The 55,931-nt window shown below is 69.9% G+C and carries 52 protein-coding genes and 2 tRNA genes (1 of these 54 running past the window's edge); 33 read left to right on the forward strand and 21 right to left on the reverse strand.

Annotation, left to right across the window (positions count from 1 at the left end):
- The 16 genes from EZ242_RS16970 to EZ242_RS17045 all read left to right on the forward strand — a co-directional run.
- A partial coding sequence (locus EZ242_RS16970) for an EF-Tu C-terminal domain-related protein (RefSeq protein ID WP_135286394.1) occupies positions 1–96 on the forward strand: 96 nt, incomplete at its 5' end.
- A 156-nt stretch (positions 97–252) separates the two neighbouring features.
- Positions 253–328: transfer RNA gene (locus tag EZ242_RS16975), tRNA-Trp, on the forward strand.
- Positions 329–472: 144 nt separating this feature from the next.
- Positions 473–853 carry a preprotein translocase subunit SecE gene (secE, locus tag EZ242_RS16980; RefSeq protein WP_135286395.1) on the forward strand — a complete coding sequence of 127 codons (381 nt, stop codon included), beginning with the start codon at positions 473–475 and terminating at the stop codon, positions 851–853.
- 11 nt (positions 854–864) lie between these two features.
- Positions 865–1,464, forward strand: a complete 600-nt coding sequence (nusG, locus tag EZ242_RS16985) for a transcription termination/antitermination protein NusG (RefSeq protein WP_240787154.1) — start codon at positions 865–867, stop codon at positions 1,462–1,464.
- Positions 1,465–1,585: 121 nt separating this feature from the next.
- A complete protein-coding gene (rplK, locus tag EZ242_RS16990; protein ID WP_135286397.1) occupies positions 1,586–2,017 on the forward strand; it encodes a 50S ribosomal protein L11 in 432 nt (143 codons plus the stop codon).
- On the forward strand, positions 2,018–2,713 hold the full coding sequence (gene rplA / locus EZ242_RS16995; protein WP_135286398.1) for a 50S ribosomal protein L1: 696 nt from the start codon (positions 2,018–2,020) through the stop codon (positions 2,711–2,713).
- A gap of 258 nt (positions 2,714–2,971) precedes the next feature.
- A complete protein-coding gene (gene rplJ / locus EZ242_RS17000; protein WP_135286399.1) occupies positions 2,972–3,493 on the forward strand; it encodes a 50S ribosomal protein L10 in 522 nt (173 codons plus the stop codon).
- A 45-nt stretch (positions 3,494–3,538) separates the two neighbouring features.
- Complete coding sequence (gene rplL, locus EZ242_RS17005; protein WP_135286400.1) at positions 3,539–3,919, forward strand: 50S ribosomal protein L7/L12; 381 nt, start codon at positions 3,539–3,541, stop codon at positions 3,917–3,919.
- Between the two features lie 307 nt (positions 3,920–4,226).
- Positions 4,227–8,339: a DNA-directed RNA polymerase subunit beta gene (rpoB, locus tag EZ242_RS17010; protein WP_135286401.1), complete on the forward strand. Its 4,113-nt coding sequence runs from the start codon at positions 4,227–4,229 to the stop codon at positions 8,337–8,339.
- A gap of 144 nt (positions 8,340–8,483) precedes the next feature.
- Positions 8,484–12,710, forward strand: a complete 4,227-nt coding sequence (rpoC, locus tag EZ242_RS17015) for a DNA-directed RNA polymerase subunit beta' (protein WP_135286402.1) — start codon at positions 8,484–8,486, stop codon at positions 12,708–12,710.
- A gap of 124 nt (positions 12,711–12,834) precedes the next feature.
- Positions 12,835–13,389 carry a LemA family protein gene (locus EZ242_RS22470; protein ID WP_135286403.1) on the forward strand — a complete coding sequence of 185 codons (555 nt, stop codon included), beginning with the start codon at positions 12,835–12,837 and terminating at the stop codon, positions 13,387–13,389.
- 2 nt (positions 13,390–13,391) lie between these two features.
- Positions 13,392–14,735 (forward strand): 16S rRNA (cytosine(967)-C(5))-methyltransferase RsmB, encoded by a 1,344-nt coding sequence (gene rsmB / locus EZ242_RS17025; RefSeq protein WP_135286404.1) that lies wholly within the window; start codon positions 13,392–13,394, stop codon positions 14,733–14,735.
- Complete coding sequence (locus EZ242_RS17030; RefSeq protein ID WP_240787138.1) at positions 14,671–15,309, forward strand: DUF4390 domain-containing protein; 639 nt, start codon at positions 14,671–14,673, stop codon at positions 15,307–15,309. The genes rsmB and EZ242_RS17030 overlap by 65 nt, the downstream gene beginning before the upstream one ends.
- Positions 15,306–17,588, forward strand: a complete 2,283-nt coding sequence (locus tag EZ242_RS17035) for a sensor histidine kinase (RefSeq protein WP_240787139.1) — start codon at positions 15,306–15,308, stop codon at positions 17,586–17,588. The genes EZ242_RS17030 and EZ242_RS17035 overlap by 4 nt, the downstream gene beginning before the upstream one ends.
- Before the next feature lie 22 nt (positions 17,589–17,610).
- Complete coding sequence (locus tag EZ242_RS17040; protein WP_135286405.1) at positions 17,611–18,333, forward strand: response regulator; 723 nt, start codon at positions 17,611–17,613, stop codon at positions 18,331–18,333.
- 19 nt (positions 18,334–18,352) lie between these two features.
- Positions 18,353–18,428, forward strand: a tRNA-Phe gene (locus EZ242_RS17045).
- A gap of 232 nt (positions 18,429–18,660) precedes the next feature.
- Here EZ242_RS17045 and EZ242_RS17050 read toward each other — a convergent pair.
- Positions 18,661–19,839: an Acg family FMN-binding oxidoreductase gene (locus tag EZ242_RS17050; RefSeq protein ID WP_135286406.1), complete on the reverse strand. Its 1,179-nt coding sequence runs from the start codon at positions 19,837–19,839 to the stop codon at positions 18,661–18,663.
- Between the two features lie 89 nt (positions 19,840–19,928).
- On the opposite strand from EZ242_RS17050, the gene EZ242_RS17055 reads away from it, so the two are divergent.
- Positions 19,929–20,816: a LysR family transcriptional regulator gene (locus EZ242_RS17055; RefSeq protein ID WP_135286407.1), complete on the forward strand. Its 888-nt coding sequence runs from the start codon at positions 19,929–19,931 to the stop codon at positions 20,814–20,816.
- An 18-nt stretch (positions 20,817–20,834) separates the two neighbouring features.
- Here the strand turns inward: EZ242_RS17055 and EZ242_RS17060 are convergent, their stop codons facing one another.
- Entirely contained in the window at positions 20,835–23,120 is a 2,286-nt protein-coding gene (locus EZ242_RS17060) for an amino acid permease (protein WP_167784830.1), read from the reverse strand.
- A gap of 160 nt (positions 23,121–23,280) precedes the next feature.
- On the opposite strand from EZ242_RS17060, the gene EZ242_RS17065 reads away from it, so the two are divergent.
- The 13 genes from EZ242_RS17065 to EZ242_RS17125 all read left to right on the forward strand — a co-directional run bounded on the left by EZ242_RS17065 (position 23,281) and on the right by EZ242_RS17125 (position 35,834).
- Positions 23,281–25,161: a cation:proton antiporter gene (locus EZ242_RS17065; RefSeq protein ID WP_135286409.1), complete on the forward strand. Its 1,881-nt coding sequence runs from the start codon at positions 23,281–23,283 to the stop codon at positions 25,159–25,161.
- Positions 25,158–25,868, forward strand: coding sequence for a 7-cyano-7-deazaguanine synthase QueC (gene queC, locus EZ242_RS17070; protein WP_135286410.1), 711 nt, complete (start codon positions 25,158–25,160; stop codon positions 25,866–25,868). Before EZ242_RS17065 ends, queC begins: the two co-directional genes overlap by 4 nt.
- 83 nt (positions 25,869–25,951) lie before the next feature.
- A complete protein-coding gene (locus EZ242_RS17075; RefSeq protein ID WP_135286411.1) occupies positions 25,952–26,722 on the forward strand; it encodes an SDR family oxidoreductase in 771 nt (256 codons plus the stop codon).
- A 127-nt stretch (positions 26,723–26,849) separates the two neighbouring features.
- A complete protein-coding gene (locus tag EZ242_RS17080; protein ID WP_135286713.1) occupies positions 26,850–27,356 on the forward strand; it encodes a cupin domain-containing protein in 507 nt (168 codons plus the stop codon).
- 14 nt (positions 27,357–27,370) lie between these two features.
- Positions 27,371–28,216, forward strand: a complete 846-nt coding sequence (locus tag EZ242_RS17085; RefSeq protein WP_135286412.1) for an alpha/beta fold hydrolase — start codon at positions 27,371–27,373, stop codon at positions 28,214–28,216.
- Between the two features lie 58 nt (positions 28,217–28,274).
- Positions 28,275–29,087, forward strand: coding sequence for an IclR family transcriptional regulator (locus EZ242_RS17090; protein WP_135286413.1), 813 nt, complete (start codon positions 28,275–28,277; stop codon positions 29,085–29,087).
- On the forward strand, positions 29,084–30,751 hold the full coding sequence (locus EZ242_RS17095) for a thiamine pyrophosphate-binding protein (RefSeq protein ID WP_135286414.1): 1,668 nt from the start codon (positions 29,084–29,086) through the stop codon (positions 30,749–30,751). Before EZ242_RS17090 ends, EZ242_RS17095 begins: the two co-directional genes overlap by 4 nt.
- Before the next feature lie 14 nt (positions 30,752–30,765).
- Positions 30,766–31,560 (forward strand): aspartate dehydrogenase, encoded by a 795-nt coding sequence (locus tag EZ242_RS17100; RefSeq protein ID WP_135286415.1) that lies wholly within the window; start codon positions 30,766–30,768, stop codon positions 31,558–31,560.
- Between the two features lie 13 nt (positions 31,561–31,573).
- Positions 31,574–33,043, forward strand: coding sequence for an aldehyde dehydrogenase (locus EZ242_RS17105; protein ID WP_135286416.1), 1,470 nt, complete (start codon positions 31,574–31,576; stop codon positions 33,041–33,043).
- A gap of 242 nt (positions 33,044–33,285) precedes the next feature.
- Positions 33,286–34,245 (forward strand): Bug family tripartite tricarboxylate transporter substrate binding protein, encoded by a 960-nt coding sequence (locus tag EZ242_RS17110; RefSeq protein ID WP_135286417.1) that lies wholly within the window; start codon positions 33,286–33,288, stop codon positions 34,243–34,245.
- Between the two features lie 3 nt (positions 34,246–34,248).
- Positions 34,249–34,584, forward strand: a complete 336-nt coding sequence (locus EZ242_RS17115) for a hypothetical protein (protein ID WP_135286418.1) — start codon at positions 34,249–34,251, stop codon at positions 34,582–34,584.
- A 16-nt stretch (positions 34,585–34,600) separates the two neighbouring features.
- Positions 34,601–35,044 carry a RidA family protein gene (locus EZ242_RS17120; protein ID WP_135286419.1) on the forward strand — a complete coding sequence of 148 codons (444 nt, stop codon included), beginning with the start codon at positions 34,601–34,603 and terminating at the stop codon, positions 35,042–35,044.
- Positions 35,045–35,054: 10 nt separating this feature from the next.
- A complete protein-coding gene (locus tag EZ242_RS17125) occupies positions 35,055–35,834 on the forward strand; it encodes an SDR family oxidoreductase (RefSeq protein WP_135286420.1) in 780 nt (259 codons plus the stop codon).
- Here the strand turns inward: EZ242_RS17125 and EZ242_RS17130 are convergent.
- The 7 genes from EZ242_RS17130 to EZ242_RS17160 all read right to left on the reverse strand — a co-directional run bounded on the left by EZ242_RS17130 (position 35,814) and on the right by EZ242_RS17160 (position 43,775).
- Positions 35,814–37,475 carry a hypothetical protein gene (locus EZ242_RS17130; protein WP_135286421.1) on the reverse strand — a complete coding sequence of 554 codons (1,662 nt, stop codon included), beginning with the start codon at positions 37,473–37,475 and terminating at the stop codon, positions 35,814–35,816. The two genes, EZ242_RS17125 and EZ242_RS17130, sit on opposite strands and share 21 nt — an antisense overlap.
- Before the next feature lie 71 nt (positions 37,476–37,546).
- On the reverse strand, positions 37,547–38,011 hold the full coding sequence (locus tag EZ242_RS17135; protein WP_135286422.1) for an SRPBCC family protein: 465 nt from the start codon (positions 38,009–38,011) through the stop codon (positions 37,547–37,549).
- Positions 38,001–38,477, reverse strand: coding sequence for a (2Fe-2S)-binding protein (locus EZ242_RS17140; RefSeq protein ID WP_135286423.1), 477 nt, complete (start codon positions 38,475–38,477; stop codon positions 38,001–38,003). The genes EZ242_RS17135 and EZ242_RS17140 overlap by 11 nt, the downstream gene beginning before the upstream one ends.
- A complete protein-coding gene (locus EZ242_RS17145; RefSeq protein WP_135286424.1) occupies positions 38,474–39,361 on the reverse strand; it encodes an FAD binding domain-containing protein in 888 nt (295 codons plus the stop codon). The genes EZ242_RS17140 and EZ242_RS17145 overlap by 4 nt, the downstream gene beginning before the upstream one ends.
- On the reverse strand, positions 39,354–41,654 hold the full coding sequence (locus EZ242_RS17150) for a xanthine dehydrogenase family protein molybdopterin-binding subunit (RefSeq protein ID WP_135286425.1): 2,301 nt from the start codon (positions 41,652–41,654) through the stop codon (positions 39,354–39,356). Before EZ242_RS17150 ends, EZ242_RS17145 begins: the two co-directional genes overlap by 8 nt.
- A 26-nt stretch (positions 41,655–41,680) precedes the next feature.
- On the reverse strand, positions 41,681–42,667 hold the full coding sequence (locus EZ242_RS17155) for a Bug family tripartite tricarboxylate transporter substrate binding protein (RefSeq protein WP_135286426.1): 987 nt from the start codon (positions 42,665–42,667) through the stop codon (positions 41,681–41,683).
- 118 nt (positions 42,668–42,785) lie between these two features.
- Positions 42,786–43,775, reverse strand: coding sequence for a Bug family tripartite tricarboxylate transporter substrate binding protein (locus EZ242_RS17160; RefSeq protein WP_135286427.1), 990 nt, complete (start codon positions 43,773–43,775; stop codon positions 42,786–42,788).
- A gap of 107 nt (positions 43,776–43,882) precedes the next feature.
- Here EZ242_RS17160 and EZ242_RS17165 point away from each other — a divergent pair, with 107 nt between their 5' ends.
- On the forward strand, positions 43,883–44,404 hold the full coding sequence (locus EZ242_RS17165; protein ID WP_240787140.1) for a MarR family winged helix-turn-helix transcriptional regulator: 522 nt from the start codon (positions 43,883–43,885) through the stop codon (positions 44,402–44,404).
- Between the two features lie 7 nt (positions 44,405–44,411).
- Here the strand turns inward: EZ242_RS17165 and EZ242_RS17170 are convergent, their stop codons facing one another.
- From EZ242_RS17170 to EZ242_RS17225, 12 genes are all read right to left on the reverse strand, one after another.
- Positions 44,412–45,368 carry a PDR/VanB family oxidoreductase gene (locus EZ242_RS17170; RefSeq protein ID WP_135286428.1) on the reverse strand — a complete coding sequence of 319 codons (957 nt, stop codon included), beginning with the start codon at positions 45,366–45,368 and terminating at the stop codon, positions 44,412–44,414.
- A gap of 16 nt (positions 45,369–45,384) precedes the next feature.
- Positions 45,385–46,425 (reverse strand): aromatic ring-hydroxylating oxygenase subunit alpha, encoded by a 1,041-nt coding sequence (locus EZ242_RS17175; protein WP_205960676.1) that lies wholly within the window; start codon positions 46,423–46,425, stop codon positions 45,385–45,387.
- A gap of 18 nt (positions 46,426–46,443) precedes the next feature.
- Positions 46,444–46,668 carry a recombinase-like helix-turn-helix domain-containing protein gene (locus EZ242_RS17180; protein ID WP_135286429.1) on the reverse strand — a complete coding sequence of 75 codons (225 nt, stop codon included), beginning with the start codon at positions 46,666–46,668 and terminating at the stop codon, positions 46,444–46,446.
- Between the two features lie 20 nt (positions 46,669–46,688).
- On the reverse strand, positions 46,689–47,654 hold the full coding sequence (locus tag EZ242_RS17185; RefSeq protein ID WP_135286430.1) for a VOC family protein: 966 nt from the start codon (positions 47,652–47,654) through the stop codon (positions 46,689–46,691).
- Positions 47,655–47,826: 172 nt separating this feature from the next.
- Entirely contained in the window at positions 47,827–48,453 is a 627-nt protein-coding gene (locus EZ242_RS17190) for a short chain dehydrogenase (protein WP_135286431.1), read from the reverse strand.
- 4 nt (positions 48,454–48,457) lie between these two features.
- Positions 48,458–48,664, reverse strand: coding sequence for a tautomerase family protein (locus EZ242_RS17195; protein WP_135286432.1), 207 nt, complete (start codon positions 48,662–48,664; stop codon positions 48,458–48,460).
- Positions 48,665–48,685: 21 nt separating this feature from the next.
- Positions 48,686–49,669, reverse strand: a complete 984-nt coding sequence (locus EZ242_RS17200) for an NAD(P)H-quinone oxidoreductase (RefSeq protein ID WP_205960683.1) — start codon at positions 49,667–49,669, stop codon at positions 48,686–48,688.
- An 11-nt stretch (positions 49,670–49,680) separates the two neighbouring features.
- Positions 49,681–50,703: a TauD/TfdA family dioxygenase gene (locus EZ242_RS17205; protein ID WP_135286434.1), complete on the reverse strand. Its 1,023-nt coding sequence runs from the start codon at positions 50,701–50,703 to the stop codon at positions 49,681–49,683.
- Between the two features lie 11 nt (positions 50,704–50,714).
- Positions 50,715–51,614 (reverse strand): ABC transporter permease, encoded by a 900-nt coding sequence (locus tag EZ242_RS17210; RefSeq protein WP_135286435.1) that lies wholly within the window; start codon positions 51,612–51,614, stop codon positions 50,715–50,717.
- Positions 51,615–51,620: 6 nt separating this feature from the next.
- Complete coding sequence (locus EZ242_RS17215) at positions 51,621–52,409, reverse strand: ABC transporter ATP-binding protein (RefSeq protein WP_135286436.1); 789 nt, start codon at positions 52,407–52,409, stop codon at positions 51,621–51,623.
- A gap of 7 nt (positions 52,410–52,416) precedes the next feature.
- A complete protein-coding gene (locus EZ242_RS17220) occupies positions 52,417–53,394 on the reverse strand; it encodes an ABC transporter substrate-binding protein (RefSeq protein ID WP_135286437.1) in 978 nt (325 codons plus the stop codon).
- Positions 53,395–53,436: 42 nt separating this feature from the next.
- Positions 53,437–54,858, reverse strand: a complete 1,422-nt coding sequence (locus EZ242_RS17225) for an FAD-binding oxidoreductase (RefSeq protein WP_135286438.1) — start codon at positions 54,856–54,858, stop codon at positions 53,437–53,439.
- A 175-nt stretch (positions 54,859–55,033) separates the two neighbouring features.
- Between EZ242_RS17225 and EZ242_RS17230 the strand changes: the two genes are divergently transcribed.
- Positions 55,034–55,759: a GntR family transcriptional regulator gene (locus tag EZ242_RS17230; protein WP_135286439.1), complete on the forward strand. Its 726-nt coding sequence runs from the start codon at positions 55,034–55,036 to the stop codon at positions 55,757–55,759.
- A protein-coding gene (cnbZ, locus tag EZ242_RS17235; protein ID WP_135286440.1) for a 2-amino-5-chloromuconate deaminase CnbZ crosses the window boundary here: on the forward strand, positions 55,756–55,931 show its beginning. The gene runs 592 nt beyond the window's last position; only the first 176 of its 768 coding nucleotides appear in the window; it begins with the start codon at positions 55,756–55,758; its stop codon lies off the right edge, out of view. The genes EZ242_RS17230 and cnbZ overlap by 4 nt, the downstream gene beginning before the upstream one ends.

Raw genomic sequence — 55,931 nt, forward strand, 5'->3', positions numbered from 1 at the left:
ATCAACCCGATCGCCATGGAAGAAGGCCTGCGCTTTGCCATCCGCGAAGGTGGCAAGACCGTCGGCGCCGGCGTCGTCGCCAAGATCATGGAGTAAACAGAACAGGGCGCAGGCAAACAAGCCGCGCCCTGTTCGTACTGCATGTCCGTAGCGAGCGCCGGCAGGTCGGGTTCAGCGCGCGGAGCCGTACTCCGGTACGGCGAGCACGATGGGCCCGAGATGCCAAGCGCAGCAGGGCAGGCAGACGAACAGAGGGGTATAGCTCAATTGGCAGAGCGTCGGTCTCCAAAACCGAAGGTTGTAGGTTCGATTCCTACTGCCCCTGCCACCTCGGTGGCTTCCGGACGCTGAATCAGACAGGCTCCCCCGGAAAACGAATCGCCCAGTGTGGCGAACCCGATCCGACCCGCCCTCACCCGGCGGGTCAGTGCCTTGCGAAGGCACCTCGAACAGAAGCAGGAAACACGCCTTCATGGCATCTTCTCAAGTTGAAACCGTGAGCACGGGAGCCGAGAAGGCGAAGCTCGGCGCCGCGCTCTTGCTGGTGGTCGCCGGCGTGGCCGGCTTCTACCTGCTGGGCCGCCAGGGCGCCGTTGCCCAGTGGGGCGCGCTGGCGCTGGCGCTGATCGCGGCCGTTGGCGTGTTCTTCACGGCCGAGCGCGGCAAGGAGCTGGCGGGTTTCGCCAGCGACTCCTGGCGCGAGGTCAAGAAGGTGGTCTGGCCGACCCGCAAGGAGTCGATCCAGGTGACCGCCTACGTGTTTGCCTTCGTGGTGGTCATGGCCTTGTTCCTGTGGGTCACCGACAAGACCGTCGAGTGGGTGTTCTACGACCTCATCCTGGGCTGGAGATGAACATGAGCGATATGGATGCAGCCCCCGACGCCGGGACGCCAGAGGAGGTCCAGGCGGCCCCCGCCAAGCCGGTCAATCCCGACCTGCGCTGGTACGTTGTCCATGCCTATTCGGGCATGGAAAAGGCCGTGGAGCGGAACATCCGCGAACGCATCAACCGCGCCGGCATGCAGGACATGTTCGGCGAGATCCTGGTGCCGACCGAGGAAGTGGTGGAGATCAAGAACGGCCAGAAGCGCACCTCCGAGCGCCGCTTCTATCCGGGCTATGTCCTGGTCCAGATGGTCATGAACGACGACACCTGGCACCTGGTCAAGCACACCAACAAGGTCACGGGCTTCGTCGGCGGTGCCAAGAACCGGCCGGCCCCGATCTCGGAAGACGAGGTCGCCAAGATCCTCGGGCAGATGGAAGAGGGCGTGGAAAAGCCGCGCCACAAGGTGGAGTTCGTCGTCGGCGAGTACGTGCGCGTCAAGGAAGGCCCGTTCACCGACTTCAACGGCACCGTCGAAGAAGTCAACTACGAAAAGAGCAAGGTCCGCGTGTCGGTCACGATCTTCGGACGTGCCACGCCCGTGGAACTCGAGTTCAGCCAGGTCGAGAAGACCTGAGCGGACGTGGCGGTTCGCGCTCCTCGACTCGGCGCGAACCGTTCAATGGCAGTGAGTCGCCCAACCCCGGGGAGCTGGTGGCTTCGAGCCCCAGCGTTTGTACCCGCAAGGAGTAGCCACCATGGCTAAGAAAATCGTCGGCTTCGTCAAGCTGCAAGTGCCGGCGGGCAAGGCCAACCCTTCGCCCCCGATCGGTCCCGCGCTGGGTCAGCGCGGCCTGAACATCATGGAGTTCTGCAAGGCGTTCAACGCCCAGACCCAGGGCGTCGAGCCCGGGCTGCCGCTGCCGGTGGTGATCACCGCCTACGCGGACAAGAGCTTCACCTTCATCATCAAGACGCCTCCGGCGACCACCCTGATCAAGAAGGCCATCAAGCTGGACAAGGGCTCCCCGAGGCCCCACACCGACAAGGTCGGCAAGATCACCCGCGCCCAGCTCGAGGAGATCGCCAAGACCAAGATGAAGGACATGACTGCCGCCGACCTGGACGCCGCCGTGCGCACCATCGCCGGCTCGGCCCGCTCGATGGGCGTGAACGTGGAGGGTGTGTAAATGGCCAAGCTGACCAAGAAGCAGAAAGCCCAGCAGGGCAAGGTCGACAGCACCAAGCTGTACGCGCTGACCGATGCGCTCGCGCTCGTCAAGGAAGCCGCGACCGCCAAGTTCGACGAGTCCATCGACGTGGCCGTGCAGCTGGGCGTGGACGCCAAGAAGTCGGACCAGGTCGTCCGCGGTGCGGTCGTCATGCCCAACGGCATCGGCAAGAACAAGCGCGTGGCCGTGTTCGCGCAGGGCGCCAAGGCCGATGAAGCCAAGGCCGCCGGCGCTGACGTGGTCGGCATGGACGACCTGGCTGCCCGCGTGAAGGCCGGCGACATGCCCTTCGACGTGGTCATCGCCGCGCCCGACGCCATGCGCGTGGTCGGAACGCTGGGCCAGATCCTCGGCCCGCGCGGCCTGATGCCCAACCCCAAGGTCGGCACGGTCACGCCCGACGTCGCCACGGCGGTCAAGAACGCCAAGGCCGGCCAGGTGCAGTTCCGGGTCGACAAGGCCGGCATCATCCACGCCACCATCGGCCGTCGCTCGTTCGAGGCCGACAAGCTCCAGGGCAACCTGGCCGCGCTGATCGACGCCCTGAACAAGGCCAAGCCGGCCACGAGCAAGGGCATCTACCTGCGCAAGCTGGCCGTGTCCTCGACCATGGGCATCGGCGTGCGCGTGGACACGCAGACCCTGGCCGCCTGAGGCCGGGAACAAGGATTCCAGCCGGTCCCTTCCGGGGCCGGCCGGTGAGGTGGGCTGTCGCGGGCGCGGGTTCCCAAGCGCGCGGCAGGCCATCCAAGACCGTTGGTGCACGCCCCGGGCGTGCTTAATCGCAAGCGCAGCCAACGCAGATGGCGATCCCGCTGAGGACAGAACGAGAAATTCTGAAAACAGTTGGTCGCTGCAGAGAAAGGCGTGTCCGAAGGCGCGAGCCGGAGGGCACTTTTGAAGGAGTAGACCTTGAGTCTGAATCGCAGTGAGAAGCAAGCGGTCATCGAAGAAGTGACCGGACTCGCCGCACAAGCTCAAACGCTGGTGATGGCGGAATACCGCGGCATCACGGTCGCCGACATGACCAAACTGCGCAACGAGGCGCGCGGCAAGGGCGTGAACCTGAGTGTTCTGAAGAACACCCTGGCCCGCCGTGCCGTCGCCGGCAGCGCGTTCGAAGTCGTGTCCGACCAGATGACCGGTCCGCTGATCTACGGCTTCTCCGTGGATGCGGTGGCCGCCGCCAAGGTGGTGGCCGACTTCGCGAAGACCAACGACAAGCTGGTCATTCGCGCGGGCGCATTCGCGGGCAAGGCCCTGGACGTCAACGGCGTCAAGCAGCTGGCGAACATTCCCTCCAAGGAAGTTCTGCTGGCCCAGCTGTGCGGACTGCTGATGTCGCCCATCTCCCGCACCGCGGTGGTTCTGGGCGCCCTGGCGAGCAAAAAGGGCGAAGGCGCCGAGGCGCCGGCCGAAGCGGCAGCCGCCTGAGTGGGCGCCCCGCAGTTCAACCAACTTCATTTTTAGGAAATCAACATGGCATTCGACAAAGACGCATTCCTCACGGCCCTGGACAGCATGACCGTCATGGAACTCAATGACCTGGTCAAGGCGATCGAGGAGAAGTTCGGCGTGAGCGCCGCCGCGATGGCCGCTCCCGCCGCCGGTGGCGCCGGTGGTGCCGCCGCCCCGGCCGCCGAAGAGAAGACTGAGTTCACCGTGCAGCTGCTGGAAGCCGGCGCCAACAAGGTGTCGGTCATCAAGGCCGTGCGCGAACTCACCGGCCTGGGCCTGAAGGAAGCCAAGGACCTGGTGGACGGCGCGCCCAAGGCCGTCAAGGAAGGCATCGCCAAGGCCGACGCCGAAGCAGCCAAGAAGAAGCTGGAAGAAGCCGGCGCCAAAGTCGAGCTCAAGTAAACCGGTCCGGGGCTACTACGCCCCGTCTCCGATTTACACGCCACTGGCTGGAGGACCGAAAAGGCCTCCAGCCATTGGTGCCTCTTGGGATGACCTGAGAACGCACCCGAAAAGACTGGTCCAATACGCGGTTCCCCAGTTTTTTCGAGTGTCTTCTGACCCCGACTGCAGAAGACGCCCTTGGTTCGGGCGATGTGCAATGCATCGCCGTCCGCCATGGTTGGTAGTGGCCAACCCACCAAGCTGGTCGAGCCCCCCGCGCGGCTCGACGCGACAGTTGCGCAAGAGCTCATAGCCCGGAGATCTCATGGCCTATTCCTATACCGAACGCAAGCGCATCCGCAAGAGCTTCGGCAGCCGCCCAAGCGTCCTCGAAGTGCCTTATCTGCTGCAGATGCAGAAGGACGCGTACACCGCCTTCCTGCAGGCGGACGTTCCCCCGCAGAAACGGACCATCGAGGGCCTCCAGGCTGCCTTCGACGCCGCCTTCCCCATCGTCTCGCACAACGGGTTTGTCGAGATGAAGTTCATCGAATACAACCTGGCGCGGCCGGCCTTCGACGTGCGCGAGTGCCAGACGCGCGGCCTGACCTATTCCTCGGCCGTGCGGGCCAAGGTGCAGCTGATCATCTATGACCGCGAGTCCTCCACCTCGCAGTCCAAGGTGGTCAAGGAGGTGAAGGAGCAGGAGGTCTACATGGGCGAAGTGCCGCTCATGACCGAAAAGGGCTCGTTCATCATCAACGGCACCGAGCGCGTCATCGTCTCGCAGCTGCACCGCTCGCCCGGTGTGTTCTTCGAGCACGACAAGGGCAAGACGCACAGCTCGGGCAAGCTGCTGTTCTCGGCGCGCATCATCCCCTACCGCGGCTCCTGGCTGGACTTCGAGTTCGACCCCAAGGACGTGCTGTACTTCCGCGTCGACCGCCGTCGCAAGATGCCGGTGACCATCCTGCTGAAGGCCATCGGCCTGACGCCCGAGTCCATCCTGGCGAACTTCTTCGTCAACGACAACTTCCGCCTGATGGACAGCGGCGCGCAGATGGAGTTCGTGCCCGAGCGCCTGCGCGGCGAGGTGGCCCGCTTCGACATCACCGACAAGTCCGGCAAGGTCGTCGTCGCCAAGGACAAGCGCATCACCGCGCGCCACACCCGTGAGCTGGAGCAGTCCGGCACCACCCACATCAGCGTGCCCGAGGACTTCCTCGTGGGCCGCGTGGTGGCCCGCACCATCGTGGACCAGGACACCGGCGAGATCATCGCCAAGGCCAACGACGAACTCACCGACGCCCTGCTCAAGAAGCTGCGCCAGGCCAATGTGCAGGAGCTGCAGGTCATCTACACGAACGAGCTCGACCAGGGCCCGTACATCAGCCAGACCCTGCGCAGCGACGAGACCGCCGACGAGTTCGCCGCCCGCGTGGCCATCTACCGCATGATGCGCCCCGGCGAGCCGCCGACCGAGGACGCGGTGCAGGCCCTGTTCCAGCGCCTGTTCTACAACCCGGACACCTACGACCTCTCGCGCGTGGGCCGCATGAAGTTCAACGCCAAGGTCGGCCGTGACGAAAGCACCGGCCCCATGGTCCTGACCAACGAGGACATCCTCGCCGTGGTCAAGATCCTGGTGGACCTGCGCAACGGCCGCGGCGAAGTGGACGACATCGATCACCTGGGCAACCGCCGCGTGCGCTGCGTCGGCGAGCTGGCCGAAAACCAGTACCGCACCGGCCTCGCCCGCATCGAGAAGGCCGTCAAGGAGCGCCTGGGCCAGGCCGAGCAGGAACCGCTCATGCCGCACGACCTGATCAACTCCAAGCCGATTTCCGCGGCGCTCAAGGAGTTCTTCGGCGCCTCGCAGCTGTCGCAGTTCATGGACCAGACCAACCCGCTGTCCGAGATCACGCACAAGCGCCGCGTCTCGGCCCTGGGCCCGGGTGGCCTCACGCGCGAGCGCGCCGGCTTCGAGGTGCGCGACGTGCACGTCACGCACTACGGCCGCGTGTGCCCGATCGAGACGCCGGAAGGCCCGAACATCGGCCTGATCAACTCGCTGGCCCTGTATGCCCGCCTGAACGAGTACGGCTTCATCGAGACGCCCTACCGCCGCGTGGTGGACGGCAAGGTCACCTACGAGATCGACTACCTGTCCGCCATCGAGGAGGGCAAGTACGTCATCGCGCAGGCCAACGCCTCGCTGGACGCCGAAGGCCGCCTGCTGGGCGACCTGACCTCCGCGCGTGAACGCGGCGAATCCATCCTGGTGAGCCCCGAGCGCATCCAGTACATGGACGTGTCGCCCGCGCAGATCGTCTCGGTGGCCGCATCGCTGGTGCCCTTCCTGGAGCACGACGACGCCAACCGCGCGCTGATGGGCGCCAACATGCAGCGCCAGGCCGTGCCCACGCTGCGCCCCGAGAAGGCCTTCGTCGGCACCGGCATCGAGCGGGTCTCGGCGGTGGACTCCGGCACGGTCGTGACGGCCAGCCGCGGCGGCATCGTGGACTACGTGGATGCCACCCGCGTGGTGGTGCGCGTGAACGACGAGGAAGCCCAGGCCGGCGAAGTCGGCGTGGACATCTACAACCTCATCAAGTACCAGCGTTCCAACCAGAACACGAACATCCACCAGCGCCCCATCGTCCAGCGCGGCGACAAGATCGGCAAGGGTGACGTCATCGCCGACGGCGCCTCCACCGACCTGGGCGAGCTGGCCCTGGGCCAGAACATGCTGGTCGCGTTCATGCCCTGGAACGGCTACAACTTCGAGGACTCCATCCTCATCAGCGAGCGCGTCGTCGCCGACGACCGCTACACCTCGATCCACATCGAGGAGCTGGTCGTGATGGCCCGCGACACCAAGCTGGGCGCCGAGGAAATCACCCGGGACATCCCCAACCTGTCCGAGCAGCAGCTCAATCGCCTGGACGAGTCCGGCATCATCTACGTGGGCGCCGAAGTCATGCCCGGCGACACGCTGGTGGGCAAGGTCACGCCCAAGGGCGAGACCACCCTCACGCCGGAAGAAAAGCTCCTGCGCGCGATCTTCGGCGAGAAGGCCTCCGACGTGAAGGACACGTCGCTGCGCGTGGACCAGGGCTCGCAGGGCACCGTCATCGACGTGCAGGTCTTCACCCGTGAAGGCATCCAGCGTGACAAGCGCGCCCAGCAGATCATCGACGACGAGCTCAAGCGCTTCCGCCTGGACCTGAACGACCAGCTGCGCATCGTCGAGGCCGACGCCTTCGACCGCATCGAGAAGCTGCTGACCGGCCGCGTGGCCAATGGCGGCCCGCAGAAGCTGGCCAAGGGCACCAAGATCGACAAGGACTACCTGTCCTCCGTCGAGAAGTACCACTGGTTCGACATCCGCCCCGCCGAGGATGACATCGCCGCGCAGCTCGAGTCCATCAAGAACTCGATCGAGCAGCAGCGCCACCGCTTCGACCTCGCCTTCGAGGAAAAGCGCAAGAAGCTCACCCAGGGCGACGAGCTGCCCGCGGGCGTGCTCAAGATGGTCAAGGTCTACCTGGCCGTCAAGCGCCGCCTGCAGCCCGGCGACAAGATGGCCGGCCGCCACGGCAACAAGGGCGTGGTCTCCAAGATCGTGCCGGTCGAGGACATGCCCTACATGGCCGACGGCACGCCCTGCGACATCGTGCTCAACCCCCTGGGCGTGCCTTCGCGCATGAACGTGGGCCAGGTGCTGGAAGTGCACCTGGGCTGGGCCGGCAAGGGCATCGGCCAGCGCATCGGCGACATGCTGCAGCAGCAGGCGCGCGTCGCCGAGGTGCGGCAGTTCCTGGAGCAGGTCTACAACCAGTCGGGCCGCAAGGAGGACATGGGCGCGCTGAGCGACGAGGATGTGCTGTCCATGGCCGGCGAGCTGGCCAAGGGCGTGCCCTTCGCCACCCCGGTGTTCGACGGCGCCTCCGAGAAGGACATCCGCACGATGCTGCAGCTGGCCTACCCGGACGACATCGCCAAGGCCAAGGGCCTGACCGCGACCCGCACCCAGGCGCACCTGTTCGACGGCCGCACCGGCGATCAGTTCGAGCGCCCGGTCACCGTGGGCTACATGCACGTGCTCAAGCTCCACCACCTGGTGGACGACAAGATGCACGCGCGTTCCACCGGCCCCTACAGCCTGGTCACGCAGCAGCCGCTGGGCGGCAAGGCGCAGTTCGGCGGCCAGCGTTTCGGCGAGATGGAGGTCTGGGCGCTGGAAGCCTACGGCGCCTCCTACACGCTGCAGGAGATGCTCACCGTCAAGTCCGACGACGTGCAGGGCCGCACCAAGGTCTACGAGTCCATCGTCAAGGGCGAACACGCCATCGAGGCCGGCATGCCGGAATCCTTCAACGTTCTCGTGAAGGAAATCCGCAGCTTGGGCATCGACATGGAACTGGAACGCTCGTGATGGCCCACCCCCGAAGCGCCTTCGGCGCCTCCCCCTTGAGGGGGCGCAGCCAGCGGCCCGGCAAAGCCGGATCCGCCGCTGCCCCGAATGATCCCGTGGGTGCCATGTACCGCGCCGTCAACGAATAACGAAGGGAAAGAGTTCATGAAATCGCTACTCGACCTGTTCAAGCAATTCACGCCGGACGAGCATTTCGATGCCATCCGCATCGGCATCGCCTCGCCCGAGAAGATCCGTTCCTGGTCCTTCGGTGAAGTCAAGAAGCCCGAGACCATCAACTACCGCACCTTCAAGCCGGAGCGCGATGGCCTGTTCTGCGCCAAGATCTTCGGCCCGATCAAGGACTACGAGTGCCTGTGCGGCAAGTACAAGCGTCTGAAGCACCGCGGCGTCATCTGCGAGAAGTGCGGCGTCGAAGTGACGCAGACCAAGGTGCGCCGCGAGCGCATGGGCCACATCGACCTGGCCGCGCCCTGCGCGCACATCTGGTTCCTGAAGTCCCTGCCGTCCCGCCTGGGCCTGGTGCTGGACATGACGCTGCGCGACATCGAGCGCGTGCTGTACTTCGAGGCCTATGTCATCACCGACCCCGGCATGACCCCGCTGAAGAAGTTCGGGATCCTGTCCGAGGACGACTTCGAGGCCAAGCGCAAGGAACACGGTGACGAGTTCGTCGCCAAGATGGGCGCCGAGGGCATCAAGGACCTGCTCATGGGCATCGATATCGACATCGAGATCGAAAAGCTCCGCGGCGACCTGACCGGCTCCGAAGTCAAGGTCAAGAAGAACGCCAAGCGCCTGAAGGTGCTGGAGGCCTTCAAGAAGTCCGGCATCAAGCCCGAGTGGATGGTGATGGACGTGCTGCCCGTGCTGCCGCCGGACCTGCGTCCGCTGGTGCCGCTGGACGGTGGCCGCTTCGCCACCTCCGACCTGAACGACCTGTACCGCCGCGTCATCAACCGCAACTCGCGCCTGCGCCGCCTGCTGGAGCTCAAGGCCCCGGAGATCATCGCGCGCAACGAGAAGCGCATGCTGCAGGAAGCCGTGGACAGCCTGCTGGACAACGGCCGCCGTGGCAAGGCCATGACGGGCGCGAACAAGCGCGCGCTCAAGTCCCTGGCCGACATGATCAAGGGCAAGAGCGGCCGCTTCCGCCAGAACCTGCTGGGCAAGCGCGTCGACTACTCGGGCCGTTCGGTCATCACCGTGGGCCCGACCCTCAAGCTGCACCAGTGCGGCCTGCCCAAGCTGATGGCGCTGGAGCTGTTCAAGCCCTTCATCTTCTCGCGCCTGGAGGCGATGGGCATCGCCACCACCATCAAGGCCGCCAAGAAGGAAGTCGAGGCCGGCACGCCCGTGGTCTGGGACATCCTGGAAGAGGTCATCAAGGAGCACCCGGTGCTCCTGAACCGCGCGCCCACGCTGCACCGCCTGGGCATCCAGGCCTTCGAGCCGATCCTGATCGAAGGCAAGGCCATCCAGCTGCACCCGCTGGTGTGCGCGGCCTTCAACGCCGACTTCGACGGCGACCAGATGGCCGTGCACGTGCCGCTGTCGGTGGAAGCGCAGATGGAAGCCCGCACGCTGATGCTGGCCTCCAACAACGTGCTGTTCCCCGCCAACGGCGAGCCCTCCATCGTGCCTTCGCAGGACGTGGTGCTGGGCCTGTACTACACCACCCGAGAGCGCATCAACGCCAAGGGTGAGGGCATGATCTTCGCCGACGTGGGCGAGGTGCAGCGCGCGCTGGACGCCGGCATGGTGGAACTCACCGCCAAGGTGGCCGTGCGCCTGACCGAGTGGACGAAGGACAAGGACTCGGGCGAGTTCGTGGCCTCCACCTCCATCGTGGACACCACCGTCGGCCGCGCCCTGCTGTCGGAGATCCTGCCCAAGGGCCTGCCCTTCTCCAACATCAACAAGGCACTCAAGAAGAAGGAGATCAGCAAGCTGATCAACGTCTCCTTCCGTCGCTGCGGCCTGAAGGAGACGGTGGTCTTCGCCGACAAGCTGCTGCAGAACGGCTTCCGCCTGGCGACCAAGGCCGGCATCTCCATCGCCATCGACGACATGCTGGTGCCGCCCCAGAAGGCGGACATCATCACCCGCGCCGAAGCCGAGGTGAAGGAAATCGAGCAGCAGTACGTCTCGGGCCTGGTGACCTCGGGCGAGCGCTACAACAAGGTGGTGGACATCTGGGGCAAGGCCGGCGACGAAGTCTCCAAGGTCATGATGGCCCAGCTGGCCAAGCAGAAGGTCCAGGACCGCCACGGCAAGGAAGTGGACCAGGAGTCCTTCAACTCCATCTACATGATGGCCGACTCCGGCGCCCGCGGCTCGGCCGCCCAGATCCGCCAGCTGGCGGGCATGCGCGGCCTGATGGCCAAGCCGGACGGCTCGATCATCGAGACGCCCATCACGGCCAACTTCCGCGAAGGCCTGAACGTGCTGCAGTACTTCATCTCCACGCACGGCGCCCGAAAGGGCCTGGCCGACACGGCGCTGAAGACCGCGAACTCGGGCTACCTCACGCGCCGCCTGGTGGACGTGACGCAGGACCTGGTCGTGACCGAGGACGACTGCGGCACTTCCGAGGGCTCGCAGATGCGCGCCATCGTCGAGGGCGGCGAGGTCATCGAGTCGCTGCGTGACCGCATCCTGGGCCGCGTCGCGGCCGAGGACGTGCTGCATCCCGAGTCCCGCGTTTCCCTGGTGGCCGCGGGCCAGATGCTGGACGAGGACACCATCGAGATGATCGAGGCCGCCGGCGTCGACGAGGTCAAGGTCCGCACGGCCCTGACCTGCGCCACGCGCTTCGGCCTGTGCGCCAGGTGCTACGGCCGCGACCTGGGCCGCGGCGGCCTGGTGAACGTGGGCGAGGCCGTGGGCGTCATCGCGGCGCAGTCCATCGGCGAGCCCGGCACGCAGCTGACTATGCGCACCTTCCACATCGGTGGTGCCGCGTCCCGCGCGGCCATCGCCTCCAGCGTGGAAGCCAAGTCCAACGGCGTCATCGGCTTCAACAGCACGATGCGTTACGTGACCAACAGCAAGGGCGAGCTGGTCGTCATCGCGCGTTCGGGCGAGATCATCATCCATGACGAGCACGGCCGCGAGCGCGAGCGCCACAAGGTGCCTTACGGCGCCACGCTCACCGTCAAGGCCGACCAGCAGGTCAAGGCCGGCACGGTGCTGGCCAACTGGGACCCGCTGACCCGACCCATCATCACGGAATTCGCCGGCACGGTGAAGTTCGAGAACGTGGAAGAGGGCCTGACGGTCGCCAAGCAGGTGGACGAGGTCACCGGCCTGTCCACGCTGGTGGTGATCGATCCCAAGCGGCGCGGCTCGGCCAAGGTCGTGCGCCCGCAGGTCAAGCTGATCGACGCCAACGGCCAGGAAGTCAAGATCCCCGGCACCGACCACTCCGTGACCATCGGCTTCCAGGTCGGCGCGCTGATCCAGGTGCGTGACGGCCAGGACGTCGGCGGCGGCGAAGTGCTCGCGCGCATCCCGATCGAAGGCCAGAAGACCCGCGACATCACCGGCGGCCTGCCGCGCGTGGCCGAGCTCTTCGAAGCCCGCTCGCCCAAGGACAAGGGCGTGCTGGCCGAGATGACCGGCACCGTGTCCTTCGGCAAGGAGACCAAGGGCAAGATCCGCCTGCAGATCACCGATCCGGACGGCAAGGTCTGGGAGGAACTCGTGCCCAAGGAGAAGAACATCCTGGTGCACGAAGGCCAGGTGGTGAACAAGGGCGAGAGCGTGGTGGACGGCCCGGCCGACCCGCAGGACATCCTGCGCCTGCTGGGCATGGAGGAACTCGCGCGCTACATCGTCGACGAGGTGCAGGACGTCTACCGCCTGCAGGGCGTGAAGATCAACGACAAGCACATCGAGGTGATCGTTCGCCAGATGCTGCGTCGTGTCGTGGTCGAGAACCCGGGCGAATCCGGCTACATCGCCGGCGAGCAGGTCGAGCGCTCCGAGATGCTGGACACCAACGACGCGCTGCGCGCCGACGGGAAGATCCACGCCACCTACAGCAACCTGCTGCTGGGCATCACCAAGGCCTCGCTGTCCACCGACTCGTTCATCTCCGCGGCCTCCTTCCAGGAGACCACGCGCGTGCTGACCGAGGCGGCCATCATGGGCAAGCGCGACGAGCTGCGCGGCCTGAAGGAGAACGTCATCGTCGGCCGTCTGATCCCCGCGGGCACCGGCATGGCCTATCACCAGGCGCGCAAGGCCAAGGACCTGATGGACGAGGCCGAGCGCCGCGCCATCGCCGAGGCCGAGGCCACTGAGCTGGCCGGCATCGCCGAGGGCGAGTCCAGCCTGCCGGAGACCACGGACCGCTCGGCCGAATAAGCCGGGTGCGCCTGTGGCGCGATGCCCCGCGACCGGATGCCCGGCGCGGGGCGTTTTTCATTCAGGCCAGGCGCGCGCCGGCGGCGGCCGGTCGCGACGCTCGCGCTTGGTAAGCTCGCCGCCCATGACGCGCACCCTTCTCGGCTGGATGGCCGTCGCCGTGCTGGTCTTCTGGTCGGTCGGCGCGTACAACCGTCTCGTGCGCCTGCGCGCGGATGCCCGGACCGCCTTCTCGGCGGTCGATGCCCATTGGCAGCAGGAGCTCGGCCTCATCGACTCGCTGCTTTCACCGGACGAACCCATGCCCGACTCCCTCTTCCCCGGCGAGGGCCGGCCTTCGTTCTGGGACGGCCTGCGCGGCGCCGGCCTGCAGCTGTCGGCCGCGCTCGCCGCGTCGCGCGTGCGGCCGCTGGAGCCCGCGCGCATCGAGGCGCTCGCCGCGGCCGTCGGCGTGATGCGCCTGGCCTGGGAGCGGGTGGAGCGCGAGGACGCCCACGACCTGGCGGGGCCGCGCCTGCCGGACACCCTGGCCGCGTCGCGCATGCAGCTCGCCGTGCAGGGCCAGGCGGCCATCGACCAGTTCAACGAAGCGGTGCGAAGGTACAACCACGCCGTCGCCCAGTTCCCGGCGGCGGTCCTCGCCTGGATCTTCGGCTTCAGGCCGGCGCGGACGCTGTGAGCGTGACCCCCCACGAAGCGCCGCCGCTGTGGCGCCAGCTGCAGGCCGCGGCCGCCGTGTTCCAGGCCGTGCGCGCGGGCGGCTCGGCGACCCCGGCGATCGCGGCCGTGCCGCCGGCCCTGCGTGGCGGGGTCCAGGCGCTCGCCTTCCAGTCCCTGCGCCAGCTGGGCCGTGCCGAGGCCCTGCGCAGCGCCCTGGCGCGCCGGCCCCCGCCCGCGGCGGCCGATGCGCTCCTGTGCACCGCGCTGGCCCTGGCCTGGGACGAAGCCGCCGCGCCCTACGACGCGCACACCCTCGTCAACCAGGCCGTGGAGGCCGCCAAGCGCCAGCGCAGTACCCAGCCCCAGGCCGGCTTCGTCAACGCCTGCCTGCGCCGCTTCCTGCGCGAGCGCGAGGCACTGGTCGCGGCCACGGATGCCGAGCCGCGCGCCCGGTGGAACCATCCGCCGTGGTGGATCGACCGGCTGCAGCGGGACCACCCCACCACGTGGCAGGAGGTTCTGCAGGCGGGCAACGCGCCCGCGCCCCTGGTCCTGCGCGTGAACGTGGCCGCCTGGACGGTCGATGCAGCGTGGCAGGCGCTGGCCGAGGCGGGCATCGAATCGCAGCGCGTCGGCGCCGCGGCGCTGCGCCTGGAACGGCCGCGTCCGGTCACCGAGCTGCCGGGCTTCGCGCAGGGGCGCCTCTCGGTGCAGGACGCGGCGGCGCAGCTGGCGGCGCCCCTGCTGCTCGGCGCCATCCCGCGCGAGCAGGCGGCCCGCCTGCGCGTCCTGGACGCCTGCGCCGCGCCCGGGGGCAAGACCGCGCACCTGCTGGAGCTCGGCGTGACGGACCTCACTGCGCTCGACGTGGACCCGGCGCGCTGCGCACGCATCCACGAGAACCTCGCGCGGCTGGGCCTGTCCGCGCGCGTGCTCGCGGCCGACGCGGGCGATCCCGCGGCCTGGTGGGACGGCGAGCCCTACGATGCCATCCTGCTGGATGCGCCCTGCACGGCCTCGGGCATCGTGCGGCGGCACCCCGACGTCCGCTGGCTGCGCCGCGACAGCGACGTCGCCGCGCTTGCGACCGTCCAGGCGCGGCTCCTGGCCACGCTGTGGCCCCTGCTGCGGTCCGGCGGCCGCTTGCTCTACTGCACCTGCTCGGTCTTCAAGGCCGAAGGCGAAGACACGATCCGTTCGTTTCTTGCGCACAACACCGACGCTTTTTCGCTGCCCGCGCCCGGGCATTTGCTTCCCCGCGCGGGGGCGAACGCCCCGGCCCTCCCGGACAATCTCCCGAGTGATCACGACGGTTTTTATTACGCACTGCTGCAGAAGCGTTCGTCGGCTCACCTGGTGGCTTGACCGGCCGCTGCTGCTCGCCGGCCTGCTGCTGATGCTGGCGCTGCCCGCGAGCGCCGAGCCGACCGACATTTCCGTCATGCAGGTCGAGCGCGCGGACAAGGGCCTGGTGCTTTCGGCGCAGGTGCGCTTCGAGCTGCCTGCCGTGGTCGAGGACGCGCTCCTCAAGGGCATCCCCATGGTCTTCGTCGCCGAGGCGACGGTGCTGAAGGACCGCTGGTACTGGTACGACAAGGAGGTGGCACAGGCCACGCGCTACATGCGCCTGTCCTACCAGCCGCTCACGCGTCGCTGGCGACTGCAGGTCTCCAGCACCCCCATCACCGCCGGCGGACTCACGCTGGGGCAGAACTTCGACGCCCGCGAGGAGGCGCTCGCGGCGCTGCAACGCATCTCCGGATGGAAGATCGCCGCCGATGCCGAGATCGACCCCGGTGCGGTCCACCGCGTCGTGCTGCGCTTCGCGCTGGACGTCTCGCAATTGCCGCGTCCCTTCCAGATCGGCGTGGTGGGCCAACCCGAGTGGAGCATCTCGGCCACGGAAGCCGCGCGCGTACCGCCGGAGGGCGCCCGGTGAACGACCCGCTGCCGTCCCCGCCCTCGCCCCCACGTCCGCGCAGTGCCCGCGCCCTGCGCTGGGCCGTCGTCGTCGCCGCCACCGTGATGGTGGGCATCGGCATCGTGCTGCTGTTCCTGCTGGCCCAGGCCACCAACAACCGCGAGCTCTACGAGCGCAACTACGGACGCCTCTTCATCCTCAACGTGGTGGTCGCGGGCCTGCTCCTGCTGGTCATCGCCTGGATGGGGCTGCGCCTGTTCTCGCGCCTCAAGCGCGGCAAGTTCGGCAGTCGCCTGCTCATACGGCTCGCGGCCATCTTCGCGCTCGTCGGTTTCCTTCCGGGCCTGCTGATCTACGTGGTGTCCTACCAGTTCGTCTCGCGCTCCATCGAGAGCTGGTTCGACGTGAAGGTGGAAGGCGCGCTCGACGCCGGCCTGAGCCTGGGGCGTTCCACGCTCGACGTGCTCGCGAGCGACCTGGCCGCCAAGAGCCGCGCGGCCGCCAACCAGCTCGCCGACACCTCGCAGGCCGGCGTGCCAGTGGCCATGGAGCGCTTGCGTGAGCAGCTCGCGGCCAACGACCTCATCCTCTGGAACGCCAACGGACAGCTCATCGCCAGCGCCGGCCAGTCGCGCTTCCAGCTCAATCCCGAGCGGCCCAGCGCGCAGCAGCTTCGCACCGTGCGCAGCCAGCGCTCCATCGCCGTGGTCGAGGGCCTGGAGGAAGGCGTGCCCGCGGCGCTCAACAACGCGCGCATCCGCGCCATCGCGCTCGTCTCGCCCTCCAGCTTCGGCTTCCTGGGCGAGCCGCGCTTCCTGCAGGTCACGCAGCAGCTGCCGCCTACGCTGGTGGCCAACGCCATCGCGGTGCAGGAGGCCAACCGCGAATACCAGCAGCGCGCGCTGGCCCGCGACGGACTGCGGCGCATGTACATCGGCACCCTCACGCTCAGCCTCTTCCTGGCCGTCTTCGGCGCCATCCTGCTGGCGGTGGTGCTGGGCAACTCGCTGGCCCGCCCGCTGCTGCTGCTCGCCGCCGGCGTGCGCGAAGTCGCGGCCGGGGACCTCAGCCCCAAGCCGGTCCTGCAGGGCAAGGACGAACTCGGCGGCCTCACGCGCTCCTTCGCGCAGATGACGCAGCAGCTCGCCGACGCGCGCGCGGCGGTCGAGAAAAGCATGGGCGAGGTGGATGCCGCGCGCAGCAACCTGCAGATCATCCTGGACAACCTCACGGCCGGCGTCATCGTGCTGGACCCGCAGGGCCGCATCCTGCAGGCCAACCCCGGCGCCGAGCGCATGCTGCGCGCACCGCTTCCGCAAGGCGCGTCGCTCGCCGCCGTTCCCGGGCTGGAGAGCTTCGGCGCTTCGGTGCAGGCCCAGTTCGACGACTACCGCGGCGAGCGCCTGCAGCGGGGCCTGGACCACTGGCAGCAGTCCTTCGAACTGCATGCGCCGCCGCCGCCGGGTGCGGGCTCGGCCACCGAGGCGCTCACGCTGGTCGTGCGCGGCGCCGAGATGCCCGCCGAAGCCAGCGGCCGGCAGGCGCACCTCCTGGTGCTCGACGACATCTCCGAAGTCGTCTCGGCGCAGCGCGCCAAGGCCTGGGGCGAAGTCGCGCGCCGCCTCGCGCACGAGATCAAGAACCCGCTCACGCCGATCCAGCTTTCGGCCGAGCGCCTGGAGATGAAGCTCGCCCCCAAGGTGGCGGACGCCGAGCGCGCCTTGCTTCAGAAGTCCGTGCGGACCATCGTCGACCAGGTGGACGCGATGAAGCGCCTGGTCAACGAATTCCGCGACTACGCGCGGCTGCCCGCCGCTCAGCTCCAGCCCGTGGACCTCAATGCGCTGGTTGCCGACGTGCTGCACATGTACGAACGCGAAGGCACCGAAGCGGCCACCGCGCAGGCGCCCATGACGCTGGAGCTGGATGCGAACTGCCCGCCCATCCTGGGTGACGCCATGCAGCTGCGGCAGGTGATCCACAACCTGCTGCAGAACGCGCAGGACGCCGTCGAGGGCGCCGAACACCGGGAAGTGTGCCTGCGCACGCAGTGGAGCGAGGCCACGCGCCGCGTGCGCCTCATCGTGCAGGACACCGGTCCGGGCTTCCCGGAATCCATCCTCAAGCGCGCCTTCGAACCCTACGTCACCACCAAGGCCAAGGGCACCGGCCTGGGGCTGGCAGTGGTCAAGAAGATCGCGGACGAGCACAGTGCCCGAATCGATCTGAAAAACAGATTGCAGGACGGCGCCGCAGCTGGAGCACAAGTCTCGCTATCATTCGTAGTTGCGGCTTAGCCACACCTTCAGCTTCGAACCAATGGCAAACATCCTCGTGGTCGACGACGAGCTCGGCATTCGCGATCTGCTCTCCGAAATCCTCAATGACGAGGGCCACCACGTCGAGCTGGCCGAGAACGCCGCCCAGGCCCGTGCCGTGCGCCAGCGCATCCGTCCTGACTTGGTGCTGCTGGACATCTGGATGCCCGACACCGACGGCGTCACGCTCCTGAAGGAGTGGTCCGCCAGCGGTGCGCTCACCATGCCGGTCATCATGATGAGCGGCCACGCCACCATCGAGACGGCCGTCGAGGCCACCAAGATCGGCGCCCAGTCCTTCCTCGAAAAGCCCATCACGCTGCAGAAGCTGCTCAAGGCGGTGGAGGCCGGACTGGCGCGCCACGCGCCCCCCAGCCCCGCCATCGCGCCGCGCCCCGGCATCGTCCCCAGCCGGCCGGCGACGATGATGGCGCCGGTCGCCATGGCCGCCGAGCTCACCGTCGAGGCCGCCATGACCGGCGGCCAGAGCCTGCCCCCCGCCATGGAAATGGGCCCCCAGCCCCGGCAGACCTTCGAGCTCGACAAGCCCTTGCGCGAAGCGCGTGACGAGTTCGAGAAGTGCTACTTCGAATACCACCTGGCCCGCGAAGGCGGCTCCATGACCCGCGTGGCCGAGAAGACCGGCCTGGAGCGCACCCACCTGTATCGCAAGCTCAAGCAGCTCGGCGTGGACCTCTCCCGAGGAAAGCGAGGCGGCGGGTGATGTATACTCGCCGGCTCTTGGCCCGGTAGCTCAGTTGGTAGAGCAGCGGATTGAAAATCCGCGTGTCGGTGGTTCGATTCCGCCCCAGGCCACCATCTTCGAAACCCGCATGGATCTAGCTCTGTGCGGGTTTTTTCTTGTCGGGTTGCCGCGCGATGAGGCTCGACACGCTCGCGGCGCTCCGCTGGGTGCGACTAAGCCACCGTCTGCGCTTTGTCCGAACACGCGGCTGCCCACCTACGCGATGTGGTCGAACTGATCTGAGCGCCTGATCAGGAGCGTGGAGATGAGCGGGTGGCGGTAGGCGGTGGCGCGCGGGGTTGTTGCTCACGCCACCACGAAGGCCTTGAATACCCGGCGCGGCGTGGCCGGCGCGGGCGACGCGGTGTAGCCCAGCCGGCAGAACATCTGCAGCGTCTCGTCCTCGGGTGAAGCAGGCGCCGGGCGGTTCAGCATGAGCCGATGCGCCTGCGCATAGTGCGGCGCCATCTCCTGGAACTCCTGCAGGGCCTGGCTCATGGGATGCACGCCCACGCCCAGCTCGGTGGCCTTGAGCTGCAGCCGCACGTACGCCCGGCCCGCCTGTACCTGCTCATGGCGGCCGTTTCGGCCCGCAAGCCACACGAAGCCCATGGCCGTGCGGCTGTGCCCCTCGAAGCGCGCCATCATGTTCTTGTAGGCCTGGCTGCCCTCGGCCGGCGGGTTCTCGCGGTCGAACATGCCCAGGGCATCGACGCCGCGGATCATCAGGCTGTTCAGAGTGATGCCGTCGCGGTGCGCGAGGATCTCCTTCGGGCCCACGCGCGTGAGGTGGATGCTCTCCATCACCGTGCGCGGGGTCAGCAGCTCCACCTGCGCGGACTCCCAGCACAGGCGCCGAAGTGGATCGAGCGCGGCCACGTCGACGGTGCCACCCCCGCGAATGGCGGGCAGGGAGGGCGGCACCGAAGCGAGCAGGGCCTGCAAGGTCGATGCAGCCACCGGCCGCGTGGTGTCGAAGTCGGACTTGGGCGTGTGGCGCTGGAGCAGCTGCGCGAACAGCGGGTCGCGCTCGCCCTGGGGGCGCAGCACGATGCGTGCGACCGGCCGGCGGTCCCAGTCGCGCAGGTTCGCGCCCAGCTCGCCCTGCGGCCAGAGCACCACGTCCGCGCCATGGCCCCGCTCGGCCAGCGCGATGACGAGCAGTTCAATGAAGGCGCCGTGCCCGATCAGGATCTGCCGCCCGAAGGGGTCCGTGTGCGGCAGCACGCGCTCGCGGTCCGTCATGAGCGTGATCACGCCCGGCTCGCGCAGGTCCACCAGCCAGGGCTGCAGGTTGTGCGGGTTGGGGGCGGTGATGGCATGCGCCACGGCCCAGCGCCGTACATCGGGCTCGGCGCCAGGCCCCCGCCATGCTTCCAGGGCCTCGGGCGGGTAGGCGCTCGTCAACGAGCAGCCGGACAAGGGGGCGATCGCCGCGGCGACGGTGCCGCCGCCGACCAGGCGGATGAAGCTTCGACGGTCCATGGGGAACCTCCTGCGTTGAAGTGAGGTGGATTGTCGAAATGCGTGGAGGTCAACACAATTCGCTGAACTTCAATACCAGCATTTCATTTATGAATAGCGTTGCCTTTGACTGGTCCCTGGTTCCGTCATTCCTGGCCGTGCTGGAGCAAGGCAGCCTCCTGGGCGCCGCGCGCCAGCTCGGTTCGAGCCAGCCCACCCTGGGCCGCCACGTTGCCGAGCTGGAACGGCAGCTGGGCGTGGTCCTCTTCGAGCGCACCGGCCGCGGCCTGACGCCGACCGAGGTGGCGCTGCGCCTGGCCCAATCCGCGCGGAGCATGGAAACGGGCGCGCATGCGCTCGCACAGGACGTCGCGGGCACGCAGAAGGCCACGGCCGGGTCGGTCCGCATCAGCGCCAGCCAGCCGGTGGCCTGCTTCCTGCTGCCGCCGCTGCTGGCACAGATGCGCCAGGCGCTGCCCGAGGTGCAGGTGGAGCTGGTGGCCACGAATGCGGTGAGCAACCTGCTGCGCCGCGAGGCCGACATCGCCCTGCGCATGGTGCAGCCCGAACAAGCCTCCCTCGTGGCCCGGCGCGTCGGCAAGGTCACGCTCACCGCCTGCGCGCATCCGAGCTACCTGCGTCGCCGCGGCATCCCGCGCGAGCCCGCGGACCTGCTCTCGCACGACCTGATCGGCGGCGACCGCAACGAGGAGGTCCTGGAGGGCTTCGCCGCCATGGGCCTGCCCGTCACCCGCGAGCACTTCGGCATTCGCACCGACGACCTTGTCGCCGGCTGGCAGGCCGTCCGCGCCGGCCTGGGGATCGGCTTCGCCGCGGACTACCTCGTGCGTGGCGACGCCGAGGTCGAGCCGCTCCTGCCCATGCTCAAGATCCCGCCGCTGCCCATGTGGCTGGCGGTCCACCGGGAGATCCGCGCGAATCCGCGCATTCGCGCGGTGTACGGTTTTCTGACGGAGGCGATTCCGAAGGCTCTGTGAGGTCGGACAAGCCGGCGCTCATTGCGCGGAGGCTGTTGGCGCAGGCGCCACCCCGTCGTCCGGCTCCGCCTCCAGGTCGATCTCCTGCGCCGCCAGGCACAGGACTGTGATGGGCAGATGGCGCGTCGCCGGGCCGACTTCCCAGCCGAAGGGCGAGTAGAAGCGGCCGGCGTGCACGCGAAAGGGGAGGAAGACCAGGTCGCTGCCGCGCGAGGCCTGCACCACCACCGATTCGCTCGGGGTCGGCACGATCACGACCTCGGCCGGAATGCGGACCTGCTCCAGCCGCTCTTCGAGCTCTCGCCCGCATGCCTCGTCGCTGGCGCCCGGCGCGGGCGAGGCGAGCAGGCGGATGCGCGCCTCGTGCCAGTCCGTGCTGCGCGTGCTGAGATACGCCAGCAGCAGCATCAGCTCGCCGCTCGGGCTGTCCTGCCACCACACGTCGATGGTGCGCTGCGCCGCGGCTCGCGTTGAAAGCGCGGTCCACTCCTCGTCGGTCGCATCGAGCAGCAGCAGGTTCGCGCCCAGGCGGAAGGCGGTGGCCACGCGCTCGCCGAAGCCGCCCACGCCCAGCGAGTCGTAGAACTGCTTGTTCTCGCCCACAGGCCAGTTGGCGACCACGGTGTTGGTGCGCATGGGCCCGATGCCGGCGGACTGCACCACGCTGGAGAGCATGGAGTCGGCGTCGTCGCCCACGACCACCAGGGGGAAGGCCGTGGAATCGGCGTCGCGGATTTCGGCCGCCAGTTGCTCGGCCTCCTGCTGGCGCTGCGAGACAACGTCGCGCCTGTCGCCGGCGAGCAGCCGCACCACGGTGGTCATGCCGGCGCCACCCTCGACCCAGCTGGCAAAGGCGAGCAGGCGCGCGCGGCGCTGCGGGGAGTCCGAGAAGACCAGCAGCTGCGGCCGCCAGGCACGCGCGTGCTCGGGTTCGGCGGCGGCCTCCAGCAGGTGTTCGCGCGCCAGTTGCAGGTGGTAGGCGCGGCGGCCGTCGCTCCATTGCACGGCCAGGTCCTGTCGCTCCACCCAGCGGTAGATGGCATAGACGATGAGCGTGGCCACCACGCCTGCGCGCAGGTCCACGGCCAGCATCGCGCCCAGGCACGCCAGTGCGCCCGCCAGCCCCAGGCGGCGATCGTAGAAGCGGAAGGTGGGGCGGAACGAGGGGCTGCTGGAGCGCGCCTCGTGCCAGGTGGCGTAGTTCAGCAGGCCGTAGGAGACCAGGAAGAACATGGACACGACGGAGGCCACCAGGTTCAGGTCCCCCAGCGCCACGATGCCGGCGGCCACCAGCAGCGTCGGGCCGACGGCGCGGCGCGGGTTGCTGTCGGCCGGGTTCACCGCGGCGAAGGGCGCCAGCCAGCGGAAGATGCCATCGCTCGCGAGCGACTGCAGGATGCGCGGCGCGCCCATGAAGGAGGCGAGTGCCGACGACAGCGTGGCCGCCATCACGCCCAGGTCGATCAGCGGCCCCCACAGCGCCAGCTCGCGCATCGCAAAGCCCTCGCCGCGCAGCTCGGCGGCGGGCAGGGCGGCCGCGAACAGCAGCGCGCAGGCCAGGTACACCAGTGCGGAAACGCCCACGGCGCCCAGCACGCCGCTGGGGATGCTGCGGCCCGGGGCGGCCAGGTCGCCCGACATGCTCACGCCCTGCGTGAACCCGGTCACCGCGGGAAAGAAGATGGCGAAGGCCACCCAGAAGGGCAGGCTGTCGCGCGGCGCGGGCCAGTTGGCCAGCAGCGTACTGGCGTCCCAGCGTCCGGCGGCGCCGGCAACGAACACCGCGATGCCGGCCACCAGCAGCACCATCACCACGTACTGGAAGCGCGTGGCCAGGTCGGCGCCACGCCAGGCGAGCAGGCCCAGGGCGCCCACCGCCGCCAGCGCGATGGCGCGCGGCGCCCAGGCGTGCCCTGGCAGGACCAGCGGCGCGAGCGCCTCCGCGAAGCCGATGGCGTAGAAGCCGATGGACACCGCCTGCGCGAGGAACAGCACGAGGCCGATGGCGGCGCCGAAGCCCGGGCCCAGCGTGCGCGAGATGAGGTAGTAGTCCCCGCCCGCGCGCACCTGCAGGTTGGTGGCGATGGCCGCGACCGACAGCGCGGTGAGCACGGTGATGACGTGCGCCGCCGCCAGCACGAGCAGCGCCTGCGCGAGGCCGGAGCCGCCGACGATGTAGCCGAGGCGCAGGAACAGGACGATGCCCAGGATGGTGAGGATGCTGGGCGTGAACACGCCGGCGAAGGTGCCCAGTCGCGCGCCGGCGGCTGGGGGAAGCGGGAGGGTCGTCGAGGTGGAAGGCACGCGGGCGTCTCGGGGCGAAGGCAGGGGAGGGGTGTCGCCGGCGACACCGGCCGGGCACGATCTTCGCGTATCGTCCTGCGGCCATGAAGACACAGCCGCTCAAATGTCCTGAGATGACGACAAGGCGCCACACGCGGCCCGGCCCGCGGGGGCTATCCGAATGAGCGGCGCAGCCCTCCTGCTGGTGGTGCTCGCCGCCGGCCTGGCCAGCCAGTGGGTCGCCTGGCGCATCGGCCTGCCCGCCATCGTGGTGCTCATCGCCACCGGCCTGGTGCTCGGGCCGGGCACGGGCCTCATCCAGCTGGGGTTCGGCTCGCATGAACTCACGGAGCTGATCGGCCTGGGCGTGGCCATCATCCTGTTCGAGGGCGGCATGGACCTGAAGCTGGCGGAGTTCCGCCGCGTGGGCCACGGCATCGGCCGCCTCACCCTGCTCGGCCCGCCGGTGGCCTGGCTGCTGGGGACCTGGGCGGCGCACGACATCGCCGGCCTGAGCTGGGGCGTCTCGGCGGTGCTGGGCGCCATCCTCGTGGTGACCGGGCCCACGGTCATCATTCCCCTGCTGCGGCAGGCGCGCTTGAACAAGGACCCCGCCTCGCTCCTGAAATGGGAGGGCATCGTCAACGACCCCCTGGGCGTGCTGCTGGCCGTGCTCACCTTCCAGTACCTCACCATCGGCGGCGGCTGGGTCGCCACCCTCACCGGCCTGCTGGTGGCGGTGGTCGTCGCCGGCGTGCTGGGCGGCGCGGGCGGCTGGGGCGTCGGCTGGCTGTTCCGGCGCGGCGCCGTGCCCGAGCACCTGAAGGCGCCGGTGCTGGTGGTGATGGTGCTGTGCGTGTACTGGGTCAGCAACCTCGCGCAGCACGAGGCCGGGCTCCTCAGCGTGACGGTGATGGGCCTGGTCTTCGGCAACCTGCGGCTGGTCGAGCGCGAGACGCTGCAGCGCTTCAAGGAGCAGCTCACCGTGGTGCTGCTCTCGGTCCTGTTCATCGTCATTCCCTCGCAGCTGCAGGCGCAGCAGCTCGCGCTCCTGGACTGGCGCGTGCTGGCCTTCATCGCGGCCGTGCTGCTGCTGGTGCGCCCCGTGTCCATCGCGCTGGCGACCGCCGGCGCGCCCATGCGCTGGCAGGAAAAGGCGCTGCTCGCGTGGATCGCCCCACGCGGCATCGTGGCCGTGGCCACCGCGGGCCTGTTCGGGCCGGCGCTGGTCGAGGCCGGCTTCGCCGACGCGAGCCGGCTGCTGCCCATCACCTTTGCCGTGGTCATCGTCACCGTGCTGGCGCATGGGCTGACCCTCGGCCCGCTGGCGCGCCGGCTCGGGCTGGCCGCACGGCGGTCCAACGGCCTGCTGATCGTCGGCGCCACCGACTGGACGCTGGCCTTCGCCCGGGCGCTGGCGGACCTGCGCATCGAGGTGCTGGTGGTCGATGGCGCCTACCAGCGCCTCAAGGCCGCCCGCATGGCCGGCATCCCGGTGCACTATGGCGAGATCCTGTCCGAGCACACCGAGCACACGCTGGAGGTCCTGCACCTGGACTCGCTCTTGTGCGCCACCGAGAACGACTTCTACAACGCCCTGGTCTGCAAGGCCCTGGGACCACGCTTCGGCCACCACCGCACCTTCCAGACCGCACTGCCCAAGGGGGCGGGCGAGGAGCTGCGGCAGCTCACCGTGCAGCAGCGCGGCTACCTGGCCTTCGACGCGCAGGCGGACCACGCCACGCTGCACGAGCGGCTCTCGCAGGGCTGGCGCATCCAGAGCACGAAGCTGAGCGCCAGCTTCGATTGGGACGCGCTCGCGGGCCGGCTGGGTGAGCCGTGGAAGGACTGGCAGCTGCTCGGGGCCGTGGAGCCCGGCGGAAGCTTCCGCCTGTACTCGAAGGAGCAGCGCTTCCGCCTGGACGCGGGCTGGACGGCGATCTATTTCGCGCCCGAGGCCGACCGGCGCCCGGCCGTGGCGGATAGTGGCCAGGCGCGCGCCGATGCGGCTTCGGGTACCGCAGCGAAAATCCCTCAGGGATCGAAGGAGCCGACCCCATGAACACGCACAAGGCCATCGTCCTCTTCTCCGGCGGCCAGGACTCCACCACCTGCCTGGCCTGGGCGCTGGAGCGCTACGAGCGGGTGGAGACCGTCGGCTTCGACTACGGCCAGAAGCACCGCATCGAGCTGGACTGCCGCCTCGCGGTGCTGGCCCGCGTGCGGGAGGCGTTTCCGCACTGGGCGCCGCGCCTGGGCGAGGACCACCTGCTGGAGATCGGCGTGCTCGGGCAGATCAGCGACACCGCGCTCACGCGCGACGCGCAGATCGTGCTGCAGGCCGACGGCCTGCCCAACACCTTCGTGCCCGGGCGCAACCTGCTCTTTCTCACGCTGGCCGCGGCGCTCGCCTACCGGCGCGGCTGCGAAGTGCTGGTGGGCGGCATGTGCGAGACGGACTACTCCGGCTACCCGGACTGCCGCGACGCGACCATGAAGGCCATGCAGGCCGCGCTCAGCCTGGGCCTGGCGCGTCCGCTGGCGATCGAGACGCCGCTCATGTGGATCGACAAGGCCGCCACCTGGCAGCTCGCGGCGGACCTGGGCGGCGAGGCCCTGGTGGACCTGGTGCGCAAGGAGACCCACACCTGCTACCTGGGCCAGCGCGAGCCGCGCCACGACTGGGGCGCCGGCTGCGGCACCTGCCCGGCCTGCGCGCTGCGGGCGGCGGGCTACCGCGCCTGGCAGGCGGCCCAAAACCCCTCCTGACCACTCAAGAAACGCGGGCCCGGATCAAACCGTGCCAGAATCCGGTTCGTTACTTAAGTGAATCAGCGTTTCGCATATAAAACATGAGCGCACCGGCCCACGACTCGCTTTCCGACCGCCGCATTCTGGTCACGGGCGCTGCCCGGGGGCTGGGCGAGGCCTTTGCCCGCGCCTGCGTGGCTGCGGGGGCGACGGTGGTGCTCTCGGACGTGCTGCACGAGCAGGGCGCACAGGTGGCCGAGGCCTTGAACGCGCAGCGCGCCGGCTCGGCCCGCTACCTGCCCATGGACCTGTCCGACCCGGCCTCCGTGGCCCAGGGCGTGGCCCAGGCGGCCGAGGCGCTGGGCGGGCTGGACGGGCTGGTGAACAACGGCGCCATCACCAATTCCGGTGGCAAGCCCATGGGCGCGATCGAGGTCGCCACCTGGGACCGCGTGATGGACGTGAACGTGCGCGGCACCTGGCTGGCCACGCAGGCCGCGCAGCCCTGGCTCAAGGCCTCGGGCCGCGGGCGGGTGGTCAACATCGCCTCCGACACCGCCCTGTGGGGCGCGCCCAACCTCATGGCCTACGTCGCGAGCAAGGGCGCCGTCATCGCCATGACGCACGCCATGGCGCGCGAGCTGGGCGAGGACGGCATCACCGTCAACGCCATCGCGCCGGGCCTCACCCTGGTGGAGGCCACCGCGTACGTGCCCGAGGCGCGCCACGCCTACTACCAGAGCGGCCGGGCCATCCGCCGCCCGCAGGTGCCCGAGGACGTGGTCGGCCCGGTCCTGTTCCTGCTTTCCGATGCCGCCGCCTACGTCACCGGCCAGGTGCTGCCGGTCAATGGCGGCTTCGTCATGAAGTGATCCTTCCATCGCCCACCCCCTCATCGAAAAGGCTGTCCCCATGAACCAAGCCGCCAACGAACCCAAGTTCAACGAACTGGGCCTGCTGGACCCGCAGACCCCGCCCGAGCCGCAGATCCAGGCCACCATGCTGGCCCAGCCCGGCCAGAGCTTCGCCGACTGGATGGAAAGCCGCGTGGCCCGCAAGTCCACCCGCCGCTATGACTGGGACGCGCTCAAGTTCCAGGCCGACTTCGACCCCAAGTACCGCCGCGCCCAGATGCGCTACGTGGGCACCGGCGGCACCGGTGTGGCCAAGGACAGCAACACCGTGCCCGCGGGCCACTTCACCTTCTCGACCATGGTGATCCCGGCCGGCAACATCGGTCCCTCGCACATCCATTGGGACGTCGAAGAAATCTTCTTCGTCATGCGCGGCGCCATGAAGGTCGTGTGCGAGAAGGACGGCCAGCGCTGGGAAGCCGTGCTGGGCGAGCGGGACCTCATCTCCGTGCCGCCGGGCGTGTACCGCGAGGAGCACAACATCGGCGACGAGGACGCGCTCATGTGCGTGATGCTGGGCTCGCCCAAGCCCATCACGCCGGTCTATCCGCCCGATTCGCCGCTGACCAAGATCAAGCGCGAGCAGCGCTGAGAGGGTTGCAGAGCATGGCCACCTCCGAGCCCAACGATCTGCCGGCGCTGGCCGCGCGCCATCCGGCCCGCGAGCTCGCCACGGCGGGTGGCGTGGTGTCCTTCCGCGAGAGCGGCCAGGGCACGCCCGTGGTCGTGCTGCTGCACGGCATCGGCTCGGGTTCGGGCAGCTGGGTGCGCCAGCTCGATGCGCTCGCGTCGCAGGCGCGGGTGCTGGCCTGGGACGCACCCGGCTACGGCCGCAGCGCTGCGCTGCCCGCGCCCGAGCCGCGCGCCGAGGACTACGGCGCGCGCGTGTGGCAATGGCTGGACGCAGTGGGCCTGGGCGATGAGCGGGTCGTGCTGGTCGGGCACTCCCTGGGTGCGCTGATGGCCAGTGCGGCCACCCGTCTTGCGCCCTCGCGCGTGCGTCAGCTGGTGCTGCTCTCGCCCGCGCAGGGCTATGGGCAGGCCGAGGCCGAAGTGCGGGAGGCCAAGCGGCAGGACCGCCTGAACAACCTGCACACCCTCGGCCCGGCGGGCATGGCCGACAAGCGCGGTGCGGCCATGCTGTCCGCATCCGCCTCGCCGCAGATGGTGGCCTACGTGAAGTCCATCATGGCCCAGGTGCATCCGGGCGGCTACGAGCAGGCCACGCACATGCTGGCCGGCGCGCACCTGGCGGGCCTGCTGCAGGGCCTGCCCTGTCCCGGCCTGGTCGCCTGCGGCGACGCGGACGGCATCACCACCGCCGCCGCCAGCCGCGCGCTGGCCGAGCGCGCGGGCCTGCCCTACGCCTCGCTCGGCCCGGTGGGCCACGCCTGCGCCATCGAGGCCGCCGAGGCGGTGAATCGGCTGATCGCCGAGCGGGTGCGGGCATGAGCGCGCCGGGCCGCCCCAAGCGCTCATTCGCGGAGCACGTCGTGCGGAGGGTCGTCCAATGAGTGAAGACAACCGCTACCTGGTGCCGGGCCTGGCGCGCGGGCTGCAGCTTCTGACCTGCTTCAGCCGCAACGAGCCCCAGCTCACCGGCGCTGAGCTCGCGCGCCGGCTGGACCTGCCGCGCGCCTCGGTGTTCCGCCTGCTGCAGACGCTGGAGCAGACCGGCTTCGTCGAGCGCGTGCCGGACGCCGCGAGCTACCGCCTGGCCATCGGCGTGCTGCGCCTGGGCTTCGAGTACCTCGCCTCCATGGAGCTGACCGAGCTGGGGCGCCCGGTCATCGAGCAGCTTCGCACCGACACCGGCTACTCGGCCCACCTCGTGGTGCGCGACGGCCAGCAGGTGGTCTTCGTGGCCAAGGCAGTGGGGGCCAACGCCCTGTTCCATTCCATCCAGGTCGGCGCGCGCCTGCCCGCGCACGCCACCGTGCTCGGGCGCGTGCTGCTCTCGGGCCTCACCATGGCCGAGCTTTCGCAGCTCTATCCCGAATCGCCTCTGCCGGCCTACACGCCGCGCACGCCCACCACGCTGGCCGAGCTCAAGACGCTCATCGACGCGGACCGTGCCAAGGGCTGGGGCCTCAGCCAGGGCGGCTACGAGACCGGCATCACCACCCTGGCCGCGCCCGTGTTCAACGAGCAGCACGAGGTCGTTGCCGCCATCAGCATCACCGTGCCCTCGCAGCAGGTGCCGGCCGAGAAGGTCTCGGTGCTCGCGCCGCAGGTCATGCAGGCTGCCGCCACGCTCAGCGGCCTGCTCAGTCACATCTCCCACCCGAGCGGATCGACGCCGCCGACCAAGGCTCCCGCATGACGACTTCCACCGACAGCCGCATCACCGTCGGCGAACTGGCCGCGCGCTTCCTCGAAGCCTGCGGCGTGCGCGCCGCCTTCGGCGTGATCTCCATCCACAACATGCCCATCCTCGACGCCTTCCACCGGCGCGGGGAAGTCCGCTTCGTCTCCGCGCGCGGCGAGGCCGGCGCCTGCAACATGGCCGACGCCTATGCGCGCGTGACCGGCGGCCTGGGCGTGTGCGTCACCAGCACCGGCACGGGCTGCGGCAACGCCGCCGGCGCGATGGTCGAGGCCATGACCGCCGGCACGCCCCTGTTGCACCTGACCGGCCAGATCGAGTCGCCCTACCTGGACCGTGACCTCGGCTACATCCACGAGCATCCCGCGCAGCTGGCCATGCTGCAGGCCGTGGGCAAGGCGGCCTTTCGCATCCGCAACGCCGAGACCGCGCTGGCCACGCTGCGCGAGGCCGTGCGCCTTGCGTTCACGGCGCCCTGCGGGCCCGTGAGCATTGAGATCCCCATCGACATCCAGAAGCAGCTCCTGCCCCTGCCGGCGGACCTGCACCCGCTGGAACTCGCGCCCGTGCGGCCCGGCGCCAGCGCGCTCAACGGCCTGGCCGAGCGCCTGCGCGGCGCGCGCCGGCCGCTGCTGTGGCTGGGGGGCGGCGCACGCGGCGCGCGTGCGGCGGTGGAGCGCTTCCTGAAGATGGGCTGGGGCGTGGTCACCTCCGTGCAGGGCCGGGGCATCGTGCCCGAGGACCACCCGGCCAACCTCGGCTCCTACAACCTGCAGCCGCCGGCCGAGGCGCTCTACCAGAGCTGCGACGCCATGCTGGTGGTGGGCTCGCGCCTTCGCAGCAACGAGACCCTGAGCTACAAGCTCAAGCTGCCGCGCGCGCTGTACCGCATCGACGCCAACGCGCTGGCCCACAACCGCGGCTATGCCAGCGACTACTTCGTGCAGGGCGACGCCAGTGACACGCTCCATGCGCTGGCCGACCTGCTGGAAGGCCGCATGCAGGTGGACCCGGAACTGGTGGGCGACGTGCAGCGCGCCCGGGCCGAAGCGGCTGGAACGCTGGAAGCGGCGCTCGGGCCCTACGCCACGCTCAAGAACGAGATCGGCCGGCAGCTCGGCACCTCGATCTGGTGGGTGCGCGACATCACCCTGTCCAACAGCATGTGGGGCAACCGGGCCCCGGTGCTGGACCATCCACGCGCCGGCGTGCATGCCCTGGGCGGCGGCATCGGCCAGGGCCTGGCCATGGGCATCGGCACCGCCATCGCCGACGCCGTGCACGGGCTGGGCCGGCGCACCGTGGTGCTGGCGGGCGACGGCGGCTTCATGCTCAACGTGGGCGAACTGGCCTGCGCGGTGCAGGAGCGCGCGGACCTGCTCGTCATCCTGATGAACGACAGCCAGTACGGCGTCATCCGCAACATCCAGGACGACATCTACGGCGGGCGGCACTGCTACGTGGACCTGCACAACCCGGACTTCGAGCCCTTCTGCGCCAGCCTGGGAGTGCAGCACCTGAGCCTGCGCGATCCGGCCGATACGCGCGATGTGCTGGCCCGTGCCGCCACCCTGCGCGGCCCGGTGGTGGTGGAGGTGGACATGAAGCGCTGGGGGCCCTTCGCCGCCAAGTTCGCCGGTCCCATCCTCAAGAAAGATTGAAGAGGCTCCCAGCGATGCCACAGCAGCAGCTCACCCTCGTCGGCTTCGGCGCCATCGGCCGCTCGGTGCTGCAGCGCGCCGCACGCATCGACGGCCTGCGCATCACCCACATCGTCGTGCCGCAGGAGCACCAGGCCGCGGCGCGCGCCGCGGCGCCCGAGGGCGTCGAGATCTGCGCCGAGGTGCCGGCGCAGACACAGCTCGTGCTCGAATGCGCGGGCCACGCCGCGCTGGAGCAGCACGTGGTGCCCGCGCTCGCGCGCGGCATCGAATGCGCCGTGCTGTCCATCGGCGCGGTGGCCGAGCCCGGCATGCTCGAACGCCTGGAGGACGCCGCCCGCCGCGGCGACACGCAGGTGCACCTGCTCTCGGGCGCGATCGGCGGCGTGGACGCCCTGGCGGCCGCGCGCATCGCCGGCCTGGACGAGGTGCGCTACACCGGCCGCAAGCCGCCGGCGAGCTGGAAGGGAACGCCGGCCGAGACCGCCTTCGACCTCGCCTCGCTGCGCGAGCCCACCGTCATCCTGGACGGCAGCGCCCGCGAGGCCGCGCGCCTGTACCCCAAGAACGCCAACGTCGCCGCCACCATTGCCCTGGCCGGCCTCGGCCTGGACGCGACCCGCGTGCGCCTCGTGGCGGACCCGGGCGTCACCGAAAACATCCACGAGATCCACGTGCGCGGCGCCTTCGGCGAAATGGACATCACCATGCGCGGCAAGCCCCTCGAGGACAACCCCAAGACCTCCGCCCTCACGGTGCTGTCGGCCCTGCGATTCCTCGGCAACCGCGCCTGCACCGTCACGCTCTAGACGCCTCCGTGCCATGACCGACAAGCTCCAGACCCTGATCGCCGGCCGCTGGCGCGACGCGAGCGGCCCCGCCTACGAGACCGAGTACCCGCACGACGGCAGCGTCGTCGCGCGCCTGCATGCCGCCACCGCGGCCGACGTGGACGAGGCCGTGCAGGCCGCCGAGAAGGCGCGCCGCGAGGCGCCCTGGGCGGGCCTGAAGCGCCACGAACGCGCGGGCATCCTGCACCGCATCGCCGGCGGCATCCGCGCACGCGCCGAGGAACTCGCGCAGCTGCAGCGGCTGGACAACGGCAAGCCGATCAACGAGACCCGCGCGCTCGTGGCCAGTGCCGCCGGCACCTTCCAGTTCTTCGCGGCGGCCTGCGAGACCTGGGAAGACCAGCTCACGCCCGCGCGCGGCGACTACCTCACCATGAGCGTGCACGAGCCGCTCGGCGTGGTGGGCGCCATCACGCCCTGGAACTCACCCATCGCCAGCGAGGCGCAGAAGCTCGCACCGGCGCTGGCGGCCGGCTGTGCGGTGGTGTTCAAGCCGGCCGAGATCACGCCGCGCATGGCCATCGAGCTGGCGAAGATCGCCGAGGAAGCCGGCGTTCCGCCCGGCATCGTGAGCGTGCTGCCGGGCAAGGGCTCCATCGTGGGCGACGCGCTGGTCAAGCACCCGCTCGTCAAGCGCATCGCCTTCACCGGCGGCACCACGGTGGGCCTGGGCATCCAGCGCCTGGCCGCCGAGAAGCTCATGCCCACCTCGCTGGAACTGGGGGGCAAGTCACCCACCATCGTCTGCGCGGATGCGGACCTGGACCATGCGGTCAAGGGCGTGCTGTACGGGATCTTCAGCTCCTCGGGCGAGTCCTGCATCGCCGGCTCCCGCGCCTTCGTGCACGCCAGCGTGTACGAGGAGTTCAAGCGGCGGCTGCTCGCCGGCGTGGCGCAATTGCGCGTGGGCGACCCCGCGAGCGAACGCACGCAGATGGGGCCGCTGGTGAACCAGGGCCACCGCGCGAGCGTGGAGCGCTTCGTCGCGCTGGGGCGCGAGGAGGGCGGGCGCGTGCTGGCCGGCGGGCAACGTCCGGAGGGCGCGCCCTTCGCAAAGGGCAGCTACTACCTCCCTACGGTGTTCGAGGGCCTGCGCAACGACGCGCGCATGTGCCAGGAGGAGATCTTCGGCCCGGTGCTGGCGCTGCTGCCGTGGGAGGACGAAGCGGACCTGATCGCGCAGGCCAACGACAGCGTGTTCGGCCTGGCCTCGGGCATCTGGACCGGGGACTACCGCAGGGCCTGGCGCATCGGATCGGCGCTGCAGACGGGCACCGTCTGGGTCAACACCTACAAGGTCTTCTCGGTCAGCACGCCGTTCGGCGGCGTGAAGCAGAGTGGCACGGGGCGGGAGAAGGGTCGCCTGGGGATCCTGGAATACACGGCACAGAAGAGTTTCTATTGGGGGATGAACGAGGCGCCGCTGCCATGGGCGGATTGAGCACGGGGCTTGCTTGGCGATGGGCTTCGACAGGCTCAGCCCGAACGGGCGGGGGTGGTAGTCGATGCACCTTCAACCCGACCCCACGTGTCCCCGTTCGCCCTGAGCCTGTCGAAGGGCCCGCAACGATTCCCCACCCCCGTTCGTCCTGAGCCTGTCGAAGGGCCTGCAACGATCGCTCAACTACCGTTCGCCCTGAGCCTGTCGAAGGGCATCACCAACCCAACCCCCAGAACAACACCATGATCACCCGCCGCTTCCTCGCCCTCGCCGCCCTCGCCGTCGCCACCTCGACAGCCTTCGCCCAGCCCGCCAGCCGAATCATCATCGTCGCCCCCTTCCCCCCCGGCGGCCCCGTGGACACGCTCTCGCGCCTGCTCGCCGACGGCCTGCAGAAGAAGCAGGGCCGCACCGCGCTGGTGGAGAACGTGCCGGGCGGAGCCGGCAACATCGGGATCGACCGCGTCAAGCGCGCCAGGCCCGATGGCGACACGCTGCTGGTCATCCCTGCCGGCAACCTCACCATCAACCCCACGTTGATGCCGAACTTCCCCTTCGACATCCAGCGCGACTTCGTGCCCGTGACCATGCTGGCCACCGCACCCAATGTGCTGGTCGCCGGCCCGGGCGCGGGGGTGAAGAACGTGCAGGAGCTGCTCGCCCAGGCCAAGGCCAAGCCCGGCACGCTGTCCTACGCCTCGCCGGGCGTGGGCAGCGGCCTGCACCTGGCCGGCGAACTTTTCAAGCAGCAGACCGGCGCCGACATCCTTCACGTGCCCTACAAGGGCACGGGCCCCGCGCTCAACGACGTGCTGGGCGGCACGGTGCCGCTGATGTTCAGCAACCTGCCGGCCACGCTGGGCCACATCAAGAGCGGCAAGCTGGTGGCGCTGGGCGTGACCGACAAGCAGCGCACCTCGGTGGCGCCCGAGATCCCCACGCTGCTGGAGCAGGGCGTCAAGGGCGTGGAGGTCACCTCCTGGTATGGCCTGATGGCCCCGGCCGGCACGCCCGCCGAGGTGGCGGCGCGCCTGGCGAAGGACGCGCAGGACATCCTTTCCCAGCCCGCGGTGCGCGAGCAGCTCAAGGCGCAGGGCCTGCAGCCGGTCACCATGACGCCGGCCGAATACGCCGCGCACATCCAGGCCGAGACCGCCACCTGGGCCGGCATCCTCAAGAGCCGGAACATCAAGGCGGAGTAAGGCATGGCCGACGCGGATGCGCCCAACCCCAACGTGCTGCTCACCATCGTGCTCAAGCACCACGCCGGCCTGGTGCTCGACGAGGTGCAGGCCCGCCTGAAGGCCGCTGACTGGTGGGAGCGCTTTCCCGTCCCGGGCACGCGCGTGGTCTCGTGGACCGTGGCCATGGGCTTCGGCCAGATCGTCACGCTGGAAGTGCCGCCGCATCTGCTGGGCCAGGTGAACGTGGAGCTGGAGCGCTCGGCCTGGGGCGTGTTCCGGACCGAGGTCTATCCGAGCTACGACTTCGTGCCGGTGCGCGAGCGCATCAAGGAACGCGTGCGCCAGGGAGGCCAGTGAGGCCAATGAGGACGCCATGAGCAGCACCCCCGTCGCAAAGATCCGTTCGGCCCGCGTGCCGGACCTGCCCACCGCCTCCTGGACCAATGCCTTTCGCATCGGCCAGGAAGTGATCATGTCGGGCGCCACCGCGCACCCGGCCACCCGCGAGGCGGCCGCGCGGGGCGAGCCCCTGGGCGCCTACGAGCAGACCCTGCACGTGCTGGGCAAGCTGGAGGCGCTGGTGACGGCTGCCGGCGGCCACCGGCACAACATCGTCAAGACGGTGGTCTACATCACCGACATCGCGGACAAGGACGAGGTCGGCCGTGCGCGGCGCGACTTCTTCCGCGGCCACTATCCCTGCTCCACACTGGTGGCCGTGAGCGCGCTGGTGTTTCCCGAGCTGCGGGTGGAGGTCGATGCCTGGGCACGGCTGGACGTGGACCTGCGCGACGCACGGCCGCTGGACGGCGCCTGAAGGAAAAGCCATGGACCTGGGGATCGCGGGCCGCAAGGCCTTGGTGTGCGGGGCCAGTGCCGGCCTGGGCCTGGCCTGCGCGCGGGCGCTGGTGGCCGAGGGCGTGCACGTGGTGCTCGCGGCGCGCACGGAGGGACCGCTGCGCCTGGCCGCGTCCGACCTGGCGGTGCAGGGCGCAGGGAAGGTCGATTGGGTGGCCGCCGACGTCACCACCGCCGAAGGGCGCGCCAGGATCTTCGCCGCGCATGCCGACTTCGACATCCTGGTGACCAACGCCTCGGGCCCGCCGGCGGGCGACTTTCGCGACTGGTCGCGCGAGGACTGGATCGCCGCGGTGGATGCGAACATGCTCGCCCCCATCGAGCTGATCAAGGCCACGGTGGACGGCATGATGGCGCGCGGCTTCGGCCGCATCGTCAACCTCACCTCCAGCGCGGTGAAGTCGCCGCTGGAGATCCTGGGCCTGTCCAACGGCGCGCGCGCCGGCCTCACCGGTTTCGTGGCCGGCCTGGCGCGCAGCGTGGTGGCCCGGGGCGTGACCATCAACAACCTGCTGCCCGGCACCTTCGACACCGCGCGGCTGGCGAGCAACCAGGCCGCGCAGGCGCGGCGCGAAGGCATCAGCACCGAGGAGTTCCGCGCGCGCCGCCTGGCCAAGCACCCCGCCCGGCGCTTCGGCCAGCCCGACGAGCTGGGCAAGACCTGCGCCTTCCTGTGCAGCGTGCACGCGGGCTACATCAACGGGCAGAACGTGCTGATCGACGGGGGTTCATTCCCCGGCGTTTTCTGAGAGCTCCGAGGCGCGGACGGACTGCAGGCTGCGCTGGCGGACCTCCTCGATCAGGTGGGGCCGCAACTCCGCGTCGGATTCCTTGCGCACACGCGCCAGCCACTGCGCCAGCACGGCAGGCGCGGGCGGCGGGCCGTCGGGCGCGATGCGCTGCTCGATCTGCCAGGCCAGCAGGCGTTCGGGCCAGGACAGGCTCGTGGCGAGGTCCCAGGGATCGAGCCGCATGGACAAGCGAAGGCCCAGGTGCGCGGCCGCCATGTCCGGTGCGCGCGCGTGGCCGGTGCGCGCCTTGGTGTCGCAGGCGTGCAGCAGTTCTTCCATCTCCTCGTCCTCGTCGAGTTCGCCACCCCAGCGGCAGGCCAGCTCACCACGCAGCGCGAGCGGCAACTCGGGGGCGTTGGCCGCCGTGGCCAGCAACTGCTTTTCGGTGGGCGAGGGCACCGGTATGTCGCCGCACCGGTAACGTTCCACGTCGAGCTCGACCAGCAGGCAGACCAGCCGCTCCCGCTCGATGGGGGCGAGGCGCTGGCTGACCGTGAAGACGCGGCCGATTTCGTCGAACTCGGCATCGTTCTCGGGGAAGGCCAGGGCCTCCAGGGGGTACAGCGATTCGCCCGGCGACACGGTGGGGTGGGTCAGGAGCGTGTGCAGCATCAGCGCGAGGTCTGACGTGGACGGTGCGCCTGCCCCCGGGCCGTTGGATGCGCAAGCCCAAGCCTCCCGCACGGTCCGCATCAGCGCCATCCGCACTTCGCTGTGGATGTCCGGCGGCAGCACGGCCACGAGGAAGGCCGCCTTCATCGCGTCCGGGCCCTGCGCGAGGGCGCGCGCCAGGCTGCGCACGAGGGTGAGGTTGTCCTCGTCCACGAGGAAGCGAGCGGTCTGCAGCGGCTCCGCGAGCGGATGGCCCGCAATGACCATCGGGAACAACCGGCTCAGGTGCCAGCAGAGCGTGTCCGGGTCGGGTGTGGCCTTCGCGAGCGCCTGCGCCACCCGCCAGCAGGCCTGGCCCAGGGCATGCTCGTTCGCCCCTGGCGCCCTGATGGCCAGCAGCGCACGCAGCAGCATTTCGATCGGCCGCGGCACGCAGGTGGGTGGGCGCGTGTCGGCGACCCGTTCGCAGCCGCCCAGGAGGCCGCGCACGAGGGCGTCCAGCCGCGGGTTCTTCGCCGGGGCAAGGTTAAGCAGCCGCGGCGCGAGCGCGCGGAAGACGAGGCGCCGCGCGGCGTCGGCACGGCGTGGGGTGCGGGCGTGGGCCAGGCCGCGCGCGGCGAAGGTCCGCGCAGCGGCTTCGATGTCGTCGGGATCGTGGGCGCCGGTCAGGCAGAGGTCGACGAAGCGGTCGGCACGCTCCAGTCCCAGGTGCGCCGTGGCGCGGCCAAGTGCCGTTGCAGGCGCGGGCACGATGCGGCTCGCTGCATCCGGCACAGCGCGCCGCACGGGCCGTGCGGCGCCGCAGGCAAGCACGACGGGCCGCTCGCGCAGCTTGCGCTGCGGGGCAGGGGCGATCTGCGCGCCCAGGCCTTCGTGGACGGCGCGCGACGAGGGGATGGACGCGCGCGTGATGGCCACGTCGAGCGGGGGCGTGGCCGGCCGGTCGGCGAGGGAGGGTGAACGGGTGCGGGAGGCTGTGGGGAGCATGGGCGCTCTTTCGGAGGCGGAGTTGAAAGAGCGCCATTGGATCGGGCCGGCACGCCGGCCTCAAGCCGGCGTCAGCCTGCGGCCTGCGCCTGCGACGGCGCGAGCCGGCTTCCCAAATTCGCGCAGAACTCGTCCCACAGCCGGTCGGCCTTGGTCTTCACGGCGCTCAGGCCGAAGGTGCCTAGGCGGCCGAGGATTTCCACCTTCACCTTCATGCCCAGGGCGGTGCCGCCTTCCACGGCGGCCAGCGAGATGTCGCTGCGCTGCTTGAGCGAGCTGGCCACGGCCGCGTCCTCGCCGGTGCCTTCGCTGCGCAGGAACGTGGGCGGGTGCTGCTCGACGATCTTGGTGCGCAGCTTGAACTTCGCGCTGATGAAGGAGAACTTCACCTTCATCACCGCGACGTACTCGACGTCGCTCACCACCTCGATGGACTCCATGCCGGGCACGCAGTCGCCCATGACGGCGGGGTCCAGCAGCAGGGCCCAGACCTGTTCGGGCGTGCCGGGCAGGGTGACGTTCTTTTCAATTTCCATGCATCTTCTCCGCGGCCACGAGGACCGATTCCACGATCTGCGTGTAGCCCGTGCACCGGCACAGGTTGCCGGCCAGGCCCTCGCGGACCTGTTCTTCCGTGGGCCGGGGGTTCGCGTCCAGCAGCGCGCAGGAGGCCATCAGCATTCCGGGCGTGCAGTAGCCGCATTGCAGGCCGCCGCAGGCCATGAAGCCTTCCTGCAGCGGGTGCAGCGTGTCGCCGCGGGCCAGGCCCTCGACGGTCTGCACCGAGCGGCCCTGCACGTGCACGGCCAGTTGCAGGCAGGACTTGACCAGCTCCCCGTCCACCCGCACCGAGCAGGCGCCGCAGGTGCCGGTCTCGCAGCCGCGCTTGGTGCCGGTCAGGTGCAGGTCCTCGCGCAGGAAGTCGGACAGCATGCGCCGGGCCGGCACCTCCGCCTCGACCTGCTCGCCGTTGACCTCGCATCGGATCGTGTGTTTGCTCATCGCGTTTCTCCCTCGATCGGTGCCACGGCCAGGCCGAACACCTGTTCCAGCGTGCGCTGCGTGTTCACGCGCACCATCTCACGGCGGAATTCCTGTGAGCCGCGCAGGTCGTCGATCGGCTCGATCGCCTCGGCCACGCGGGCCGCCACGTCCTCGGCCAGCCGCGGCGTGACCATGGCGCCTTCGAGCAGGGCCTCGGCCTCGCGCACGCGCTGCGGCACCGGCACCGAGGCGCCGACCACGATGCGGGCCTGCCGGCACAGCCGGCCCTCGTGCCGCGCGAGCACGGACACGTTCACCAGCGGGCGGTGCTCGGCCGCAGTGCGGCGAAAGCGGGTGTAGTGCCCGGTCGCGTCTTCGGACAGCGGCGGCACGCGCACTTCCAGCACCAGTTCGTCCGGCCCGAGGGCCGTTTCGAAGAAGTCCACCAGGAACTCCTCCACGGGCAGCACGCGTTCGCCCCGATGGTTCGCCAGCACCAGCTGCGCACCCAGGGCCATGAGGCATCCGGGCGGGTCGGTGGACGGGTCGCCATAGCAGAGGTTGCCGCCCAGCGTGCCCTGGTGGCGCACCTGCGGGTTGGCCAGGCGCGCGGCCATGTCGGCCAGCATGGGCACGTGGCGCTGCACCAGCTCGCTGCGCGCGATGTCGATGTGGCGCGAGAGCGCGCCGATGCGCAGGCCCTCGGTGGCGTCCCAGCGGATGCCGCGCAGCGCCTCGATGCGCGCCGCCGAGACGATGTGCGTGGGCACCAGCATGCGCTGGCGCATGGCCAGCATCAGCGCCGTGCCGCCGGCCATCAGCCGGGCCTCGTCGCCCAGGTCGGCCAGCATGCGGCTGGCCTCCTGCACGGAGGTGGGCTCCAGGTAGTCGAATTCACGCATGGCCCGCGCCCTCCTTCTGTTCGCGCAGCGCCCGCAGGCCCGCCAGCACCTTCTCGGGCGTGATGGGCAGCTCGGTGATGCGCACGCCCACCGCGTCGAACACCGCATTGGCGATGGCCGGCGCGCCGGGCAGGATGGCGCATTCGCTCGCACCCTTGGCACCGTAGGGGCCGTTGGGGTCGTTGGATTCCACGATGCCGCTGCGCAGCGCGGGCAGCGAATCGGGCGTCGGCATCGTGTAGTCGGCGAAGTTGCCGTTGGCGATGCGGCCGTCCTCCAGCTTGAGCTGCTCGTACAGCGCCCAGCCGATGGCCTGGGCCGCCGCGCCGTTGCTCTGGCCGTGGACGGCCACGGGGTTGAGGGCCTTGCCGCAGTCGTCGGCGACGAAGCTGTCCACCAGCCGCACCTGGCCGGTCTCGGTGTCCACCTCCACCTCCACCGCCTGCGCGGCGAAGGAATAGGCGGGCGCCACGTTGCCCATGAGCTTGTCGTGCATCTGCGTCTTGGCGTCCCAGCTGCCGGTGACCAGGATCTCGTGGCCGCCGTGGCGCCAGATGTGTTCGCGCGCCAGGGCCGCGAGCGTGAGGCGCCGTTCGGCGGCGCCCTGCACCATCACGCAGCCTTCGCGGATCTCCAGCTGCTCCACCGGCACGTCCAGCTTGGTCGACGCCAGCGCGAACAGCTTCTCGCGTGCCGCGCGGGCCGCGACGATGGCGGCGTTGCCGGCCACGATGGTCACGCGCGAGGCGAGCGTGCCGATGCAGTAGGGCGAGTGGTCGGTGTCCGGCAGGGCCACGTGCACGTGCGCGAGCGGGATGTTCAGCTCGTGCGCCACGATCTGCGCCAGCATGGTCATCGCGCCCTGGCCCACGTCGGCCTCGCTGCTGTGGACGATCACGCGGCCGTCCTCGTTGACCTTGAGCATGACGGTGGAGCCGTCCCAGTTGCCGATGGTGCGGTTGCCGCTCACGTGCATGGCCGCGGCCACGCCCACGCCGCGGCGCAGCCGGCCCGAAGAGGCCGCGCGAGCGCGTTTGGCGGACCAGTCGAGAGCCTCCACGCATTGCGACAGGCACTGCTGCAGCCCGGTGCTGCCGATCTTCCAGCCGTGCACCGAGGTCTCGCCCGCCTCGATGGCGTTGCGGCGGTGCACCTCCACCGGGTCCAGCCCGAGCTGGCGGGCCATGGTGTCGATGTGGCTGTTCAGCGCGAACAGCATCTGCGTGCCGCCGAAGCCGCGGAAGGCGCCGTGCGGCGGGGTGTGGGTGTAGACCAGCCGCGCGCGCGAGCGCACGTTGCGGTTGCGGTGCATGTTGTCGCTGCGCATGGCCGAGACATGCATGATCTCGGGCGTGAGGCCGCTGAAGGCGCCGCAGTCGGCCACGATGTCCACCTGCTTGGCCACGATGCGGCCGCCCTCGTCCATGCCCAGCTTGAGCGTGATGCGTTCGGGCAGGCTGGTGGGGCAGGCGAGGAAGTCCTCCAGCCGGTTGTTCACCAGGCGCACCGGACGCCGCGCGGCCAGCGCCAGCATGGCGGCGATGAGGCTGTTGGCGTCCTCGATGATCTTGCCGCCGAAGCCGCCGCCGGTGGTGGCCTGGATCACGCGGATGCGCGATGCCGGCATCTGCAGCACCTTGGCCAGGCGGTCGCGCACCAGGAAGGCCGACTGCGTGGCGGTCCAGACCTGCAGGCGCCCGTCGGCATCGACCGTGGCCACGCTGGCCATGGGTTCCATGTAGCCCGGGTACTGCGGGTGGGTGGCGTACGTGGCCTCGTGCACGAGGTGCGCCGAGGCGAAGCCGGCGTCCACGTCGCCGCGGTCGAAGGCGATCTCGTGCACCAGGTTCGAGTGGCCGGCGTGCACTTCCGCGGCGCCGGGGGCCAGGGCCTCGTCCACCGTGAGCAGAGGCGCAAGCTCCTCGTACTCGATGTCGATCAGGTCCAGCGCGTCGCGCGCGGTGTCCTCGGTGCTCGCGGCCACGGCCGCGACTTCCTGGCCGGCGAAGCGCACCACGTCCAGCGCCAGGGTGCGGCGGTCCTTGTGGTGCACGCCCCATGGCGTTGCGGGGCTGTTGGCCCCCGTGAGCACCGCCTTGACGCCCGGCAGCTGCTCGGCGCGCGAGGTGTCGATGCGCACGATGCGCGCATGCGGGTAGGGGCTGCGCAGCACCTTGCCGTGCAGCATGCCGGGCAGCTGGATGTCGCCGGCGTACTGCGCGCGCCCGAGCACCTTGGCCCGGGCGTTGACCTGGGCGACGTCCCGGCCCAGGGTGGATTCATCGGTCGCCATGGGCGTTGCCTCCCTGATCCGCGGCCTCAGTTCGCCTGGATGCCCAGGTCCTTGATGACGCGGCTCATGACCTTGTATTCGTCCGCGTTGGTCGTGCCCAGCACCGAGGGCTCGCCGCCCACGGGCAGCGCGCCGAAGGTGGCGAGCTTCTGCACCACGTCGGGCTGCTTGAGGATCTCGTTCATGTGGCTGTTGATGGTGCTGACCACGGCAGCCGGCGTGCCCTTGGGCGCGAAGAAGCCGTTCCAGGCGCCCACGACCACGTCCTTGTAGCCGGCTTCCACCAGCGTGGGCACCTGCGGGGCGAGCGGGCTGCGCTTGGCGTCGCCGATGGCCAGCGGCACCAGGCGGCCGGTGCTGGTGTACTGCGACACCGCGCCCAGCGTGACCCAGGCGGTGTTCACGTGGCCGGCGACCACGTCGTTGACCGAGGGGCCGACGCCGCGGTAGGCCACGTGCTGCAGGTTCACGCCGGCGGACTTGTTCAGCCATTCGCCCAGCACGTGCATGGGCGAACCCGCGCCGGGGCTGGCGTAGCTGAGGGACTTGCCGCCCTTGGCCTGGGCGACGAGCTCGGGCACGTTCTTCACGCCCACGCTCGGGTGGGCCACCAGCACCAGCGGCTGCACGGCCGTCTTGATGACCGGCTCGAAGCCATTGAGCACGTCGTAGCTGGCGCTGGCCGGCAGGTTCATGACCATGGGCGCGGTCGTGAAGGGGTTGGGCGTGAACAGCAGCGTGTAGCCGTCGGGCGCGGCGCGGCTCACGAAGGTGTTGCCGATGGTGCCGCCGGCGCCGGGCTTGTTCTCCACGATCACCGTCTGCTTCAGGCGCTGCGTGAGCTTCTCGGCGAACAGGCGTGCGATCGCGTCCGTGTCACCGCCCGGCGGGTAGGAGACCACGATGGAGATGGGCTTGGTCGGGTAGGACCCGCCCTGCGCCATGGCGGGCGCGGCGATCAGGGTGCCCGCGGCGGCGCAGGCCAGGACGAGGTGGCGGCGGGAGAAGGTCATCGAGGGCTCCTTGGAAGGGTGGGGAAATCGGTTGCAGGACATCACACTAGGGCATAACGGTTGATCGATCAACAGAGAAAGCGAGAAAAGCACCCCGAGGGGTGCGTGAAGCAGGGCATCAGTCGGCGGTGATGCCCAGCTCCTTGATGATCTTGCCCATCTTGTGGAAGTCCTCGGCCGTGGCCTTGGCCAGCACCTCGGGCGTGCCGCCACCGGGCGTGGAGCCCACGGCGGTGATCTTGGCGACGACCTCGGGCATCTTGAGGATCTCGTTGACGTGCTGGTTCAGGGCGGCGACCACAGGGGCCGGCGTGCCCTTGGGCGCGTACAGGCCCATCCAGGACGGATTGACGATGTCCTTGTAGCCGGCCTCGACCAGCGTGGGCACCTGGGGCACCAGCGGCGAGCGCTTCGGATCGGCGACGGCCAGCGGCACCAGCTTGCCCTCGTTCATGTACTGCGAGACCACGCCCGGGGTGAGCCAGGCGGTGTCCACGTGGCCGGCGACCACGTCGGTCACCGAGGGAGCGATGCCCTTGTACGGGACGTGCGTGAGCTTGACGCCGGCTTCCCGGTTGAGCCACTCGCCGATGATGTGCATGGGCGAGCCGCTGCCGGGGCTGGCGTAGGTCACGCCCTTGCCGGACTTGGCAGCCTGGATCATCTCGGGCACGGACTTGTAGCCTTTGCCCGGATGCGCCACCAGGATCAGCGGCTGGTAGGTGGTGAGCACGATGGGCTCGAAGCCGTTGATCACGTCGTAGGCGCTGCTCGGCGCCACCTTCAGCACCTGCTGCGCGGTGGTGAAGGTCTTGGGGGTCAGCAGCAGGGTGTGGCCGTCGGGCGCGGCCTTGGAAACGAAGCTGTTGCCGATGGTGCCGGCGGCGCCCGGCTTGTTGTCCACCACCACCGGCACCTTCAGGCGCGGCGAGAGCTTCTCGGCGATGACGCGCGCGATCAGGTCGGTGTCACCGCCGGCGGGGTAGGCGACGACGATGGTGATAGCCTTGCCCGGCCAGTTCTGCGCCGCGGCGGGCAGGGGCAGGAGGGCGGTGGGCGCGAGCGCGAGGACGGCAGCGCCGAGGAAGTGACGACGGATGAGACGCATGGGAAGACCCGTTGAGTAAAAGCAGGAACGAGTGGGAAGTGGGAGGCTGTTGACGTGAGTGCAGCGGCTGTGTCTTGGCGAAACGAACCCTTCAAGGAGCACGCGCGTTGACTCGTACAAACAAGGATCGTGCCAGCGAGCCCTGGGCCGACCTCGACGAAAGCGGCGAGGGCCTGCGGGTGCCGGATTTCGTGACCACCATGGTCGCCCGCACGGCCAGCGCACTGCGCCGGACCATCACCCTGCCGTACGCGGAGCGCTTCGGCCTCACGGTGTCCGAGTGGCGCATGCTCTCGGTACTGGCCGAGGCGGGCGAGATGAGTTTTTCGGAGCTGGTGGTGCAGTCGGTGGCCGACAAGGCCCAGGTGAGTCGCACGCTCAAGCTGATGCAGGAGCGCGGCCTGGTGGCGCTGGAAGGCAGCGAGGGCAACCCGCGCTGGAAGCAGCTGCGCTGCCGCATCACGGCCAAGGGCAAGGCGCTGTACGAAGAGGTGATGCCCTTCGCGCAGCGCAGCCAGGCGGCCATGCTGCTGACGCTCAGTCGCGAGGAGCGCATCGCCATGTACCGCGCGCTCAAGCGACTGCGCGAGGTGTGCGAGCGCTCGGGGCCCATCGACGGCTCGGAGTGAGGCAGCATCACAGCTCCAGCACCAGCCGGTCGCTGCGGCAACCGCCCACGCAGATCATCATGCTGCGGCCCGCCTCGCGCTCGGCGGCGCTGAGCACGCTGTCGCGGTGGTCGGGGCAGCCCTCGATCACCCGTGTCTCGCAGGCGCCGCAGATGCCGTCCTCGCAACTCGTCAGCGGCTCCACGCCGCTGGCGCGGATGGCCTGCAGCAGCGTCTGCCCCGGCGTGACCGCGATCAGCTTGCCGGAGCTTCGCAGTTCCACCGTGTAGGCCGCGCGGGCGTCCGCGGCGGCCTGAATCTCCACGGCGGCAAAGCGCTCGACGTGCACCTGCGCGTAGCCCAGCTCCGCGCAGTGGCGCTCGAAGGCATCGAGCATCGGCGCCGGGCCGCAGGCGTAGTAGTGCGTGTTGCGCCCTGCGGGGCGGTCCTCCAGCAGGCGGCGCAGGTCGGGCGGGCCGCCGTGCTCGGCGTCGAAGTGCCAGGTGACGGGCGCGTCCAGCGCACGCACGTCGTCCGTGAAGGCGGCCTGCTCGCGCGAGCGGGCGAGATAGATCAACTCGAAGGACCGGCCGAGGCTTTTCAGCCGCCGCGCCATGGACAGCAGCGGCGTGATCCCGATGCCACCGGCCACCAGCACCGAATGCGCGGCCTGCTCGTCCAGCATGAAGTGGTTGCGCGGCGCGGAGATGGACAGCACCGTGCCCACGCGCAGCTGCTCGTGCACCCAGCGCGATCCGCCGCGGCTTGCGCGGTCGTTCAGCACGCCCAGCAGGTAGCGGCCGCGCTCGGCGGGGTCGTTCAGCAGCGAGTAGCTGCGCACGAAGCCGGCCTGCAGGTGCAGGTCGATGTGCGCCCCGGCCTCGAAGGGCGGGAAGGCGTGGCCCGGGGCGGGCACCAGCTCGATGCCGATCACGCCTTCGGCTTCGTGCCGCAGGGTGCGCACGCGCGCTTGCAGGAGGGACATGCGCTGGCCCGGGTTCTCAGGCCTTCGCGCCCGCGGCCTCGAGCTGCTTGGCCGCCAGCGCCTTGAGCTGGCGGCGCAGTCGCACCACGCCCATGTCGTGCTGGTACAGGTGCTCGCGGCGGTTGGCGTCGGGCTCCATGTTCTCGATGGCCAGGCGGTCCTGCTCCAGCACGTTCCAGTGCCGCTCCTCCAGCCGGTTCTTGTAGAGGAAGCGCCAGGTGTCGCGCTGCCAGCCCGAGACCTTGCGGCAGCGCCAGTGGAAGACGCCCGCCACCTGCTTGTTGATGGGGGTGTAGCTGCCGATGATGGTGAAGTTGCCGCCGGGCCCGCCCGTCTTCGGATAGGGGATCTCCAGGCGCATGACGTGGATGCCCGTGTCCATCCACTCGGTCCAGTCGAAGTTCACGTCGCGCTGGCCCTTCTTCTCGAAGACGAAGCCGGTCTCGGTGTTGCGCAGCTGGAACTCGGCGCTGATCTCGCCCTCGGCCATGGAGTGCGACTGCTTGTGCAGGAAGGCACCGTGCATGGGGTCGATCACGTTGTCGATCACGTAGCGGTAGTCGCAGCCCCACTCGGTGTAGCAGAGGAAGGAGGACCACTCGGGCGAGGTGAGCTCCTCGGGCAGGCGCAGCGGCGGGGCGGACTCCAGGTGCGAGTCGGTGGCGTTGAAGAGGAACACCGCGCCATTGCTTTCCTGGGCATGGAAGCGGCGCGCCGCGCGCGAGCCTTCCAGCTTGCAGCCGGGGCTGCCGGGCACGCGCGTGACCACGCCGTCGTGCCGCACCTCCACGCCGTGGTAGGGGCAGGCCACGCGGTCACCGAGGTTCACGCCCAGCGACAGCGGCGCGCCGCGGTGCGGGCAGTGGTCCTCCAGGGCGTTCACCTGGCCGGTGGCGGCGTCGCGCCACAGCACGATCTTGTAGCCCAGGCGGCGCAGCGAGATGGGCTTGTCCTGCACGAAGGCGGACGGGCACACGGGATACCACAGGTCCTTGAGGCCGACTTCGAGCGCGGCGTCGACGGGGTCCTGCTGGAACATGACGTTGGACATTTGCATGGGGCTTCTCCGTTGACCTCAGGCACCCAGGCGCGCCATCAGGGCCTGGTAGTTGTCGGGCGTCCAGGGCTGGCCGTTCGGGGCCGAGGGGCCGGAGCGGTTGAGGTAGCCGACCATGCCGTCCAGGTCGTGGATGCCCTGGGCGAAGGCGCGCTCGATGGCATCGCCCAGCAGGCTCTCGAAAGCCGTGGGCGGCGCGCTGCGGGTCTGGTGGGTCTCGTTGTAAAGCTCGGGGGTGCGCATGGCGTTCTCCTGGCGGGGGATCAGGGCTTGGGGCGGTCGGTCATGAACTGGCCGGTGGGCGCCTCGGCCTGGTGCTGGCGCCGGGTGTGGCCATCGATGCCGCCCTTGATCGCCCACTCGGCGAACATGGTGGGTCCGGGCGTGATGTCGCGCGGCTGCCAGGCGGCGGTGAGTTCGTCCTCGTCGGTGTAGTACTCGATCAGGCCACCGGCGGGGCTGACGAAGTACCAGAAGATCGCGGAGGACACGGGGTGGCGGCCCGGGCCGAGTTCGGTTTCCCAGCCGCAGCGCGACATGTGCATGCCGCCGCCGAAGACCTCGTGCAGGTCGCGCACCACGAAGGCCACGTGGTTCAGGCCCTTGCGCGGCTGCGGCGGCTGCAACAGGAACAGGTCGTGGTGGCCGCCCTCCGGCGCGCAGCGCAGGAAGCTGCCGCGGCCCGGGTAGCGGTCCGAGAGGATGAAGCCCAGCTTGTCCTGGTAGAAGCGCGTGGTGGTCTCGATGTCCGTCACGAAGAAGACCACGTGGCCCACCTCGACAGGGTGCGCGCGCTCGTAGGCGGGGCTGGGCTTGTCGATGCGGCTGCGCTGGCCCCAGGTGTTGGCCTGGGCGGACTCCAGCTCGATGGCGTGCTTGCGCGTGAGCTGCAGGCGCAGCGCCAGGCCGTTCGGGTCGGTGCAGCCCACGCGGCCGTCCGCGTCCACGAAGCCGGGCTGGTCGGCCAGCCGCTCGCGCGCCTCGGCCAGCGCCGATTCGTCCTGCACGCCCCAGACCACCTGCCGCAGCGTGGGGTCCGGCTCCACGCCGGCGGGAACGCCGGGCTTGTCCGAGTGCACCACCACCACCCGGCAGCCGTTGAGGCACTCGAAGTCCAGCTGGTCGGGGGCCTCGGCCACCAGCGTCAGGCCCCAGTCGGTGAAGAACTGTCGGCACCGGGCCAGATCGGCCGCGCCGAAAGTGACCTCGTCGATCCCTTGCACACGCATGTTGATTCCCTTGTGGATCCGTCGAGCTGTTTCTTATATGAAACGCAGTTTCGGATATGAGACGTCCCGCATTTTACGCAGCGGCTTCCCGGAGGCAAGCCCGCCGGCCAATTCCGACTGATTGGCATGGTCGATGCGACGGCCGGGTCGCGCGCAGCCTGCGCACGCCGGCTCAGACGCGGATCACCCGCCCCGTGATCCCGCTCTCAAGGCAACGCAGGTAAGCCAAGGCCACCCGCGCGCCGCTCACCAGCTCGAACCCCGGGAACGCCGCCACGGCGGGTGCCGGCGTGCCCTCGACCAGGCTGGGGCTGACCACGTTCAGGCGCAGGCCGCGCGGCAGCTCGGTAGCTGCCGCCATGGCCCAGTGTTCGATCGCGCCGTTGACCATGCTCAGGGACGATCCGCCCAGGATCGGCTCGTCGCTGGTGGTGCCGGAGGTGAGGGTGATGGAGCCGCCCTCGCGCAGCACGGCGCGCGCGGCCAGGGCCAGGTTCACCTGCCCGAGCAGCTTGTCCCGCAGGCCCAGGCCATAGACGGAGTCCTCCAGCGCGGCGGGCTCGATGGCGGCCAGCGGCCGGAAGTGCGCACGGCCGGCGGTGGAGACCACCGCGTCCAGCTCGCCCATCGTGCCCAGGGCCTGCGCCGTGGCCTTGGCGTCGGCCAGGTCGAAGACATGGTCCGCGTCGGCCAGGCCGGCGGTGATGACCTCGTGCGAGGCGCGCAAGGCCTCGTGCACCGCGCGGCCGATCACGCCGCCGGCGCCGACCAGCAGGATGCGCTTGCGGGACTGCGCCATGGCCTCAGTCCGCCAGCACCGGCGGGGGCGGCGGCGTGAAGAAGCGGCCGCCCACGGCCCAGTCGGCATGGGCGACGTCGTTGAACATCACGTACACATGCGCGGGGTCGCTGCCCGCATGGCGCGCGAGCGTCTCGGTGATTTCGGTGGCGATGCGCTGCTTGGTCTCGGCGTCGCGGCCGGCCAGCATCTCGACTTTGACGATGGGCATGGGGGTTCTCTCTTCAGCTTCTCAGGGGTTCCAGGCGAGGACGATCTTGCCGACGTGGCGGCCGCTGTCCATGTAGGCATGGGCGGCCTGCACCTCGGTCATGGGAAAGACGCGATCGACCACCGGCGGGGCGAGCCGGCCCGAGGCATAGAGCGGCCAGAGCTCGCGCACCACCGCCGTGCCGATGCGCGCCTTGTCCTCGACGCTGCGGGGGCGCAGCAGCGTACCGGTGATGACCGCGCGCCGGCGCAGCACCTCCATCCACTCCAGCGTGGCGGTGGCGCCCTGCTGGAAGGCGATCTGCACGAGGCGCCCATCCAGGGCCAGGCAGCGTACGTTGCGTGCGGTGTAGTCGCCGCCGACCATGTCCAGGATGACGTTCACGCCGCGACCGCCCGTGAGCTCGGTCACGCGGTCCTCGAAGCGCTCCTCGCGGTACCGGATGGCGCGTGCGCCCCAGCCTTCGACGATGGCCGCCTTCTGCGCGCTGCCCACGGTCGCCAGCACCTCATGCCCGCGCGCCACGGCCAGCTGGATCGCGAAGCTGCCCACGCCGCTCGCGCCGCCATGCACCAGCAGGCGCTCGCCGGGAGCGAGGCGCGCCTGCTCATAGACGTTGCTCCACACCGTCCAGGCCGCCTCGGGGAAAGCGGCCGCCTGCACGAGGTCGAAACCCGGCGGAAAAGGCAGGCAGTGCGAGGCCGGCACGCACACGTACTGCGCGTACGCGCCGCCCGGCGTGAGGGCGCAGACGGCGTCACCCGCATGCAGCGTGTCCACGCCCTCGCCGACGGCGTCCACCGTGCCGGCCGCCTCCAGCCCCAGGAGCGGATTCGCCCCGGGCGGCGGTGGGTAGGTGCCGGCGCGCTGGGCGATGTCGGCGCGGTTCATGCCCACGGCCTGCACCTTCAGGCGCACCTCACCCGGACCGGGCTCGGGCAGCGGCATCTCGGCCAGGCGCAGCACCTCGGGGCCGCCAGGGCCTTCCACCTGCACGCAGCGCATGGACGTCATGCTCAGGCCACCGCCTTGTCGCCCCGAGCATCCACCGCAATGCCGTAGAAGCCATAGGTCTCGGTGAAGCGATCGCGCTCGAATTGGTTCAGCCACAGGCGCATCAGCCAGCGCTTGCGATCGGGCTCGGGCCAGTCGGTGAAGCCGGTGCGCGAGTGCAGGGTGACATGGTTGTTCAGCCACTGGATGTCGCCGGGGCGGAAGTCCATGGACAGGCACAGCTCGGGCGATTCGGCGTAGTGGTCGATGAGCGCCAGCAGCTCGTGGTGGCGTGGTGAGAGCGGCGGTGCGCCCTCGTAGCGCTGCGCGGACTCGATGAAGTTGCGCAGGTACATCATGGACAGCTTGCGCCCGTTCCAGCCGCAGATGGAGGTGACCCACCAGGGGTCGCCGGTGACGGCATTGCGCTCGCCGCGATGGTCGAACCACAGACGGTCGTAAAGGAGCGGGATGAGGTCCGGCCGGTCCCGCAGCAGCGCGTTGTAGATGCTGGTGGAACTGACCACCAGGCTCGCGCCGCCGGCCTGGGCCGTGCGCACGCACATGAGGCCCACCATGTCCGCACCGTCCACGTGGAAGGGCGCGGCGCGGTTGGTGTGATAGAAGCGCGTGTTCGCGTTGGTCTGCGGGTCGGCGCCGGTCGTGTCCTGCACATGGCCGAACAGCTCGCCGCGCGCGTTCTGCACCACCGGGTCTCCCAGGTGCCGGCCCAGGCCCCAGTAGGCGATGCTGCGTTCCTCCAGCGTCCAGTCGTCCACCGGCAGGCCACGCCACAGCTCGAAGCCCCGGCCTTCCTCCAGCTCGCGCGCCAGCACGCGGATGCGCTCGTGCAGCGAGCCCAGGGGGAAGTCCTGCGCGCCGATGTCCTCCAGCGGCTTGCCCGTGCCCGCCGCCGCATCCACCGCGCGGCGCACCTGGTCCACTTCATCTCTCGAAAGCTGGTAGCGCCAGCTCGCGTCGGCCTCCATCTGCGCGCGCGTCCAGGCGCTCGGGCCGGTGTAGGGGGTGGTGAGCATCGAGGTCATGGCGGTCTCCTTCAGCCGGCCACGAGGCCGGGGCTCTTGCGTCCGCGCAGGATCGGCCAGCCGATGGCCGCGAGCACGAACAGGCCGGTGATGAGTTTCAGGTCGGAAGGCGCGAGGCCCAGCGAGAGCGCGAGCGAGCTGATCTGGTAGTACACCACCGAGCCCACCACGGCCGCGGCCAGCTGGCGCAGCAGGCTGCCGCGCCCCAGCAGGGCCTCGCCGATGATCAGCGAGGCCAGCCCATTGACCAGCATGCCGAAGCCCATGCCCACGTCCGCATAGCCCTGGCTTTGCGCCAGCAGCGCGCCCGAGGCGGCGGTGATGGCGTTGGCCAGGCCCAGGCCGACGACGATGTAGGCCGTCGAATGCACGGCCAGCGCCGGCGCGAGCTGCGGGTTGGCGCCCACGCCGCGCAGGGCCAGGCCGACGTCGGTCTGCAGGCCCCACCACAGCGCGAGCAGGATCACGGCGAGCAGCGCGGCCAGCAGCCCGATCTGCAGGTCCAGGCTGCCGAGGATGGCCGGATGCATCCAGTCGAAGAGATTGGGCAGGCCGAACAGGGGCGTGTTCGGCTTTCCCATGATGCGCAGGTTCACGCTCCACAGCATGGTCAGCGTGAGGATGCCGGCCAGGAGCGAGTGCACGCGGAACTTCAGGTGGATGAGGGCGGTGCACATGCCCGCGAGGAAGCCCGCGCCGACGGCCAGCAGCGTGCTCGTGACCGGGTGCAGCCCCGCCGTGATCAGCGCCGCCACCGCGCAGCCGCCCAGCGGGAAGGTGCCCTCGGCGGTCATGTCGGGGATGTTGAGGATGCGAAACGGGATCATCACCCCCACGGCCACCAGCGCGTACAGCAGGCCCTGCACCGCGGTGATGGGGATGAGGTTGTAGAAGGTGCTGAGGAATTCCATGGGCGTTCAGGCCGTCGCGGATTGCAGGAGGATCTCGTCGTTCGCCTGCCCGAAGCGGCGCACGATGTCCTGGATGGTCAGGCGGCCCTTCTCCGCGGCGTCGATGTCCAGCTTGATCTTGCCGGCCTCCATCATCAGCAGGCGGTTGCCATAGTCGATGGCATGGCCCATGTTGTGCGTGATCATGAGCGTGGTCAGCTCGTGCTCGGCGACGAGGCGGCGCGTGGCGTCCATCACCAGCTGCGCGGTGCGCGGATCGAGCGCGGCGGTGTGTTCGTCCAGCAGCAGCACGCGTGGCCGGCTCAGGGTGGCCATCACCAGCGCCAGCACCTGCCGCTGCCCGCCCGAGAGCAGGCCGGCGCGCGCGCCCATGCGTGTCTCCAGCCCCAGGCCGAAGCTGGCGAGCAGATCGCGAAAGCGCGCGCGTCGCTCGCCGTTGAGCGCCATGCGCAGGCCCCGGCGCTTGCCGCGCATGGCCGCCAGCGCCAGGTTCTCCTCGATGCTCAGGGCCGGCGCCGTGCCCAGCATGGGGTCTTGGAACACGCGCGAGATGAGCGCGGCACGCTGGTGCACCGGCCAGGCGGACACGTCCACGCCGTCGATCACCACGCGGCCGGCCTGCGGCCGGATCACGCCGGCCAGCACGTTCAAGAGCGTGCTCTTGCCGGCGCCGTTGGTGCCCACCACCACGGTGAAGCTGCCTTCGGCCAGGGCGAGGCTCAGGTCGTCCAGGGCCACCCGCTCGTCGGGCGTGCCGGGATAGAAGACGACGCGGATCGTGTCCAGTTCGATCATGCGCGCATCACTCGACGACGCAGTTGCAGTTCTTGAGCGAGGCGGGAAGCTGGATGCCCAGGTCCTTCATGCGCACCGCGCTGATCTTCATCTCGTGGTCGGCCGCGGTGGGCATGGCCACCGCGATGTCCGCCGGGTTCTTGCCGCGCAGCACGTCGGCGGCGATCTTGCCCACCGTGGTGCCCAGGCGGGTGTACTCCACCGTCATCGCGCCCAGGAAGTGGTGCGCCGCGACGTTGGTGAGGTTGGGGCTGAAGGTGGGCAGCTTCATGCGGTTGGCCACCGAGGCGATGGCCGGCGCGGCCGGGATCAGCAGGCTGGAGGCGGGGATCATGAGCGCGTCCACGCGTCCCTGGAAGGACTGCACGCGCGCGGGGATGTCGTTGGCGTTGTCCACGCCCACCTTCACCAGCTCGATCTTGTGCTTGGCGGCCGCGGCCTCCATGGTGCGGAGGAACCCCAGGTCGGAATCGTCGCCGGGGTTGTAGAGGAAGCCCAGGCGCTTGACGTTGGGCATCAGCGTCTTGATGAACTCCAGCGTCGCATCCATGCTGGGGATGTTGGAGCCGCCGGTCATGAGCGGGTCGCTCTTCTCGGCCGAGGGCACCAGCTTGGCGCCCACCGGGTCGGTCACCGAGCCGAACACGATGGGGAACTTGCGCGAGGCCAGGGCCTGCTTGGCCGTCTGCGTCAGCGGCGTGGTGATGGTGAGCATCAGGTCCGGGTTGCCGGCCGCGAGCTTGTTCAGCAGCTGCGGCGCGAGCGAGCGGTCGAAGTTGACGTGCCCTTCGTCGTAGGTGGGCTTGAAGCCCTGGCGCGCCAGTTCGGCCTTGAAGCCGTCGATCAGCTGGTGCAGCGTGGGGTGGGGGCCGAACAGCGCGATGGCGACCTTGGGAGTCTGCTGCGCCAGCGCGGCGCTGCTGCCGATGGCGAAGGCCAGGCCGACGCAGGCGGCCGCGAGCGTCTGGAGGGGGCGGAACTTCATCTCGTAACTCCTAGGGTTGCAGTGGTGGCGAAGAGGGTGCCTTCAGGGCGTGAACACACGCCCATGGTTCAGGAGGCCGTCGGGATCGAGCGCACGCTTGATCCGTCGCATGGTGTCGAGCTCGGCCGGCGGGCACTGGCGTTCGAACGCCTCCCGCTTGGCAAGTCCGATGCCATGCTCGGCGGAGATCGATCCGCCGCACTGCGCGACGAGCGCGTACACGGCCTCGTCCACGCGCGCCGCGACCGCGGGTGCGCAGGACATCAGCAGGTGCAGGTTGCCGTCGCCCAGGTGGCCGTACACCAGCGGCCGCAGGGTCGGATCGATGCCGGCGATGGCCGCGGTGATGCGGGGCAGGGTGGCTTCCAGCGCGGCGCTGGGAATGCTGATGTCGAAGGACAGGAAGGGGCTGAGCGAGCGCGCCACCTCGCCGGCGGACTCGCGCACGCGCCACAGCTGCGCCGCCTCGTTGCCCGACTGGGCCAGCACCACGTGCGGCGTGTCCAGGCGCGCGGCGAGCTGCGAGAGGGCGTCCAGCACGCGGGCTTCCTCGCGCGCGGCGTCGGTGTCGAAGGACGACACCTCCAGCAGCACCTGGAAGGCGCAGGCGCCCGCGAAGGGATCGCGCCCGACGCTCAGCACCCCGGTCACGTGCCGCACATAGTCCTGCCACATGACTTCGAAGGAGGTCAGCGTGGGACCGAAGAGCGCGCGGCAGGCCACCAGCGCGTCGAGCACCTGCGAGAGCGAGCCCAGGCCCACGGCCACGGTGCTGCGCGCGCGCGGTTGCGGCTGCAGGCGCAGCACGGCGCGCGTGACCACGCCGAGCGTGCCCTCGGCGCCCACGAAGAGCTGCTTGAGGTCATAGCCCGCGTTGTCCTTGACCACGCGCGACAGGCGCGAGATCACGCGGCCGTCGGGCAGCACCACCTCCAGCCCCATGACGTTGGCGCGGGTCATGCCGTACTGCAGCACGCGGTTGCCGCCGGCGTTCGTGGCGATGGTGCCGCCGATGCGGCAGCTGCCCCGGCTTCCCAGGTCCACCGGATAGAACAGGCCATGGCGCTCGGCCGCCTCCTGCACCGCCTGCAGCGTGGCGCCGGCCTGCACCGTGAGGGTGCCGCTGAAGACGTCCACGTCCTCGATGCGATCGAGCAGCTCGGTGCTCAGGACCACCTCGCCGGCCTGCGGCGCGCCGGCGCCCACCAGGCCGCTCATGCCGCCCTGCACCACCACGCGCAGCCCGGCGCGCGACAGGCGCGCCATCAGCTCGGCGACCACCTCGGGCGTGCGCGGACGCAGCACCGGCGCCGCGGCACCCCACTCGCCGGACCAGTCGCGGGTGTAGTGCTCGCCGGCCTCGCTGCTGGCGAGGAAGGCCACGTCGTCCGACAGGCCGGACAGCAGCTCGCGCACCCGATCGTCCAGGGCGCGGGCCGGGGTCGCTGCGCGAGGCGGGCTCAAGCTGTCCGACAAGACAAGTCCTCTTTTGTTGACTGATCAACTGTGGAGGCCCATCCTGTCAGACGCAGCCTGAGGTGTCAATCGGGGTTGGAACCCGAGGCGTGGGAGCGCGTGACGCTGAACTGTCCGACGATCTGCTTGGCGGGGCAGACCCGCCGGACTACACTCGCTGCCCATGTCCCGGCCCGCCGACGTCATCGTTCCCTTCGCTGCGCCCGCTGGGGGCCCGCGCGGCAGCGTGGCCGACTATGTGCTCAACGAGATCGCGCGGCGCATCGTGGACGGCACCTACCGGCCCGGCCAGCGCATCGTGGAAGCCGAGGTCACGCGCGACCTGGGCGTCAGCCGCAGCTCCGTGCGCGAGGCGCTGCGGCGGCTGGAGAACAACCGCTTCATCCGCGTCGAGCCGAACCGCGGCGCCACCGTGGCCACGCCGCAGCCGGCCGACATCGTGGCGCAGTTCCGCATCCGCGAGGTCATCGCCGGGCTGGGCGCGCGCATGGCCGCCGAACGCATCGGCCTGCCCGGCCACCGCGAGCTGGCCGCGCGCCTGCTGGAGGAGATCGACGCGCAGATGCAGGCCGGCGTGCCCACGCGGCACCGGGCCGAGAACGGCCGCTTCCACCGCACCATCAACGACATGTCCGGCATCGCCGAGATCGGCGAGCTGCTGGACCAGTTCAACTTCCCCATCCTGCACAGCATCTACTTCCGTGACCTGTCGCTGGAGAACTGGAAGGAGAACATGGGCGACCACCTGGACATCGGCCGCGCCGTGCTGCACGGCGACGGCGTGGCGGCCGAGCACTTCGCGCGCCGCCACATGCACCGCTCGGTGGACATCGCCATCGTGATCGCCGAGCGATTGATGAAGGAAGACCAGGACGCCCGCGCCGCATGACCGCACCCACCGACTACGCCCCCCTCGTCGAATTCCCCGCCGGCGGCTATCGCTACCTGCCCGGTGGCTTCCAGTACTCCGCGGCCGTGCAAGCCCTGCCCGGCCACGCCATCGAACGCGTGCGCCTGCCGCGCCTCGTGCCGCTGGCCGAAGGCTTCGCCGCCATCGAGCG

This window comes from Ramlibacter rhizophilus (assembly GCF_004681965.1).
GTDB classification, from domain to species: domain Bacteria; phylum Pseudomonadota; class Gammaproteobacteria; order Burkholderiales; family Burkholderiaceae_C; genus Ramlibacter; species Ramlibacter rhizophilus.

What these genes read in the sequence shown, in the direction of transcription:
- secE (WP_135286395.1), top strand. Translation starts at nt 473, where the DNA reads ATGGCATCTTCTCAAGTTGAAACCGTGAGCACGGGAGCCGAGAAGGCG.
- nusG (WP_240787154.1), top strand. Translation starts at nt 865, where the DNA reads ATGGATGCAGCCCCCGACGCCGGGACGCCAGAGGAGGTCCAGGCGGCC.
- rplK (WP_135286397.1), top strand. Translation starts at nt 1,586, where the DNA reads ATGGCTAAGAAAATCGTCGGCTTCGTCAAGCTGCAAGTGCCGGCGGGC.
- rplA (WP_135286398.1), top strand. Translation starts at nt 2,018, where the DNA reads ATGGCCAAGCTGACCAAGAAGCAGAAAGCCCAGCAGGGCAAGGTCGAC.
- rplL (WP_135286400.1), top strand. Translation starts at nt 3,539, where the DNA reads ATGGCATTCGACAAAGACGCATTCCTCACGGCCCTGGACAGCATGACC.
- rpoB (WP_135286401.1), top strand. Translation starts at nt 4,227, where the DNA reads ATGGCCTATTCCTATACCGAACGCAAGCGCATCCGCAAGAGCTTCGGC.
- rpoC (WP_135286402.1), top strand. Translation starts at nt 8,484, where the DNA reads ATGAAATCGCTACTCGACCTGTTCAAGCAATTCACGCCGGACGAGCAT.
- EZ242_RS22470 (WP_135286403.1), top strand. Translation starts at nt 12,835, where the DNA reads ATGACGCGCACCCTTCTCGGCTGGATGGCCGTCGCCGTGCTGGTCTTC.
- EZ242_RS17040 (WP_135286405.1), top strand. Translation starts at nt 17,611, where the DNA reads ATGGCAAACATCCTCGTGGTCGACGACGAGCTCGGCATTCGCGATCTG.
- EZ242_RS17050 (WP_135286406.1), bottom strand. Translation starts at nt 19,839, where the DNA reads ATGGACCGTCGAAGCTTCATCCGCCTGGTCGGCGGCGGCACCGTCGCC.
- EZ242_RS17055 (WP_135286407.1), top strand. Translation starts at nt 19,929, where the DNA reads ATGAATAGCGTTGCCTTTGACTGGTCCCTGGTTCCGTCATTCCTGGCC.
- EZ242_RS17065 (WP_135286409.1), top strand. Translation starts at nt 23,281, where the DNA reads ATGAGCGGCGCAGCCCTCCTGCTGGTGGTGCTCGCCGCCGGCCTGGCC.
- queC (WP_135286410.1), top strand. Translation starts at nt 25,158, where the DNA reads ATGAACACGCACAAGGCCATCGTCCTCTTCTCCGGCGGCCAGGACTCC.
- EZ242_RS17075 (WP_135286411.1), top strand. Translation starts at nt 25,952, where the DNA reads ATGAGCGCACCGGCCCACGACTCGCTTTCCGACCGCCGCATTCTGGTC.
- EZ242_RS17080 (WP_135286713.1), top strand. Translation starts at nt 26,850, where the DNA reads ATGCTGGCCCAGCCCGGCCAGAGCTTCGCCGACTGGATGGAAAGCCGC.
- EZ242_RS17085 (WP_135286412.1), top strand. Translation starts at nt 27,371, where the DNA reads ATGGCCACCTCCGAGCCCAACGATCTGCCGGCGCTGGCCGCGCGCCAT.
- EZ242_RS17090 (WP_135286413.1), top strand. Translation starts at nt 28,275, where the DNA reads ATGAGTGAAGACAACCGCTACCTGGTGCCGGGCCTGGCGCGCGGGCTG.
- EZ242_RS17095 (WP_135286414.1), top strand. Translation starts at nt 29,084, where the DNA reads ATGACGACTTCCACCGACAGCCGCATCACCGTCGGCGAACTGGCCGCG.
- EZ242_RS17100 (WP_135286415.1), top strand. Translation starts at nt 30,766, where the DNA reads ATGCCACAGCAGCAGCTCACCCTCGTCGGCTTCGGCGCCATCGGCCGC.
- EZ242_RS17105 (WP_135286416.1), top strand. Translation starts at nt 31,574, where the DNA reads ATGACCGACAAGCTCCAGACCCTGATCGCCGGCCGCTGGCGCGACGCG.
- EZ242_RS17110 (WP_135286417.1), top strand. Translation starts at nt 33,286, where the DNA reads ATGATCACCCGCCGCTTCCTCGCCCTCGCCGCCCTCGCCGTCGCCACC.
- EZ242_RS17115 (WP_135286418.1), top strand. Translation starts at nt 34,249, where the DNA reads ATGGCCGACGCGGATGCGCCCAACCCCAACGTGCTGCTCACCATCGTG.
- EZ242_RS17120 (WP_135286419.1), top strand. Translation starts at nt 34,601, where the DNA reads ATGAGCAGCACCCCCGTCGCAAAGATCCGTTCGGCCCGCGTGCCGGAC.
- EZ242_RS17125 (WP_135286420.1), top strand. Translation starts at nt 35,055, where the DNA reads ATGGACCTGGGGATCGCGGGCCGCAAGGCCTTGGTGTGCGGGGCCAGT.
- EZ242_RS17130 (WP_135286421.1), bottom strand. Translation starts at nt 37,475, where the DNA reads ATGCTCCCCACAGCCTCCCGCACCCGTTCACCCTCCCTCGCCGACCGG.
- EZ242_RS17135 (WP_135286422.1), bottom strand. Translation starts at nt 38,011, where the DNA reads ATGGAAATTGAAAAGAACGTCACCCTGCCCGGCACGCCCGAACAGGTC.
- EZ242_RS17140 (WP_135286423.1), bottom strand. Translation starts at nt 38,477, where the DNA reads ATGAGCAAACACACGATCCGATGCGAGGTCAACGGCGAGCAGGTCGAG.
- EZ242_RS17145 (WP_135286424.1), bottom strand. Translation starts at nt 39,361, where the DNA reads ATGCGTGAATTCGACTACCTGGAGCCCACCTCCGTGCAGGAGGCCAGC.
- EZ242_RS17150 (WP_135286425.1), bottom strand. Translation starts at nt 41,654, where the DNA reads ATGGCGACCGATGAATCCACCCTGGGCCGGGACGTCGCCCAGGTCAAC.
- EZ242_RS17155 (WP_135286426.1), bottom strand. Translation starts at nt 42,667, where the DNA reads ATGACCTTCTCCCGCCGCCACCTCGTCCTGGCCTGCGCCGCCGCGGGC.
- EZ242_RS17160 (WP_135286427.1), bottom strand. Translation starts at nt 43,775, where the DNA reads ATGCGTCTCATCCGTCGTCACTTCCTCGGCGCTGCCGTCCTCGCGCTC.
- EZ242_RS17170 (WP_135286428.1), bottom strand. Translation starts at nt 45,368, where the DNA reads ATGTCCCTCCTGCAAGCGCGCGTGCGCACCCTGCGGCACGAAGCCGAA.
- EZ242_RS17175 (WP_205960676.1), bottom strand. Translation starts at nt 46,425, where the DNA reads ATGCAAATGTCCAACGTCATGTTCCAGCAGGACCCCGTCGACGCCGCG.
- EZ242_RS17180 (WP_135286429.1), bottom strand. Translation starts at nt 46,668, where the DNA reads ATGCGCACCCCCGAGCTTTACAACGAGACCCACCAGACCCGCAGCGCG.
- EZ242_RS17185 (WP_135286430.1), bottom strand. Translation starts at nt 47,654, where the DNA reads ATGCGTGTGCAAGGGATCGACGAGGTCACTTTCGGCGCGGCCGATCTG.
- EZ242_RS17190 (WP_135286431.1), bottom strand. Translation starts at nt 48,453, where the DNA reads ATGGCGCAGTCCCGCAAGCGCATCCTGCTGGTCGGCGCCGGCGGCGTG.
- EZ242_RS17195 (WP_135286432.1), bottom strand. Translation starts at nt 48,664, where the DNA reads ATGCCCATCGTCAAAGTCGAGATGCTGGCCGGCCGCGACGCCGAGACC.
- EZ242_RS17200 (WP_205960683.1), bottom strand. Translation starts at nt 49,669, where the DNA reads ATGCGCTGCGTGCAGGTGGAAGGCCCTGGCGGCCCCGAGGTGCTGCGC.
- EZ242_RS17205 (WP_135286434.1), bottom strand. Translation starts at nt 50,703, where the DNA reads ATGACCTCGATGCTCACCACCCCCTACACCGGCCCGAGCGCCTGGACG.
- EZ242_RS17210 (WP_135286435.1), bottom strand. Translation starts at nt 51,614, where the DNA reads ATGGAATTCCTCAGCACCTTCTACAACCTCATCCCCATCACCGCGGTG.
- EZ242_RS17215 (WP_135286436.1), bottom strand. Translation starts at nt 52,409, where the DNA reads ATGATCGAACTGGACACGATCCGCGTCGTCTTCTATCCCGGCACGCCC.
- EZ242_RS17220 (WP_135286437.1), bottom strand. Translation starts at nt 53,394, where the DNA reads ATGAAGTTCCGCCCCCTCCAGACGCTCGCGGCCGCCTGCGTCGGCCTG.
- EZ242_RS17230 (WP_135286439.1), top strand. Translation starts at nt 55,034, where the DNA reads ATGTCCCGGCCCGCCGACGTCATCGTTCCCTTCGCTGCGCCCGCTGGG.